This is a genomic window from Azohydromonas lata (assembly GCF_034427735.1).
Classification (GTDB): domain Bacteria; phylum Pseudomonadota; class Gammaproteobacteria; order Burkholderiales; family Burkholderiaceae_C; genus Azohydromonas; species Azohydromonas lata.
In genome coordinates this window covers 55677-103606 of the sequence record NZ_JAXOJX010000020.1, presented here as the reverse complement: position 1 = coordinate 103606, position 47930 = coordinate 55677, and the positions used below count along the sequence as shown (strand labels likewise).

General features: G+C 69.3%; 34 protein-coding genes (1 of these 34 only partly in view). 19 read left to right on the top strand and 15 right to left on the bottom strand.

Annotation, left to right across the window (positions count from 1 at the left end; all coding sequences use genetic code 11):
- From SM757_RS13795 to SM757_RS13745, 11 genes are all read left to right on the top strand, one after another.
- A partial coding sequence (locus SM757_RS13795) for a hypothetical protein (protein ID WP_322465912.1) occupies window positions 1–489 on the top strand: 489 nt, incomplete at its 5' end.
- Window positions 490–736: 247 nt separating this feature from the next.
- Window positions 737–3229: a PAS domain-containing hybrid sensor histidine kinase/response regulator gene (locus SM757_RS13790; protein WP_322465911.1), complete on the top strand. Its 2493-nt coding sequence runs from the start codon at window positions 737–739 to the stop codon at window positions 3227–3229.
- A 225-nt stretch (window positions 3230–3454) separates the two neighbouring features.
- Entirely contained in the window at window positions 3455–4354 is a 900-nt protein-coding gene (locus tag SM757_RS13785; protein ID WP_322465910.1) for a transporter substrate-binding domain-containing protein, read from the top strand.
- A gap of 141 nt (window positions 4355–4495) precedes the next feature.
- Window positions 4496–5566: a type II asparaginase gene (locus SM757_RS13780; RefSeq protein ID WP_322465909.1), complete on the top strand. Its 1071-nt coding sequence runs from the start codon at window positions 4496–4498 to the stop codon at window positions 5564–5566.
- A 44-nt stretch (window positions 5567–5610) separates the two neighbouring features.
- Window positions 5611–6357, top strand: a complete 747-nt coding sequence (locus SM757_RS13775; RefSeq protein ID WP_066340919.1) for an amino acid ABC transporter permease — start codon at window positions 5611–5613, stop codon at window positions 6355–6357.
- Window positions 6354–7019, top strand: a complete 666-nt coding sequence (locus tag SM757_RS13770; protein ID WP_066340921.1) for an amino acid ABC transporter permease — start codon at window positions 6354–6356, stop codon at window positions 7017–7019. Before SM757_RS13775 ends, SM757_RS13770 begins: the two co-directional genes overlap by 4 nt.
- A gap of 12 nt (window positions 7020–7031) precedes the next feature.
- Window positions 7032–7766, top strand: coding sequence for an amino acid ABC transporter ATP-binding protein (locus SM757_RS13765; protein WP_322465908.1), 735 nt, complete (start codon window positions 7032–7034; stop codon window positions 7764–7766).
- 235 nt (window positions 7767–8001) lie between these two features.
- The gene (locus SM757_RS13760) at window positions 8002–9285 is read left to right on the top strand and encodes a Glu/Leu/Phe/Val family dehydrogenase (protein WP_407655756.1); all 1284 of its coding nucleotides are present in this window, start codon (window positions 8002–8004) and stop codon (window positions 9283–9285) included.
- Window positions 9286–9410: 125 nt separating this feature from the next.
- Window positions 9411–11324 carry an ATP-binding protein gene (locus tag SM757_RS13755; protein ID WP_322465907.1) on the top strand — a complete coding sequence of 638 codons (1914 nt, stop codon included), beginning with the start codon at window positions 9411–9413 and terminating at the stop codon, window positions 11322–11324.
- 30 nt (window positions 11325–11354) lie between these two features.
- The gene (locus tag SM757_RS13750; protein WP_322465906.1) at window positions 11355–12773 is read left to right on the top strand and encodes a sigma-54-dependent transcriptional regulator; all 1419 of its coding nucleotides are present in this window, start codon (window positions 11355–11357) and stop codon (window positions 12771–12773) included.
- Window positions 12774–13403: 630 nt separating this feature from the next.
- On the top strand, window positions 13404–14075 hold the full coding sequence (locus SM757_RS13745; protein ID WP_322465905.1) for a transglycosylase SLT domain-containing protein: 672 nt from the start codon (window positions 13404–13406) through the stop codon (window positions 14073–14075).
- A 78-nt stretch (window positions 14076–14153) separates the two neighbouring features.
- Here SM757_RS13745 and SM757_RS13740 read toward each other — a convergent pair whose 3' ends face one another.
- On the bottom strand, window positions 14154–14363 hold the full coding sequence (locus SM757_RS13740) for a DUF3606 domain-containing protein (RefSeq protein ID WP_066342543.1): 210 nt from the start codon (window positions 14361–14363) through the stop codon (window positions 14154–14156).
- 312 nt (window positions 14364–14675) lie between these two features.
- Between SM757_RS13740 and SM757_RS13735 the strand changes: the two genes are divergently transcribed.
- Both SM757_RS13735 and SM757_RS13730 read left to right on the top strand, forming a co-directional pair.
- On the top strand, window positions 14676–15893 hold the full coding sequence (locus SM757_RS13735) for a hypothetical protein (protein WP_322465904.1): 1218 nt from the start codon (window positions 14676–14678) through the stop codon (window positions 15891–15893).
- A 185-nt stretch (window positions 15894–16078) separates the two neighbouring features.
- The gene (locus tag SM757_RS13730) at window positions 16079–17173 is read left to right on the top strand and encodes a DUF1176 domain-containing protein (RefSeq protein WP_066342545.1); all 1095 of its coding nucleotides are present in this window, start codon (window positions 16079–16081) and stop codon (window positions 17171–17173) included.
- A 33-nt stretch (window positions 17174–17206) separates the two neighbouring features.
- Here the strand turns inward: SM757_RS13730 and SM757_RS13725 are convergent, their stop codons facing one another.
- Window positions 17207–18703, bottom strand: coding sequence for a sulfatase family protein (locus SM757_RS13725; RefSeq protein WP_322465903.1), 1497 nt, complete (start codon window positions 18701–18703; stop codon window positions 17207–17209).
- Window positions 18704–18854: 151 nt separating this feature from the next.
- Window positions 18855–20312 (bottom strand): sulfatase family protein, encoded by a 1458-nt coding sequence (locus SM757_RS13720; protein WP_322465902.1) that lies wholly within the window; start codon window positions 20310–20312, stop codon window positions 18855–18857.
- Window positions 20313–20658: 346 nt separating this feature from the next.
- Here SM757_RS13720 and glgX point away from each other — a divergent pair, with 346 nt between their 5' ends.
- Complete coding sequence (gene glgX / locus SM757_RS13715; protein ID WP_322465901.1) at window positions 20659–22809, top strand: glycogen debranching protein GlgX; 2151 nt, start codon at window positions 20659–20661, stop codon at window positions 22807–22809.
- A 29-nt stretch (window positions 22810–22838) separates the two neighbouring features.
- On the opposite strand, the gene SM757_RS13710 is transcribed toward glgX, so the two are convergent.
- From SM757_RS13710 to SM757_RS13680, 7 genes are all read right to left on the bottom strand, one after another.
- The gene (locus SM757_RS13710) at window positions 22839–23117 is read right to left on the bottom strand and encodes a hypothetical protein (RefSeq protein WP_066342549.1); all 279 of its coding nucleotides are present in this window, start codon (window positions 23115–23117) and stop codon (window positions 22839–22841) included.
- 232 nt (window positions 23118–23349) lie between these two features.
- Window positions 23350–24933, bottom strand: coding sequence for a methyl-accepting chemotaxis protein (locus SM757_RS13705; RefSeq protein WP_322465900.1), 1584 nt, complete (start codon window positions 24931–24933; stop codon window positions 23350–23352).
- A 274-nt stretch (window positions 24934–25207) separates the two neighbouring features.
- Window positions 25208–26824 (bottom strand): methyl-accepting chemotaxis protein, encoded by a 1617-nt coding sequence (locus SM757_RS13700; RefSeq protein WP_322465899.1) that lies wholly within the window; start codon window positions 26822–26824, stop codon window positions 25208–25210.
- A gap of 683 nt (window positions 26825–27507) precedes the next feature.
- A complete protein-coding gene (locus tag SM757_RS13695; RefSeq protein ID WP_322465898.1) occupies window positions 27508–28362 on the bottom strand; it encodes an aldo/keto reductase in 855 nt (284 codons plus the stop codon).
- A gap of 47 nt (window positions 28363–28409) precedes the next feature.
- Entirely contained in the window at window positions 28410–29696 is a 1287-nt protein-coding gene (locus tag SM757_RS13690) for a dicarboxylate/amino acid:cation symporter (protein ID WP_322465913.1), read from the bottom strand.
- Window positions 29697–29806: 110 nt separating this feature from the next.
- Window positions 29807–31249 (bottom strand): aspartate ammonia-lyase, encoded by a 1443-nt coding sequence (gene aspA, locus SM757_RS13685; protein ID WP_066342911.1) that lies wholly within the window; start codon window positions 31247–31249, stop codon window positions 29807–29809.
- Window positions 31250–31515: 266 nt separating this feature from the next.
- Window positions 31516–32433 (bottom strand): LysR family transcriptional regulator, encoded by a 918-nt coding sequence (locus SM757_RS13680; protein WP_322465897.1) that lies wholly within the window; start codon window positions 32431–32433, stop codon window positions 31516–31518.
- Between the two features lie 627 nt (window positions 32434–33060).
- On the opposite strand from SM757_RS13680, the gene SM757_RS13675 reads away from it, so the two are divergent.
- Window positions 33061–34128, top strand: a complete 1068-nt coding sequence (locus SM757_RS13675) for a WD40 repeat domain-containing protein (RefSeq protein WP_322465896.1) — start codon at window positions 33061–33063, stop codon at window positions 34126–34128.
- A 106-nt stretch (window positions 34129–34234) separates the two neighbouring features.
- Window positions 34235–39631, top strand: coding sequence for a N,N-dimethylformamidase beta subunit family domain-containing protein (locus tag SM757_RS13670; protein WP_322465895.1), 5397 nt, complete (start codon window positions 34235–34237; stop codon window positions 39629–39631).
- A gap of 94 nt (window positions 39632–39725) precedes the next feature.
- Here SM757_RS13670 and SM757_RS13665 read toward each other — a convergent pair whose 3' ends face one another.
- Window positions 39726–40469 carry a LamG domain-containing protein gene (locus SM757_RS13665; RefSeq protein WP_322465894.1) on the bottom strand — a complete coding sequence of 248 codons (744 nt, stop codon included), beginning with the start codon at window positions 40467–40469 and terminating at the stop codon, window positions 39726–39728.
- Window positions 40470–40968: 499 nt separating this feature from the next.
- On the opposite strand from SM757_RS13665, the gene SM757_RS13660 reads away from it, so the two are divergent.
- Window positions 40969–41826, top strand: coding sequence for a hypothetical protein (locus SM757_RS13660; RefSeq protein ID WP_322465893.1), 858 nt, complete (start codon window positions 40969–40971; stop codon window positions 41824–41826).
- A gap of 206 nt (window positions 41827–42032) precedes the next feature.
- On the opposite strand, the gene SM757_RS13655 is transcribed toward SM757_RS13660, so the two are convergent.
- Complete coding sequence (locus SM757_RS13655; RefSeq protein ID WP_322465892.1) at window positions 42033–44162, bottom strand: transcriptional regulator; 2130 nt, start codon at window positions 44160–44162, stop codon at window positions 42033–42035.
- A gap of 148 nt (window positions 44163–44310) precedes the next feature.
- Here SM757_RS13655 and SM757_RS13650 point away from each other — a divergent pair, with 148 nt between their 5' ends.
- Window positions 44311–45159: a class I SAM-dependent methyltransferase gene (locus tag SM757_RS13650; RefSeq protein ID WP_322465891.1), complete on the top strand. Its 849-nt coding sequence runs from the start codon at window positions 44311–44313 to the stop codon at window positions 45157–45159.
- 107 nt (window positions 45160–45266) lie between these two features.
- On the opposite strand, the gene SM757_RS13645 is transcribed toward SM757_RS13650, so the two are convergent.
- Window positions 45267–45548, bottom strand: coding sequence for a hypothetical protein (locus SM757_RS13645; RefSeq protein ID WP_066336279.1), 282 nt, complete (start codon window positions 45546–45548; stop codon window positions 45267–45269).
- A gap of 263 nt (window positions 45549–45811) precedes the next feature.
- Between SM757_RS13645 and SM757_RS13640 the strand changes: the two genes are divergently transcribed.
- Window positions 45812–46213: a YXWGXW repeat-containing protein gene (locus SM757_RS13640; protein WP_066336289.1), complete on the top strand. Its 402-nt coding sequence runs from the start codon at window positions 45812–45814 to the stop codon at window positions 46211–46213.
- A 34-nt stretch (window positions 46214–46247) separates the two neighbouring features.
- Here the strand turns inward: SM757_RS13640 and alr are convergent, their stop codons facing one another.
- Window positions 46248–47369 carry an alanine racemase gene (alr, locus tag SM757_RS13635; protein ID WP_322465890.1) on the bottom strand — a complete coding sequence of 374 codons (1122 nt, stop codon included), beginning with the start codon at window positions 47367–47369 and terminating at the stop codon, window positions 46248–46250.
- Between the two features lie 25 nt (window positions 47370–47394).
- Window positions 47395–47930, bottom strand: the final stretch of a protein-coding gene (locus SM757_RS13630; protein ID WP_407655757.1) for an amino acid permease. It continues 874 nt past the right edge of the window; the window shows 536 of its 1410 coding nt (coding positions 875–1410); the start codon falls outside the window, past its right edge — the gene reads right to left on this strand; it ends in the stop codon at window positions 47395–47397.

Sequence of the window (47930 nt, the reverse complement as noted above, 5' to 3'; positions counted from 1 at the left end):
GAGGCCGCCGCGGCGCTGGAGCGGCTGGACACCCGCGTGCGCGCGGCCCAGGACCAGCTCTGCGTGCACCTCCAACTGCACGACGCCTACCTGGCCTCGTGGCAAGTGATCGCCGGCCCCGTCTCCGGCACGCTGTCCGTGTCGCTGCCGGCGGGCCTGAGCGCCGCGGCGCTGCCCTCCTTCGAGGCAGAACCGCCCACGGCGGTGCCGGACGACAGCCCGGCCGAACTGGCCCGGCCGCTGCAGGCGCTGAGCTCGGCCCACACCGCGCTGGCCCTGGCGCTGGAGCAGTTGCAGCGCAGCGAAAGGCATTTCCAAGGCCGCCATGCGCGCGACGGTGGCGCCGGGGGGGATGAGCGCTTCCTGGCCAGCGCACAGGCCCTGGAGGGCTATGCGCAACTGCTGGCGCAGGCCGACGCCGTCGTTTCGGCCAAGGCCCGCCTGGCCCTGGCCTGGGTGCATTTCCACCAGGCCTTGGGCGCGCCCTGAAGGCCGCCGCGAAGGCTGCTGGCGCGGGAAACAAGTTCACACCCCTTGGCACCATCGGAGGCTTGCCGCAGGGGCATGCCGATTGCAGGCTGCGGCGCACAGGCCCAGGGCGGCAGCGTGAAGGCGCAAGCCGGACAGGTGACGGTTTTCTGGGCTGAGGCGGTGAGCGTTGCTGCAGGCGGCGGCGCCGTCGCGATCCAGGGAGGGCAGGCCTCGCGCAACCGGCCGGGCCTGTACGAGCAGCTTCATGAACGCCCATCAGCGCCCCGAATTCCCCGCGCCGCAGCCCGGTGCCGAACCGGCCGGCGCCGACGCCTTGTCGGCCGACTTCCGTGTCCTGTTCGAGGCCACGCCCTCGCCGCTGCTGGTGCTCCAGCCGCCGCACTGGCACATCGTGGCCGTCAACGACGCCTACCTGCTGGCCACCATGAGGCGGCGCGACGATCTGTTGGGGCGCCCGCTGTTCGAAGCCTTCCCCGACGACCCCGACGACCCGCACGCCGATGGCGTTTCCAAGCTTGGTGCCTCGCTGCAGCGCGTGCTGGCCACCGGCCAGGCCGACACCATGCCGCTGCAGCGCTACCCCATACGCCGGCCCGCGGCGCAGGGCGGCGGCTTCGAGGAACGCTGGTGGAGCCCGGTCAACGTGCCCATGCCGGGGGCGGACGGGCGCGTCGCGCTGATCCTGCACCGTGCGGAGGACCTCACCGGCATGGTGCCGGGGGACGCCGGCGCGCACCACCTGCCCCCCGCGCAGCAGGCGCTGCTGGAGCGCGTGCGCCACGAGATGCTGGCCACGGCGCGGGCGCAGGCGGCGCTGCGCGCCAGCCAGTCGCGGCTGGCGATGATCTTCGAGCGTGCGTCGGTGGGGCTGTCGGAGATCTCGGTGGACGGGCGCATCCTGCACACCAACCCGGAGCTTGCGCGCATCGTCGGCCTGCCGCCGCAGCAGGTGTGCGGCCTGTCCGTCACCGACGTGACGCACCCGGAGGACTTGCCCGCCACGCTGGAAGCCGTGGCCTGCGTGCTGGGCCCCGAGGGCTACGCCGTGCTGGACAAGCGCTACCTGCGCCCGGACGGCAGCTGCGTGCATGCCCAAAGCAGCGTGACGCGCCTGGAGCCGGAGGAGCCCGGCGGCGAGCCCACCATGCTGGCCGTCACCGTGGACCTCAGCGCCCGCCACCGTGCCGAGGCCGCGCAGCGCGCCAGCGAGCGGCACTTCCGCGCGCTGGTGGACCTGGTGCCCGACTTGTTGTGGAGCAACGACCCGCTTGGGCGCGTCGAGTGGCTCAACGGGCGCTGGAGCGAGTACACCGGGCTGTCCGAGCACGACGGCTTGGGCGACGGCTGGATGGCGGCCGTCCATCCCGACGACCTGCCGGACACCCGGGCGCTGTGGCGGCAATCGTTGCGCAGCGGGGACGGCGTGGTGCACGAGCACCGCATACGCCGGCGCGACGGGCAATACCGCTGGCACCTGTTGCGTACTCAACCCGTGCGCGACGCGCAGGGGCGCCTGGAGCGCTGGTTCGGCTCGGCCACCGACGTGCACGACCAGCGCATCGCGCGCAACCTGCTGGAGCGCCGCGTGCAGCAGCGCACGGGCGAGCTGCGCACCGTGCTCAACAGCGCGGCCAGCGCCATCGTCGCCACCGACATGGCCGGGCGTATCACCACGCTCAACCCGGCCGCCGAGGAGTTGCTGCGGCTGCCGGCCATACACGCCGTGGGCCGCCCGGTGCTGGACTTCATAGACAAGCGCACCCTGCGCCGGCGCATACACGGCCTGCCGCAGGAGGTGCGCCGCGTGCTGTGGCCGCGCTCCGAGCCCCATGCCCGGCGCTGGCCGGCCGTGCCCGGCGGCGAATGGCGCTGCACGCGCGCCGACGGCAGCAGCTTTCCGGCGCTGGTCAACGTGAGCGTGCTGCGCGACGAGCAAGGCCAGCCCACGGGCTTCCTGGGCGTGGTGAGCGACCTGAGCGAGCGCAAGCGGCTGGAGCAGGCGCTGCGCCAGCGCACGGCGCAGGCCGAGTCCGCCAACCGCGCCAAGAGCACCTTCCTCGCGCACATGAGCCACGAATTCCGCACGCCGCTCAATGCCGTGATCGGCCTGAGCCACCTGCTGGGCCGCATGGAGCTACCGGAGCGCGCCCAGGGCTTTGTGCGCCACGTCGAGCAGGCCGGCGCGCAACTGCTGGCGCTCATCGACGACGTGCTGGACCTCTCCCGCATCGAAGCCGGCGAGATGCGGCTGGAGCAGGTGCGCTTCAACCTGCCGGACCTGCTGGACGGCGCCGTGGCGCTGGTGCGGCCGCAGGCCGATGCCAAGAAGCTGGCCCTCGTCCTGGACGCCGCCCCGGGCCTGCCCGCGGAACTGCTGGGCGACCCGCTGCGGCTGAAGCAGGTGCTCATCAACCTGCTGGGCAACGCCGTGAAGTTCACGGCCCAGGGCCGCGTGACGCTGCGCGTGCGCGAGGTGGAGCGCGACGAACGGCAAGCCACGCTGCGCCTGGAGGTGGCCGACACCGGCATAGGCATAGACCCGGCCAAGCAGGCGCGCATCTTCGAGCCCTTCACCCAGGCCGACAGCTCCACCACGCGGCGCTTCGGCGGCACGGGCTTGGGTTTGTCCATCGTCCGCCGCCTGGTCGGGATGATGGGCGGCGAGCTGACGCTGCAGAGCGCGCCGGGGCAGGGCAGCACCTTCGGCGTGGCCTTGTCGTTTGAGCTGCCGGTGTGAGCCCACGCGCCTGCGGGAAGGGACGGAAATCCGTCCGCCCGTCCGCCTGCGGCGGGGCAGGCGTCGGTTTTCCGTCCGCCTGAGGCGCGCCTGAGCCCGCCGCGGCACGATGAATCAAGGACTTACGGGCGCCTAACGGCCATCCGGACCTTTGGCACGCTCCCTGCGATGTAAAGCGCGTCGTGCGGATTTCCGCACCGCCCAACCCGCAAGGAACCGTTGTCCATGTCCTTTCGCCTGCGTCCCCGTCTGCTGCCGCTGCTGGCCCTGGTGCTGGCCGCGGCGGGCGTGCGCGCGCAGGACATGGGCACGCTGGAGCGCATCGCGCAGACCGGCACCATCAACCTCGGCCATCGCGAGTACGCGATGCCCTTCTCCTACTACGACAGCAGGAAGCAGGTCGTGGGCTACTCGCATGAGCTGTCGCTGCGGGTGCTGGAGGGCATCAAGGCCGAGCTCAAGCTGCCGGCGCTGACGCTGCGGCTGGTGCCCGTGACGGCGCAGAACCGCATCGCGCTCGTGCAGAACGGCACCGTGGACCTGGAATGCGCCGCCACCTCGCACACCGTGGAGCGCGAGCGGCTGGTGTCGTTCTCGACCTCCATCTTCGTGGTGGGCCTGCGCATGCTGGTGCACAAGGACTCCGGCCTGCGCGACTTCGCCGACCTGGAAGGCCAGACCGCCGCCGTGACCACCGGCACCACGTCCGAGCGCATGCTGCGCACCTACAACGAAAGCCACGGCCGGCGCATTCACATCGCCCTGGCGCGCGACCAGGGCAGCGCCTTCAAGATGCTGGAAGAAGGCAAGGCGCAAGCGGTGGTGCACGACGACGCGCTGCTCTACGGCGAGCGCGCCAAGTCCAGGAAGCCTGACGATTGGACGGTGGTGGGCACGCCGCTGGCGTCCGAGGTGTACGGCTGCATGCTGCGCCAAGGCGATACCGCGTTCAAACAGGTCGTGGACCGTGCGCTGGAGCGGCTGCTGCGCTCCGGCGAGGCCCGCGCCCTCTACACCAAGTGGTTCCAGCGCCCCATACCGCCCAAGGGCCTGAACCTGAACTGGCCGCCCTCCGACGGGCTGCTGGAGCTGTACCGCAACCCCAACGACAGGCCGCTCGGATAGCGCCGCCGTCCACCGCCCCGATGTCCTGAGCACCGTGCCCGGCCAACCGCCGCGGCGCCGCAACGGAGCCCCCGCGCCGCAAAAGGGCGCGGGGGGAACTCCCCTCCCGAATCGCTTTTCACCGAAAGAGGAAAACCTCCCATGCTGACGAAGAAGTTCACCCGTTCGCTGGCCGCCGCGCTGCTGGGCCTGGCGCTGGCCGCCTCGGTGCATGCGCAACAGAAGCCGCAAGTCATGATCCTGGCCACCGGCGGCACCATTGCCGGCGCGGGCGCCAGCGCCGCCAACAGCGCCACCTACCAGGCCGCCAAGGTGCCGGTGGACAAGCTCATCGCCGGCATTCCCGAGATCGCCAAGCTGGCCGACGTGCGCGGCGAGCAGGTCTTCCAGATCGCCTCCGAGAGCTTCACCGACGAGCACCTGCTGACCCTGGGCCGCCGCGTGGCCGCGCTGGCCAAGCAGGACAACGTGGACGCCATCGTCATCACGCACGGCACCGACACGCTGGAAGAGACCGCCTTCTTCCTGAACCTCGTGGTGCCCACCGACAAGCCGGTGGTGCTGGTGGGCTCCATGCGCCCGGGCACGGCGCTGTCGGCCGACGGCGCGCTCAACCTCTACAACGCCGTGGCCACCGCCAGCGACCGCGCCTCGCGCGGCAAGGGCGTGCTGGTGGTGATGAACGACGAGATCTTCTCCGGCCGCGACGTCGCCAAGACCATCAACATCCGCACCGAAGCCTTCAAGAGCCCCTGGGGCTCGCTGGGCATGGTGGTGGAAGGCAAGACCTACTGGTTCCGCGCCCCGGTCAAGCGCCACACCGTCAATTCCGAGTTCAACATCGACAGCGTGAAGTCGCTGCCGAGCGTGGGCATCGCCTACGGCAGCGGCAACGCCACCGACGTGGCCTACAAGGCCCTGGCCGCCAACGGCGCCAAGGCCATCATCCACGCCGGCACGGGCAACGGCTCGGTCTCTGCGCAGGTGGTGCCGGCGCTGCGCGAGCTGCGCCAGCAGGGCGTGCAGATCATCCGCTCCGCGCGCGTGACCGGCGGCGGCTTCGTGCTGCGCAACGCCGAGCAGCCCGATGACCAGTACGACTGGGTCGTCTCCCACGACTTGAACCCGCAAAAGGCCCGCATCCTGGCCGCCCTGGCGCTCACGCGCACGACCGACGCGCGGGAAATCCAGCGCTTCTTCATGGAGTACTGATCCGCTGGCGCTGCGCGTTGGGCGGTTAACGAAGGAGAAAGACCTTGGCGACTTGGGACTGGCAAGTCTTCTGCAACAGCACCCTGGGCGAGGAGCCCACGGGAAGCTGTTTCGGCAGCAACGGTGACGTCACTTATCTGGACTGGCTGCTGTCGGCATGGGGCTGGACGCTGTCCGTCTCCAGCCTGGCGCTGGTGGTGGCGCTGGCCACCGGCATCCTGATCGGCATCCTGCGCACGCTGCCCTCGGCACCGTGGCGCTGGTTCGGCAATGCGTGGACGGAGCTGTTCCGCAACATCCCGCTGCTGGTGCAGATCTTCATGTGGTACCACGTGCTGCCGCAGGTCTTCCCCGCGCTGCAAAAGCTCCCCAGCCTGGTGCTGGTGGTGTTCGCGCTGGGCTTCTTCACCTCCGCCCGCGTGGCCGAGCAGGTCAAGGCCGGCATACAGGCCCTGCCGCGCGGCCAGCGCATGGCGGGCCTGGCTATGGGCCTGACGCTGGCCCAGACCTACCGCCACGTGCTGCTGCCCATGGCGCTGCGCATCGTGGTGCCGCCGCTGACCAGCGAGAGCATGAACATCATCAAGAACTCGGCCGTGGCCTTCGCCGTGTCCATCGCCGAGCTGACCATGTTCGCCATGCAGGCGCAGGAGGAAACCTCGCGCGGCGTGGAAATCTATCTCGCCGTCACGGGCCTGTACTTCCTGTCGGCGCTGGTGGTCAACCGCGTGGCCAGCTTCATCGAGCGCGCCATGCGCGTGCCGGGCCTCGCCACCGGAGGTGCCAAGTGAATCTCGACTTCTCCTTCCTCACCGGCTCCGTGCTGGTGGACTACGTCTCGCGCGGCTTCGCCTTCTCGCTGCAGCTCACGCTGGTGGCCATGCTCGGCGGCATCGCGCTGGGTACGGTGCTGGCGCTCATGCGCCTGTCGGGCAAGGCGGTGCTGGCGGTGCCGGCCGCGGCCTACGTCAACACCATGCGCAGCATCCCGCTGGTCATGGTCATCCTGTGGTTCTTCCTGCTGGTGCCCATGCTGGTGGGCCGCTCGCTGGGGGCGGAGGTGTCGGCCACCATCACCTTCACGCTGTTCGAGGCCGCCTACTACTCCGAGATCATGCGCGCGGGCATCCAGAGCGTGCCCAAGGGCCAGGTCTACGCCAGCCAGGCCATGGGCATGAGCTACCGGCAGAGCATGCAGCTCGTCATCCTGCCCCAGGCCTTCCGCAACATGCTGCCGGTGCTGCTCACGCAGACCATCGTCCTGTTCCAGGACACCTCGCTGGTCTACGCCATCGGCGCCTACGACCTGCTCAAGGGCTTCGAGGTCGCCGGCAAGAACTTCAACCGGCCCATCGAGACCTACCTGTTCGCGGCCTGCGTCTACTTCGTGATTTCCTTCAGCCTGTCCATGCTGGTCAAGCGCCTGCAGGCCAAAATTGCCATCATCCGTTGAGTGAGCAACACCATGATCAAGATCAGCAACGTCAGCAAGTGGTACGGCAGCTTCCAGGTGCTCACCGACTGCACCACGCACATCGAAAAGGGTGAAGTGGTGGTGGTGTGCGGCCCGTCGGGCTCCGGCAAGTCCACGCTCATCAAGACCGTCAACGCGCTGGAGCCCATCCAGAAAGGCGACATCGTCGTCAACGGCGTGAGCATCGCCGACCCCAAGACCAACCTGCCCAAGCTGCGCAGCCACGTGGGCATGGTGTTCCAGCACTTCGAGCTGTTTCCCCACCTGTCGGTGACGGAAAACCTCACGCTGGCGCAGATCAAGGTGCTGGGCCGCAACAAGGACGACGCCCTCAAGCGCGGCCTGAAGATGCTCGACCGCGTGGGCCTGAGCGCGCACAAGGACAAGTTCCCCGGCCAGCTCTCCGGCGGCCAGCAGCAGCGCGTGGCCATCGCCCGCGCGCTGTCGATGGACCCCATCGTCATGCTGTTCGACGAGCCCACCTCCGCGCTGGACCCGGAGATGGTGGGCGAGGTGCTGGACGTGATGGTGCAGCTCGCCAACGAGGGCATGACCATGATGTGCGTGACGCACGAGATGGGCTTCGCCCGCAAGGTCAGCCACCGCGTGATCTTCATGGACCAGGGCCGCATCATCGAGGACTGCACCAAGCAGGAGTTCTTCGGCAGCCCCGAGGCGCGCTCGCCGCGGGCCAAGGAATTCCTCTCCAAGATCCTGCAGCACTGAGCTGCGCCACGGACGGCGCGGCACGCGGCGCCGTCCCTGCGTTCTCCCTCCCCACCTCTCGATGCCGCGGGCCCTCTTGCGCCCCGCGGCCAGGCCGGCGCACGCCCGTGCGCCCGCGCCGTCGCGCCCCCACGAGCGGGGCGCCTGCTCCCGGAATGCGTTTGACGTTTGAGAAAAAGAGCCCCTCGCGGGCCGTGCTGCTTCTTTGGTTTTCAAATTTCAGCCAGGAGACTCCATGAACGACGTGTCCACTCCCTTGTCCTTCGTCGGCACAGCGCCGCACAGCCCCTGGGCCACCTACCTCTCGCAGGTGGACCGCGTGGTGCCCTACATCGGCCACCTGGCCAAGTGGGTCGAAACGCTCAAGCGGCCCAAGCGCGCGCTGATCGTGGACGTGCCCATCGAAATGGACGACGGCAGCGTGCGCCATTTCGAGGGCTACCGGGTGCAGCACAACTTGAGCCGCGGCCCGGGCAAGGGCGGCATACGCTTCCACCCCGACGTGACGCTGGAGGAGGTGATGGCCCTTTCCGCGTGGATGACGGTGAAGACGGCGGCCGTGGGCCTGCCCTTTGGCGGCGCCAAGGGCGGCATCCGCGTCGATCCGTCGCAGCTGTCCATCAAGGAGCTGGAGCGCATGACCCGGCGCTACACCAGCGAGATCGGCCTGATCATCGGCCCGCAGCGCGACATCCCCGCGCCGGACGTGAACACCAACGCCCAGGTCATGGCCTGGATGATGGACACCTACTCCATGAACATCGGCTCCACCGCGACCGGCGTGGTCACGGGCAAGCCGATTCACCTGGGAGGTTCGCTGGGCCGCGTAAAGGCCACGGGCCGCGGCGTGTTCGTCACCGGGCGCGAGGCCGCGCGGCGCATCGGGCTGTCGCTGCAGGGTGCGCGCGTGGCCGTGCAGGGCCTGGGCAACGTGGGCAGCACGGCGGCCGAGCTGTTCGTGGCCGCGGGCTGCAAGGTCGTCGCCATGCAGGACCACACCGGCACGCGCGTCAACCCCAAGGGCTTCGATCTGGACAAGCTGCGCGCCGTGCAGTCCGCCGGCGGCGGCGTGGCCGCGCACCCGGACGGCGAGGCCGTTGACGCCGAAAGCTTCTGGGACGTGGACTGCGACATCCTCATCCCCGCCGCGCTGGAAGGCCAGATCGACGCCGCCCGCGCCAACCGCATCCAGGCCCGCATGGTGCTCGAAGGCGCCAACGGGCCGACGCTGCCCGAGGGCGACGACGTGCTGCGCGAGCGCGGCGTGCTGGTGGTGCCGGACGTGATCTGCAACGCCGGCGGCGTGACGGTCTCCTACTTCGAGTGGGTGCAGGACTTCTCCAGCTTCTTCTGGACCGAGGACGAGATCAACGCCCGCCTGGACAAGATCATGATCGACGCCCTGGCCCAAATCTGGAACACCGCCGACCGCCACCAGATCACGCTGCGTACCGCCACCTTCGCCGTGGCCTGCGAGCGCATCCTGATGTCGCGCCAGGAGCGGGGGCTGTATCCCTGAGCCCGCCGCACGCCAGCACGGCTGAAACGCCGCACCCGCCCGTGCCGCCTGCGCCGGACGCGGGCGCCGCCGGGGGCGTGGCCGACAATACGGCTGCGCCGGCCCCTCAGGCCCCGGCGCCCAGCATGACCACGCCTCCACCCGCATTGCCCCGACCCGAAGCGCGGCTGTCGCCGCGCCGGCGCCTGCTGCTGGGCCTGCTGGCGCTGGCCGTGGTGCTGGGCAGCGGCTGGCTGGGCTTCACCATCAGCGAACGCTTTGCCACCACCGCGCTGCGCGCCGAGGCCAGCCACCGGCTGGACCTCTTCGCCATGGCGGTGGAGGGCATCGTCAAGCGGCTGGAGTACGTGCCGGCCACGGTGCAGCTCAATCCCGAAGTGCTGGGCCTGCTGCGCGAGCCGCGCAGGCCCGCGCGGGTGGACGCCGTCAACAACTACCTGCGCCGGCTCAACGCGCACGTGGGCGCGGTGTCCATCTTCGTGCTGGACGAGCGCGGCATCGTCCTGGCCTCCAGCAACGCCGCCGACGGCGACGACAGCCTGGTGGGCGAGGACCTCTCCTTCCGCCCCTACTTCCTCGAAGCGCTCTCCGGCCGCGTGGGCCGGCACTTCGCGATCGGCATCACGCGCGGCGAGCCGGGCTACTTCGTCTCGCATCCCATACGCGACGGTGCGCGCGTGGTGGGCGTGGCCACCATCAAGATCGGCCTGCAGGCGGTGGACCAGGCCTGGTCCATGCTCGGCGCGCCGGCGCTGCTGGCCGACGCCAACCAGGTGGTCATCATGTCCTCCGAGCCGGCGTGGCGCTACACCGCGCTGGTGGATCTGCCCATGGAGCAGCGCGTGGACGTGGACATCAGCCGCCTCTACAACGAGCTGCCCATCCCGCCGTTCCCGTTGCACGTGCACCTGCGCTTCGACGAGGACGGCCAGGTGCTGGACGGCACGGTGCAGGGCGGCGCCTCGCCGCGCGAGGCCATGCTGCGCACGCCCATGCTCATGTTCGGCCGCAGCCTGGACGGCATGAACTGGCGGCTGCTCACCTTCCTGGACCTGCGTGGCGCGCGCAACCAGGCGCTGGAGCACGCCATGCTCTCCGCGCTGGCGGCCAGCTTCGTCGTGCTGCTGGCCTTGTTCCTGGGGCAGCGCCGCAGCATCCAGCGCCAGCGCCTGGAGGCGCAGCGCCTGCTGGAGCAGGCCAACGCCAACCTGGAGCAGAAGGTGGCGCGCCGCACCCGCGTGCTGACCGAGACCAACGGCCGGCTGCGCCGCGAGGTGGCCGAGCGCGTGCAGGCAGAGCAGACGCTGCGCTCGGCGCAGGACGAGTTGATACAAGCCGCCAAGCTGGCCGTGGTGGGCCAGCTTGCCGCCGGCATCACGCACGAGCTGACGCAGCCCTTGGGCGCGATTCGCACGCTCTCCGGCAACGCCGCCGAGTTCCTGCGCCGCGGCAACCTGCAGGCCGTGGCCGGCAACCTGGACATGGTGGCGCGGCTGTCGGACCAGATGGGCGGGATCATCCAGCCGCTCAAAGCCTTTGCCCGCAAGTCGCCGGCCATTCCCGCGCGCTGCGATGTGGCCGTGGCCGTGGGCAATGCGCTGTTCCTGTTCCAGCAGCGCATCGCCAAGGAGGGCGTGACGCTGCACAACGACTGCGAGGCCGGCCGCGTCTTCGCCTGGTGCGACCAGAACCGGCTGGAACAGGTGCTGATCAACCTCGTGGCCAACGCGCTGGACGCCATGCGCGACGCTCAGGGCCGCTCCTTGGCCATAGGCGCGGCGCTGGAGGCCGACGCGCAGCCCCCGGCCGTGCGCATTGACGTGCTGGACAGCGGCAGCGGCTTTTCCACGCAGACGCTGGACCGCCTGTTCGAACCCTTCTTCACCACCAAGCCCGTGGGCGCCGGGCTGGGCCTGGGCCTGGTGATCTCCCGCGACATCGCGCGCGACTTCCACGGCGAGCTGGAGGCGGCCAACCGCCCCGAGGGCGGCGCGCGGCTGACGCTGCGGCTGCCGGCGGCGCCACCTGACGCCGCCTGAAAATCGAGCCCGCCCCTCGTGCCACTGCCCATGAACACCGCTGATCTCACCGTCCTGCTCGTCGAAGACGACCTCCACATGCAGATCGCCTGCGTGCAGGCGCTGCAGCTCGCGGGCCTCGAGGTTGAGGCCGTGGGCTCGGCCGAGGAGGCGCTGCCCAAGCTGGAGGCGGGCTTCCCCGGCGTGGTGGTGACGGACATGCGGCTGCCGCGCGCCGACGGCCTCTCGCTCATACGCCGCTGCCGCGAGCTCGACGGCGACCTGCCCGCCATCATGATCACCGGCCACGGCGACGTGAGCCTGGCCGTGGAGGCCATGCGCAGCGGCGCCTACGACTTCATCACCAAGCCCTTCTCGCCGGAGCAACTGGTGGAAGTGGTGCGCCGGGCCTTGGAAAAGCGCTCGCTGACGCTGGAAGTGGCCTCGCTGCGCCGCGCGCTGCGCGACCGCGGGGGCGTGGAAGGCAAGATCGTCGGCCGCTCGCCGCAGATCGAGCGCGTGCGCCGCCTGGTGATGGACGTTGCCGACTCACCCGTGGACGTGCTCATCCACGGCGAAACCGGCACCGGCAAGGAGGTGGTGGCGCAGGCGCTGCATGAGCTCTCGCGCCGGCGCGGCGCGCCCTTCGTGGCGCTCAACTGCGGCGGCCTGCCGGACAACCTGCTCGACAGCGAGCTGTTCGGCCACGAGGCCGGTGCCTTCACCGGCGCGCAGAAAAAGCGCGTGGGCAAGATCGAGCACGCCCACGGCGGCACGCTGTTCCTGGACGAGCTGGAAAGCATGCCCATGGGCGTGCAGATCAAGCTCTTGCGCGTGCTGCAGGAGCGCGTGGTGGAGCGGCTGGGCTCCAACGCCGCGCACCCGGTGGACACGCGCGTGGTGGCCGCCACCAAGGACGATCTGCTCGCCCGCGCGAAACAGGGCTCCTTCCGCGCCGACCTCGTCTACCGCCTCAACGTGGTGACGATCGAGCTGCCCCCGCTGCGCGAGCGGCGCGAGGACATCCCGCTGCTGCTGGAGCATTTCATGCTGCTGGCCGCCAGCCGCTACGGCCGGCCGCAGCCGGACCTGGGCACGCGGCAGATGCACGCCCTCATGGCCCACGACTGGCCGGGCAACGTGCGCGAGCTGCGCAACGTGGCCGACTGCCTGGTGCTCGGCGTGCGCGCCAGCGTGCCGGGCATGGAGGTGGGCTGCGTGGCGGCCGAGCCGGCCGCCGTCGCCGCGGCAGCGCCCCCCGACCTGGCCGCCATGCCGGGGGCGCTGCCCGTGCCGGGCGAGGACAGCGGCCTGTCGCTGTCCGAGTGCGTGGAGGGCTACGAGCGCAGCCTCATACGGGCGGAGCTGCAGCGCCAGGGCGGCAACATCGCCCGCAGCGCCAAGGCGCTGCGCATCCCCAAGACCACGCTCAACGACAAGATCCGCAAGTACGGGCTGCAGGGCGAGTAGGGCGCCGCGTCGCCGCGGCTTCAGGTTGCGGGAGCAACCTGTAGGTAAATCCCCCTAGGGGATGCGGGCGTGTTTTCCGTAGGCCTTGCCGGGCCCAACAACGGCAGCGGGGCGCTTGTCCAGCCGGATGTGCCCATGCCTGCGGCTGCGTTGCATTCTTTTTCGTGGCTTGAAGTAACCGTGGGGGATTTATGTCCCCCATTTGGCGGAGGCAGGGCATCGCCCTTTAGACTCCGCCCGTCTTGCAGGTGCCGTGACGTATTTCACGGTCCGTCAGCCCAGTGGTTGTGCCTGCAGGATGTGTCCCACGGTGAACGCACTGGATGGGGATGGCGCGCGGCGGCCTTGCAGGCTGCCGCGGTTCCGGCCACGAGCCGGGCACGCCGTTGCCTCGGTGGCTGTATGAGCCGTCGCGTTCGTGTGGGGTCGTGGTTCGACGCTTGCAGCTTGGGCCGCCAAGAGCGGTTGTGGGCAGGCGTTGGGATCAGCCTGTCCGGCTCGTGACTTGCCGCCGCCGGCCCTCTTTCCTTGGGCCGCGGGAGGGTGTGTGCACGCTTGTTCCGGACGACACGCGTGCCGGCTGCTTCGCCCCGAGCGGAAAGCCGGCGCCGCACAACGAGGAACACCGTGATGACTCCTGTCACCACACCGCGCCGACGACGTCCGGCGCTTGCCGCGGCGATGGCTTTTCTGGCGCTGAGCTTCAGTGCCGCCAGCCCCGGCGTCCAGGCGCAGTCGCTGCTGCAGGCCTGGCAGAACGCCGCCTTGCCGGCCGACGCCCCCATTGGCGCACCGCAAGGCACGCCGTTGCAGCCCGCCCTGCAGCTCAGCCCGCAGGCTGCGGCGGAAGCCGAGAAGGGCGCCCTGGCGCGCTTCATCTCCGCCGAATACAAGACCTCCACCACGCTGGCCGCGCGCATCGTCAACGCGGCCTACGACGCGGCCTCGCGCTACTCGATCTCGCCTTCGCTGGTGCTGGCCATCATCTCGCGCGAGTCCACGTTCAACCCGCGCGCCACCAGCGGCTACGGCGCGCAGGGGCTGATGCAGGTGGTGCCGCGCTTCCACATGGACAAGGTGCAGGAGGCGCGCGCCGTCACGGCCGAGGCCTCGCTGTTCCACCCCGAGACCAACATCGCCGTGGGCACCCGCATCCTGGCCGAGTACATGGAGGCCGAATCCAGCCTGCCGCGCGCGCTGGTGAAGTACTCCGGCAAGGCCTACCGCTACATCGAGAAGGTGATGCGCGAGCGCGACGCCTTCGAGCGCGTGCGCCTGGAGGCGGACGACGAGGCCGTCTGAACGGCGGCGGGACCGGCCGGGCGCGCCGTCAGTGGCGCGTCACGGCTTTCAGGCGCCGCGAGCGCCTGAAAGCCGGCCTCAGGCGTCCTCCTGGTCTCCGGCCATGCCGCCGGCGCCCAGGTAGTCCTTGATCTTGTCCACACGCGTGCCCACGGCCTGCACGGCGCCCATCAGTGCTTCATCCGTGGTGCCCAGGGCCTTGCTCCAGCGCTGCACGGCGGCGCGGTCGTCCACGTTGATTTCTTCCTGCGACGCCGAAGATTGGGCGGCTTGGTTTTCCAGGCTCATGGGCTACTCCTGTTTGTGAATGCCCTGAAGTCAGCAAATGGGATACCCATGTAAAACCGTTGCCCGCCGCCAATCCGAAGAAATTGGTTTAGAAGGGTATTCAGGCTTACTGCCGCCAGGCGCGTGATGACGATAAAACTCTCAGGCTGCTGCGCACAAATACATGGGCACATCACAGCAGAGGCCCATGCGGGGCCCGGACCCATTATTTTTCAGGGCTGTGGAATGCTTGCTGGTGAATGCTTCAAGAGCTCGAAACGGACTATATTCAACAGAATTTGCGAACCGCTGGCCCGCCCCGTAGCGGTGGCCATGACGGCGCTGGCGCTTTCGGCCTGCACGACGGCGCCCCTGTCCCAAAGCGCGGTTTCCGCCAATCTCGTGCAGGAGGACGCGCACAACAAATTGCTGGCGTTGAACGTGGCGCGGGCGGTGAACCGCATGCCCATGCACTTCACGCAAATATCGGCGGTGCGTTCGGCACCTTATGGTTTTGGTTTGGGCATTCCCGGCATTGGGGCGGAATTTGCCGTTGGCGGCGATGCAGCCAGTGCCCTGACGCTGCGTCCCTCGCTGAATGCCTCGCAAAACGTGGACATCACGGTGCTCAACGAGCAGGATTTCTTCCGCGGCATCACCACGCCCGTGAAACCCTCGCTGCTGCTGTATTACCTGGACCAGGGCTGGCCCATGTCCATACTTTTGCCGGTGTTCGTGCAATCCATCGAATTCTTCGATGAAAACAACCGCCTGCGCGAGCGCGTTCGCAATGCGCCGGGCAGCGCGGAATTCCAGCGTTTTACGGACTTGCTGGCGACGCTCTTCAATTGTGAAATCGACGGCACGCCGACCGGAGAATTTGTTTACTACTCAGGCACCCTGGACGGGGCGCAATTGAAAGACCCCGCGGGTGCGGCCGCTGCCAAAAATGCCGGACTGGTGCCCGTGGCGGGCGGCAAGGTGGTGACGCAGGAAAAAGACGCCGCTGCCGGCTTTCACCTTGCTGCCGACAACGGCGATTTGAGCCTGACCATGGTGAACAAGCCCAACAGCACGGCTTGCGAGCAATACAAATTCAAGACCAGCGAGGTGCGGGACCAGGCCCGCGAGGTGTCGTCCATGGTGGCCACCAGCCGTGCCGGGGTGGACAGGGAAAATCCACCGGGATCGGCCGGACATTCAGCGCCTGCCGGCGCCGAAAAGGTGAATGCTAGGTTGGTGTTGAGGTCGCCCGAGGCCATGGTGTATTACTTGGGAGAAGTGGTCAGGTATCAGAATACAAACGGACAGCCGCTGCTGTTTGCTGACGGGCCGACGCGGGAGCGGGATTTCAAGCTCTTTGACATGCCGGTGGCAGAGCCGGACAAAAAAGTGTTTGAGTTTGATTACCAGGGGGAGACTTACTACGTTCCCCCTTACCGGCCTGCCAACCGCACGGTGCACGTGCTGTCCCTCATGACGCAAATCATGGGTTTGCAGAATCGTGGCACCACCTCGCCGGCTACGGCGAATGTGCGCATCGTGCAATAAGATTTCTTGTGTCCGTTGCAAGCGGCCTTTGCCTGGCTTGGAGTGGCGGTTTCTTCGGGATACCCGCCGTTCGCTCCGGTGACTGAATTTGCAATGGGTTTGACGCAATCCGGCCTGCGCCTTGGCATTTTTCAGTGGCGCTCGCGGGACAATCGCGCGTTTCCCATTTCAACGCTTGCAGTCTCATGAATCCCTTGGCGAACGCGCCGCTGGCCGTGCTTTGGTGGCCGGTGCTTGTGCCCACCCTGGCTTGGGCGCAGGGCACCGCGGCGCCGGCGGCCTCGGCCGCCGCGTCCGCCCAGTACTTCTCTCACCTCGACTGGGAGCTGGCCTGCGACAACACCCGCACCTGCCGCGCCGCGGGCTACCAGAAGGGTGAGGAGGCGCCGCCCGTCTCCGTGCTGCTCACGCGCAAGGCGGGCGCCGGCACGCCCGTCACCGGCCAGCTCGCCGTGGACATCACCGACGAGGCCGCGCTCAAGAAGCTGCCGGCCACGCTCAATCTCGCCATGAAGGTCAACGGCCAGTCGCTGGGCACGGTGCTGCTGCCCAAGGACGGGCTGCGCGGCCCGCTCTCCGCCGCGCAGGTGCAGGCGCTGCTGGAGGCGCTCACGCGCAGCAGCAGCATCGAGTGGAGCTTGGGCAGCCTGCGCTGGCAGCTCTCGGACAAGGGCGCGTCGGCCGTGCTGCTCAAGATGGACGACATGCAAAAGCGCCTCGGCACCGCGGGCGCGCTGGCCAGGAAGGGCGCGGCGGCCGAGTCCGGCGTGCTGCCGCCCCTGCCGGCGCCCGCTGTGGCGGTGGCGCCTTTGGCCAAGCCGCGGGCCGAGGACGCGCAGTGGCTGAAGAAAACCCCCGCCGGCCTGCTGGCCGCGCTGCGCGCCAGCCTGCCGCGCGAGGACGCCGCCGCCTGCCCCAGCCTGGTGGAAACCAAGGACGCCGACGTCGCGCTGGACGTGCAGCGCCTGTCCGACACGCGGCTGCTCGTCTCCACCTCGTGCTGGTCGGCTGCCTACAACAGCGGCGAAGGCATGTGGCTCATCAATGACAAGCCGCCGTTCAAGGCCGAGCTCGTCACCGCCTCGGCCACCGACTACAAGGACGGTCTCATTTATGCCGCCCAACGCGGCCGCGGCCTGGGCGACTGCTGGGCGCTGGAGCAATGGGCCTGGGACGGGCGCCGCTTCGTCCACGCCAAGGAGGCGACCACAGGCCTGTGCCGGGGCATGCCCGGCGGCGCCTGGGAGCTGCCTACGCTGGTGACGGACGTGCGGCGCTGAGCTTCACGGCGCCGCGCCGCACGGTCCCCCGTCTTACTGCTGCCCGCCGGAGCCTTCCTCCAGCCGCCGCAGCGCGGCGCCGGCCGACGTTTTGAGCGCATTCACCTGGGTCCTGAGCTCGCCTTTCAGCGCGTCGGACATGGTGGCGTAGCGGTTTTCGAGCTGAAACGGATCGGCGGCGAGGTCGTAGTACTCGCCCTCGCCGCTGTCGTAGAGCACGAAGTTCTGGCGCGCCGCGGTGCGCAGACCCGAGTAGGACAGGTAGACGCTGTTGACCTGCGGCGGCTGGCTCTCCAGCAAGAAGCGCTGGCGCCAGCGTGCGGGCGGCGCGCCGTTGAACAGGGGCACCAGCGAGCGGCCGTCCACGAAGGCGGGCGGCGCCACGCCGGCCAGCTCCGCGAAGGTGGGCGCGAAGTCCACGTTGCCCGTGAGCTGGCGCACCACGCGCCCGGCCGGGATGCCGGGGCCGCGCACCACCAGCGGGGCGCGGATGTTCTCCTCGAAAGCGCGGCGCTTGTCGTCGGGGATGCGGTGCTCGCCGTGGAAGAAGCCATTGTCCGACGTGAAGATCACGTAGGTGTTGGCGAGCTGCCCCGTGCTGCGCAGCGTGCGTATGAGCGCCTCCACCATGTCGTCCAGCGAGGCGGCGCACTGGCGGCGCTTGCGGTAGATGGTGTCGACCTGGCGTATGGCGGCGGCGTCCAGCAGCGGCAGGCGTTGCACCCAGCCGGGCTTGTCGCTCACGTCGGCTTCGTTGAAGTTGGGCTTGCGCGGCGCCTGCGCGCCGGGGAAGAGGTCCAGGTATTGCGGCTGCGCCACGTAGGGCTTGTGCGGCAGCACGGGGGAGACATAGAGGAAAAACGGCTTGCCCGCCGGGTCGGTCGCCGCCGTGCGCAGGAACTGCTGGGCGCGGCGCAGCAGCACATTTTGAAAATGGTCCTGCGGCTCGCCGCCGTAGCTGCGCGAGGTGCCGTTGTCGTTGACCGTGTACCAGTACTGGCTGTAGAGCGTGCCGCCCTTGCCCACCCACCAGGTGTCCCAGCCGGGCGGGATGTAGTTGCTGCCGGAGTCCTCGGAAGGGTAGTTGTTCAGGTACTTGCCCAGCATGCCGGTGCGGTAGCCCGCGCCGTGCAGCCAGGTGGCAAAGGTGGAGCTTTCCAGGCCGTCGCGGAAGAACTTGGCGAAGCCGCCGTAGTCGCCGTGGTTGTCCAGGTTGCCGTGGTTGTGGCCGAACTGCCCGCGCAGCATGGTGGCGCGCGAGGGGCAGCACAGGGTGAGGCTGATGAAGTGGTTGCGGCACTCCAGGCCCGGCTCCGTGATGAGGCGGCGCACCTTGGGCATGAGGCTGAAGATGCCGTAGTCCAGGTCGTCGGCGACGATGAACAGGATGTTGGCCCGCGCCCCGCCCGGCGGCGCCGCGCGGGCGGCGCGGGCCAGGCCCGCCGCGGGCAGCGCCAGCGCCAGGCGCCGCCGCGTGAGGTTGACGGGCTTCGCATTGCGCTGCGCGCCGGGCTTGATCTGCCGCTTCATGGCCATGCTCCTGCGGGCTCTGCCTGAGCCGGGGGCGAAGGTCCCGCAGCGCCGGATTTCGGTCCGGCACAAATTGAAACGGCACCTTTCCGCCCGGGGTGCCCGGGGCCGGCCCGGGTGGCGCGGCGGGCGTTGGGCGCGGCCGAGTGCGTCAGTCCAGCTCCAGCGCCACTTCCTCCACGCGGCGCAGCGCGCTGCCGCTGGCATCGCGCAGGGCGCGCATCTGCGCGGCCAGCGCCGCGCGCCGCTCCGGGCGCAGGCCGGCATAGCGGTTCTGGAGCTGCCAGGGGTCGGCGTAGAGGTTGTAGTACTCGCCCTCGCCGTTGGCGTACTGCACGAAGGTGCGCTGGGTGGCGGTGCGCAGCCCGGTGTAGGCCTGGTGGACGCTGTTGACCTCCGGCGGCTGGCTCTCCAGCAGCAGCATCTGGCGCCAGTCGGCCGGCGCCGCGCCGCTGAACAGCGGCACGAGCGAGCGCCCGTCCACGAAGCCGGGCGGCGTGACGCCGGCCAGCTCGGCCAATGTGGGCGCGAAGTCCGCGTTGCAGGTTATCTTCCGCGTCACCCGCCCGGCCGGGATGCCGGGGCCGCACATCACCAGCGGCACGCGTATGCACTCCTCGAAGGCGCGGCGCTTGTCGCCCGGAATGCGGTGCTCGCCGCGGAAGTAGCCGTTGTCCGAGGTGAAGACGATCACCGTGTTCTCCCACTGCCCCGTGTCGCGCAGCGTCTGCACCAGGCTTTCCACCGTGTCGTCTATCGCCAGCATGGCCTGGCGCTGGCGGCGGTAGAACTTTTCGATGCGGCTGATGGTTGGGCCGTCCAGCCGCGGCAGCCGCCGCACCCAGCCCGGCTTGTCGCTCACGTCGGCCTCGTTGAAGGAGGGCGTGCGCGGCATCTCCACGTCCGGCAGCAGGTCCAGGTAGCGCGCCGGCGCCATGGAGGGGCCGTGCGGCAGGTAGGGCGCCAGGTACAGGAAGAACGGTTTGCTGGCCGGGTCGGCCGCGGCCTGGCGGACGAACTGGTTGGCCCGCAGCGTGAGCAGGTCGTGGAAATGCTCGCGCGGGTCGCGGCCGAAAACGACGGTATTGCCGTTGTCGTTGAGCGAGTAATCGAGCTGGCGGTAATAGTCGCCGCCGTTGGGCACCACCCAGGTGTCCCAGCCCGGGGCCACGTAATTCGACCCTGCCGCCGCGATGGGATAGGCGTTGAGATATTTGCCGATGATGCCGGTGCGGTAGCCCGCGCGCTGCAGCCAGGTGGCGATGGTGGAGTCTTCCCGGCCGTCCAGGAAAAACCGTTCGAAACCGCCGTAGGGGCCCTGGTTGTCGCGCACGCCATGGTTGTGGGCAAACTGGCCGCGCAATATCGTGGCCCGCGAGGCGCAGCAAATGGCCAGGCTCACGAAATGGTTCTTGAATTCCATGCCGCGCTCGGTGACCAGCCGCTGGAGCTTGGGCATGAAGGGCAGCAATTGCATCTCCATGTCGTCCGCCAAGATGAACAGCACATTGGGCCGCCTCCCTCCCGGTGGCGCCGCCAGCACCGGTGCTGCCAGGCCGGCGGGCAAAGCCATCGCCAGCCGCCGCCGCGACATATTCACTGCTTCCATGGGATTCCTTTCCGTACTGCCAATTTAGAAATTCGGTGTGCACCCAAATGGTGAAATACCGAAAACTTCGTGCGCAAATGCGATCAATAAATGCCGACTTTCGGTCAGGATAATTGAATCGAAATTCGGCCAAATGGGTTTTTTATGAAGCCGGGGGTTTATCACGTGAAGGAGGGGCTAACTCGAAATTCGCTGAAAACTCCTGCTCCAAACGTGAGCGCGGCAATTGCAGGAGCAGGCAAGCACGCCGTGCCCGTGGTGCGGTGCGAGGAAGCGACGATTTCAGCGGTGCCTGCTCGGTACGCCGATTGCCTATGGGCGCCCACCACGAGTCCCTGGGGAGCCCATGTCCGACCCGATACTGTCCCGCGGCGTCAAGATCGCCGAGGAAGGCGAGCCGTTTCCGCGCGGCGCCACGTTCAACGGCCAAGGCGTCAACTTCGCGCTGTTCTCGGCCCACGCCACGCGCGTGGAGGTGTGCATCTACGACGACAGCGGCGAGCACGAGATCGACCGCTGGGCGCTGCCGGAATTCACCGACGAGGTCTGGCACGGCTTCGTCCCCGGGCTGCAGCCCGGCGCCCGCTACGGCTACCGCGTGCACGGCCCCTACGCGCCGCTGCAGGGGCACCGCTTCAATCCCAACAAGCTGCTGCTGGACCCGTATGCCAAGGCCGTGATGGGCGAGCTGCGCTGGGCGCCGGAACTCTTCGGCTACACGCTGGGCCACCCGGACGGCGACCTGAGCTTCGACGAGCGCGACAGCGCCCCCTTCATGCCCAAGAGCGTGGTGGTGGACTCGCACTTCAGCTGGCAGCAGAAGCTGGGCCGGCGCGTGCCCTGGGACCAGACCGTGCTGTACGAGACGCACCTGCGCGGCTTCACCATGCGCCACCCCGACGTGCCGCAGGAGCTGCGCGGCACCTTCGCGGGCCTGGCGCAGGACGCCGTGCTGGAGCGCATGCGCGACCTGGGCATCACCAGCATCGAGCTGCTGCCCGTGCAGATGTTCGTCACGCAGCAGACGCTCATCGAGAAGGGCCTCTCCAACTTCTGGGGCTACGACACGCTGGGCTTCTTCGCGCTGCACCCGGCCTACATGGCCGGGCCCTTCATCGACGAGTTCAAGCACCTCGTGGACCGCGTGCACGCGCGCGGGATGGAGCTCATCATGGACGTGGTCTACAACCACACGCCGGAGGGCAACGAGCTTGGGCCCACGCTGTGCTTCAAGGGCATAGACAACGCCAGCTACTACCGGCTCATGCCGGACGAGCCCCGTTACTACATCAACGACACCGGCACCGGCAACACGCTCAACCTGAGCCACCCGCGCGTGCTGCAGATGGTCACCGACAGCCTGCGCTACTGGGCCACGGAGATGCACGTGGACGGCTTCCGGTTCGACCTGGCCACCATCCTGGCGCGCGAGCCCTACGGCTTCGACGAGGGCGGCGGCTTTCTCGACAGTTGCCGGCAAGACCCGGTGCTCTCCACCGTGAAGCTCATCGCCGAGCCCTGGGACTGCGGCCCCGGCGGCTACCAGGTCGGCGGCTTTCCGCCCGGCTGGGCCGAGTGGAACGACCACTTCCGCGACACCGTGCGCGCCTTCTGGAAGGGCGACGAGGGCCTGGCCGCGCCGCTGTCGCGCTGCCTCACCGCCAGCGCCGACCGCTTCAACCGCCGCGGGCGCCGGCCCTGGGCCAGCGTCAACTTCATCACCGCCCACGACGGCTTCACGCTGGCCGATCTGGTGTCCTACAACGACAAGCACAACGACGCCAACGGCGAGGACAACCGCGACGGCCACAGCGACAACCGCTCCTGGAACTGCGGCGCCGAGGGGCCGACGGACGATGCCGAGGTGCTGGAGCTGCGCGCGCGCCAGCAGCGCAACCTGCTGGCCACGCTGCTGCTGTCGCAGGGCACGCCCATGCTGCTGGCCGGCGACGAGCTGGGCCGCACCCAGCAGGGCAACAACAACGCCTATTGCCAGGACAACGACCTCTCCTGGCTGCAGTGGTCCGAGGTGGACGCGCGCGGCTGGGCGCTGCAGGAGTTCACGCGGCGGCTGCTGGAGCTGCGCCGGCGCTTTCCGGTGCTGCGGCGCAAGCGCTTTCTCACCGGCCAGGCCACGGCCGAGGCGTCAGGCCAGAGCGAGGGCGTGCGCGACGTGATCTGGCTGTCGTGCGACGGCTCGGAGATGGACGCCGCGCATTGGGACGACCCGCACACCCGCTGCCTGGGCATGCTGCTGGACGGCCGCGCGCCCTCCAGCGCCGTGCCTCGCGCCGCGCACGACGCCAGCGTGCTGCTGCTGTTCAACGCCTGGCACGAGCCCGTGCACTTCACCTTGCCCGCGCACCCGCAGCCGGACGGCCAGTGGCTGGTGCTCATGGACACAACCGAGCCGGACGCGCCCGCGCATGCCCTGCCGGCCGGGGAGAAGGTGGCCGTGGGCGGCCGCGCGTTCGCGCTGCTCGCCAGTGGGGAGTAGGGCGCCGCCGGGCGCTCAGGCCGCAGTGCTCAGGCCGCGGCGCAGGGCCGGGCGAAGCAGGGCACGGCCGCGGCGTGCAGGCCCTGCATCTCCTGCATGAGGATGAGCGTGGAGATGTCCTCGAACGCGTCGCCGGGCAGGCGGCGGCTGTAGTCGAAGCCCCACTTCTGGAACAGCGGGCGCCAGTAGGCCTCGCCGGCCGGGGTGAAGGTGAGATCGCCGTCGTCGTCGATCTCGTACTGGATCTCGGCGGGCAGCACGTGGTCGGCGAACTCGGCCAGGGAAAGCGCCGCAACTTCGGTGTTCATCGTGGTCCTGTCTGAAGGTGGGTTCATGCAGGGCCGCAGTGTGGGGTGCGCGCGGGCGCCGGCCTGCCGTCCAACGCCGACGCCGCGCGTAGGCGTTTGCCGACAAGCCGGGTCGGCCGGCGCCGCATGGGCGTGGCTGGTGTGCTGCCTGGCCCGCGCGTGCGGCACGGCGCCCGCACGCCGCTGCCCGTACGGCGCGCGGCCCTGGCCGCCGCCCCTGGCGCCGGCCGCGTCAGGCCAGGGCCGGACCCGCGCCGGCTTCCAGCCGGAACGTCGCCACCACGCTGGTCAAGCGCTCGGCCTGCTGGCGCAGGCTCATGGCGGCGCCGGCGGACTGCTCCACCAGCGCGGAGTTCTGCTGCGTGCTGGCGTCGAGCTGCTGCACGGTGGCGTGCACCTGGCCGATGTCGCCGCTTTGCGCGCCGGCGGCGTCGCTGATCTCGCCGATGAGCTCGGCCACGCGGCGCACGCCGTCCACGATCTCGCCCATGGTGGTGCCGGCCTCGCTCACCAGCCGCGCGCCGTTGCCCACCTTCTCCACGCTGTTGCCGATGAGGTCCTTGATCTCGCGCGCCGCTTCCGAGCTGCGCTGCGCCAGGGCGCGCACCTCGCCGGCCACCACGGCAAAGCCCCGGCCCTGCTCGCCGGCGCGCGCGGCTTCCACCGCGGCGTTGAGCGCGAGGATGTTGGTCTGGAAGGCGATGCCGTCGATGGTCCCGATGATGTTGGCGATGCGCTTGGAGCTGGCGTCTATGTCCTGCATGGTCGTCACCACCTGCGCCACCATGGCGCCGCCGCGCGAGGCGACCTCGGCGGCCTTGCCGGCCAGGCGGCTGGCGACCTGCGCCGACTCGGCGCTGCTGCCCACCGTGCCGCTGAGCTGCTGCATGGAGGCCGCGGCGCGCTGCAGGCTGGCCGCGGTGCTGGCCGTGCGCTGCGAGAGGTCGGTGTTGCCGCTGGCGACCTCGGCGCTGGCGAGCTGGATGCTTGAGGCGGCTTCGCGCACCTGGCCCACCAGGCGGCGCAGGTGCGACTGCATGTCGCCCAGCGCCGACAGCAGCCGCGCCGTCTCGTCGCGGCCGCTCACGGGCGGCGGCGTGCTCAGGTCGCCCTGGGCGATGCGCCGCGCCAGCGCCACGGCCTCGTCCAGCGGGCCGCACACCGAGCGCAGCGTCAGCGCCATCAGCGGCAGGAAGATGGCCAGCACGCCGCCCACCAGCGCCAGGCGCAGCCGCGAGGCCAGCGCCATGCCGTCGGCCAGTTGCGCGCGCGTGGCGGCCTCGTTGGCGAGCTGGGCCTGCTGCAGCGCCTCGCTGGTGGCCTGCAGCTCCTTGACGGTGTCGTCGGCCGTCGAGGCGTAGGCCAGCGCGGCGGAGGCGTCCATCTGAGCGGCCTGCAGCTTCTCGGCGATGGGCGTGATCACGTCGGCGTACTCGCCGGCGAGCTTTTGCTGCTTGTCCACCAGTGCGGCGATGTCCGCGGCCTGGTTGCTGGCCTCCAGCAGCGCCTGGCCGCTTTTCTTGAAGTCGGCCAGCCGCGCCTTCCACTGCGCGAAGTAGGTTTCGACCTCGCTGGGGTTGGAGACGGCCTGGGCGATCATCGCGGCCTCGAAGCGCCGCAGCGCCGACAGCGACTCGCGCAAGGACCCGGCGGCGGCGCTGGCCGCGGTGGCCTGGTCGAACAGCCGGGAGACGGTGGAGATGCTGCTGGCCGTGGAGGCCCAGCCCCAGACGCCTACGACCACCAGGGCGGCGGTCACCAGCGTCATGACCAGCAAAAAGCGGGTACGGATGGAAATCTGGCGAAGCTTGGACATGGGATGTGTCGTGGTCCGTCCGATGCCGGTTGGCGGCATCGGGTGATGCGAATGCGCCCGCGGGTGGTGTTCCCTGAGGCAACAGGCCGCCGAAAGAGTTGTGCTTGCTTTCGGCGGAAGGCGCGCGGACAACGCAAGTTCCGTTCACAGCGCGGGCTGGTTGGTCCCGCAACCGATCATCCCGATCGGTCATGTCGCGCGCCTGTCAAGCACCATTATGGGTGGAAACAGGTGCGCCCGCACCAGCCTGGGGCTGGTGTTTCCCCTGGGCGGCTTACGCCAAGGAGAGTTTGGCGCCGCGGCCGCCGCGCGCCGGCGTGGCCGCGCGGGCGGGCACGGGCTTGGGTGCGTGCTGCCGCGCGGCCTTGCGCAGCTCCACGGCGTTGACTTCGGCCACGGTGGCCTCGCCCGGCGAGAGCCGGAACATGCGCATGGAGTTGCGCACCGCTTCCACCTGGCGCTCCAGCGAGTGCGCGGAGGCTGAAAGCTCCTCCACCATGGCCGCGTTCTGCTGCGTGATGGTGTCCAGGTGCGTGACGGCCTCGTTGATCTGCGAGAAGCCGCGCTGCTGCTCGGAGGCGGCCAGGCGGATGTGCTCCAGCGTGCGGCTCACGTCGGTCACCGAGCGCAGCGCGCCTTCCATGCGGGCGCGCGCGTCGGCGGCGCGCTGCGTGCCGTCGGCCACGCGCGAGGACGATTCGGTGATGAGCGCGCGAATCTCGTGCGCCGCCGTGGTAGTACGCTGCGCCAGCGAGCGCACCTCGCCCGCGACGATGGCAAAGCCCCGGCCCTGCTCGCCGGCACGCGCGGCCTCGACCGCGGCGTTGAGCGCCAGGATGTTGGTCTGGAAGGCCACGTCCTCCACCACTTTCATGATGTCCTCGATGCGGCGCGAAGAGGCGGCGATGTCCTGCATGGTGTCGGAGACGGCCTGCACCGCCTCGAAACTGCGCTGCGCGATCTCGGCCGTGGCGCTGGCCTGGCGCGCCCCCTCGCCGGCGGCGTCGGCGCTCTGGCGCGCGGTGCTGCTGATCTCCTCCATGGAGGCGGCGGTCTGCTGCAGGCTGCTGGCCTGCGACTCGGTGCGCGTGGCCAGCTCGTCGTTGCCCGCGGCGATCTCGGTGGAGGCCAGGTCCGTCTGCTGCACGCCCGTGCGCGTGTCGCTCACCACGGCGCGCAGGTTGACAGAGAGCTGCTTGAGCGCCTGCTGTAGCTCGCCGGCCAGGCCGGGCGAGCCGGTTTGCACGGGGCAGGCGAGGTCGCCGGAGGCCAGGCGGTAGGCCTGGTCCAGCACGCCGTGCAGCGGGGCCATGGTCTGACGCCACAACAGCCACGAGGCCAGCGCCGCCACGGGAAGGGCGGCCACCCAGCCGCCGGCGGGCAGCCCCTGCGCCGCGGCGGCCACGGCCACGGCGGCGCCGACCTGCAGCGCCGCGATGCGGCCGGCCGGACCGGGCTTGAGCGCGGCCAGCATGCGGCCTGCCAGATCCGTGCGCCGCACGGCGCCCCGGTGCAGCGCCAGACCGCGGCGGCCCTGGTGCGCGTCCTCGCGCATGCGGGCATACAGCGCTTCGGCCGCCTGCACCTCGGCGCGCTGCGGCGCCGTGCGCACCGACAGGAAGCCGACGATGCGCTCCCCGTCCCTCATGGGCGTGGCGTTGGCCCGCACCCAGTAGTGGTCACCGTCCTTGCGTCGGTTCTTCACCAGCCCTGTCCACGGCAGGCCGGACCCGATGGTGGCCCACATGTCGCGAAAGGCCTCCTCCGGCATGTCCGGGTGGCGCACGATGTTGTGCGGCTGGCCCAGCAATTCGCTCTCGGTGAAGCCGCTGACCTCGATGAACGCCGCGTTGCAGTAGGTGATGCGGCCCTTGAGGTCGGTCACGGACACCAGGGTTTGATCCGCGGGAAAGGAATATGCCTTTTGGCTGACCGGTGAATTGTTTCGCATGTTTTTCCGGCAATGGGACTTGAGGTGGAAATTGCCTTTGTTTTAGGCAATTCTGTCCGGAAATATGTATGCCTGAATACTGCGGATCACAGGCAAAATTATAGTGTTTGTGTCCGGGCTCCGTGGTTATCGGATAAGTTGCCTGGGAACGTAAGGCGTGAATGTTTCGAAATTGTTAAAGCGCGGATCAGGTCAATAAGCAGGGCTATGGAAAGCGATGAAGAAAATAGTTCTCCCGTCTGACATGGATCAAAGTGCCCGCGGCGGCAGCTGATCCGGCCCGCTGTCCCCTGGGGAATTCCCCGGGGGGTTCGGGGGAGCCTGCCCCGCGGGTGGGTCTGTGCCCGCCAGTGTCCCCGTGGCCGCACGCGTGTGCACCCAGGGCATTCTCGACTGGGCCGGGCATGGTCGGAACAGATATTTCAGCCGGGATCGCCGTTGAGAATCGAGTTTGCCGATATTTTATGGACGCCTGAAATATTCGTGATTTCAGGCAGAGTGTTCGATCCTCAAAAAGCCTTGGGGATAGGCTTTGGGTGCTGCAATGGAATTTCCAGGCGCCGGGGGGCGGAAAATGGAAATTCAAGCCGCGTTTGCATGTGGAGCGAGCGGCCGTGCGCGTGCTAGACGATTGCCAGCGGCTGTTTGTCGTCAGGCGGCGGAAACAGCGCGTCCAATTCGGTCAGCGCCTGCTCGTCCAGCGTGATGGCGCCGGCAGTCGCGTTCTCGCGCAAGTGCTGCTCGCGCACCGCTTTCGGAATGGCGACGACGTCGCCACGCTGCAGCAGCCAGGCCAGCGCCAGTTGCGCCGGCGTGGCGCCCAGGCGGCGGGCGATGGGCAGCAACTGCGGCTCGGCCGCCAGCGCGCCCTGGTCCATGGGGCAATAGGCCATGAAGGGCAGCCCGCGCTCGCGCTGCCAGGGCACGAGGTCGAACTCGATGCCGCGCTGCGACAGCGAGTAATACACCTGGTTCACGGCGCAGGCGCTGCCGCCGGGCACGCGCCACAGCGCCTTCATGTCGTCGAGGTCGAAGTTGCTCACGCCCCAGTGCGCGACGTGTCCGCGCGACTGCAGCGCCTCGAAGGCGGCCACCGTGTCGCGCAGCGGGTGCGAGCCGCTCCAGTGCAGCAGGTACAGCTCCAGCCTGTCCAGCTGCAGCCGCCGCAGGCTGCGCTCGCAGGCCTGGGGCAGGCCCTGGAGGCTGGCGTTGTGCGGGTAGACCTTGCTGACGATGGTCAGCTCCTCGCGCCGCACGTCGCCGGCGCGCAGCGCCTCGGCCAGCGCCTGGCCCAGCACCTCCTCGGCGCCGCCTTCGCCGTACATCTCGGCGGTGTCGAACAGCCGCACGCCCAGCTCCAGCGCCTGGCGCACGGCCTTGACCTCGGCCGCGCGGCTGCGCGGCGACTCGCCGTAATGCCAGGTGCCCAGGCCCAGGGCGGGCAGTGCAGTGCCGTTGGGAAGCGTGACGGTGCGCATGGCGTGCTCCTGGAGCGTGGCGATGCGCGCCATCCTAGCCCCGGGGGTCAGCCGAGCTGGGCGTGCGCCGCGGCGGGCTGGGCGTCGTCGGTCGCTTCCTCGTCCTGCGCCTGGCCCTGGCCTTCCCAGCGGTCCACGATGGCCGTGGCGATGCCGTTGCCGATCACGTTGGTGGCGGTGCGGCCCATGTCCAGGAACTGGTCGATGCCCATGATCAGCAGCAGCCCGGCCTCAGGCAAGCCGAACAGCGGCAGCACCGCGGCCACCACCACCAGCGAGGCGCGCGGCACGCCGGCAATGCCCTTGCTGGAGACCATGAGCACCAGCAGCATGGTGATCTGCGCGGTCAGCGACATCTCCACGCCGAAGGCCTGCGCCACGAAGAGCGCTGCAAAGGCCTGGTACATCATGGAGCCGTCGAGGTTGAACGAGTAGCCCAGCGGCAGCACGAAGCTGGCAATGCGCCGGCGCACGCCGAAGAGCTGCAGTTGCTCCAGCATCTTGGGATAGGCCGACTCGCTGCTGGCCGTTGAGAAGGCCACCAGCACCGGCTCACGCAGCAGGCCCAGCAGCCGCTTCATGGCCCGCGGACCCAGCACCAGGGCGCCGGCGGCGATCATCACCAGCCACAGCACGGCCAGCGCGACGTAGAAGCCGCCAATGAACTTGCCGTAGGTCAGCAGCACGCCCAGGCCCTGCGTGGTCACCACCGAGGCGATGGCGGCAAACACGCCCAGCGGGGCGAACTTCATCACGAAGTCGGTGAGCTTGAGCATGATGTTCACCAGCTCCTCCACGAAGCGCACCGTGGTGGTGGTGGCGTCACTCGGCAGCGCGGCGATGGCAAAGCCGAAGAACAGCGAGAACACCAGGATCTGCAGGATGGCGTTGGTGGCCATGGCCTGAGCGATGCTGGTGGGAAAGACCTGCGTGACGAAGTCCGCCAGGTTGAGCGCCGAAGTCTTCAGCCCGGAAGTTGCGCTCACATCCGGCAGCGGCAGGTTGAGCGCCGCGCCGGGCTGGAACAGGTTGACGAAGACCAGACCCAGACCCAGCGACACCAGTGAGGCGGTGATGAACCAGGTGAGCGCCTTGGTGCCCACGCGGCCGACCATGCGCGCGTCGCCCATGCTGGCCACGCCGGCCACCAAGGTGGCGAACACCAGCGGCGCCACCACCATCTTGATCATGCGCAGGAACACGTCGGTGACGATGTTGAAGTAGCGCGCGGTGTCCTTGGCCGCGGCGGCGTCGGGTGCCCAAGCGTGGCAGGCGTAGCCGGCGGCCACGCCCAGCACCATGGCCACCATGATCTGGCGCACCAGGGGGTTCATTTTCTTCACGGGAATGTCTCCAGGCAGCGGCCCGGTGCCGCGGGTGGGCACGGGCCGTCGGTTGCCCCGGGGCCGGGGCTTTGTGGGTCAGGTCGGCGAGGCGGGACGGCTTACAGGCTCAGCGGCTGCGGCTGCGTCAGCGCCTCGGGGCGCAGCAGGTGGTCCAGTTGCGCCTGGGTCAGCAGGCCCTTGTCGAGGACGATGCGGTAGACGCTGCCGCCGGTGGCGTGCGCCTCTTGCGCCACGGCGGTGGCCTGCTTGTAGCCGATGTACGGGTTCAACGCGGTGACCACGCCGATGGAGTCGCGCACCAGGGCCGCGAGGTGGTCGCGGTTGGCGGTGATGCCGTCCACGCAGCGCTCGGCCAGCGTCAGGCAGCCGTTGCGCAGGTGGTTGACGCTCTTGAACAGGCTGTGCGCGATGATGGGCTCGAAGGCGTTGAGCTGGAGCTGGCCCGCCTCGGCGGCGAAGCTCACCGTGATGTCGTTGCCGATCACTTCGAAGGCGATCTGGTTGACCACTTCCGGGATCACCGGGTTGACCTTGCCCGGCATGATGGACGAGCCCGCCTGCATGGCCGGCAGGTTGATTTCGCCCAGCCCGGCGCGCGGGCCGCTGGAGAGCAGCCGCAGGTCGTTGCAGGTCTTGGAGAGCTTGACCGCCACGCGCTTAAGCACGCCCGACAGCTGGACGAAGGCGCCGCAATCCTGGGTGGCTTCGATGAGGTTGGGGGCCGTGATCAGGTCGATGCCCGTGGCCTCGGCCAGGCGCTCACGCACCCTCGCGGCGTAGTCGGGGTGGGCGGTGATGCCGGTACCGATGGCCGTGCCGCCCAAGTTGATCTCGTGCACCAGGGCCACGGCCTCGCGCAGGCGCTGCTCGTCCTCGCCCAACATGGTGGCGTAGGTGGAAAACTCCTGGCCCAGGGTCATGGGCACGGCGTCCTGCAGCTGCGTGCGGCCCATCTTGAGCACGTCGGCGAACTCCTCGGCCTTGCGCTCGAAGGCGCGGCGCAGCACGGCCATGGCCTCGATCAGGCGCAGGATGCCGAAGTGCGCCGCCACCTTCAGCGCGGTCGGGTAGACGTCGTTGGTGCTCTGGCTGAGGTTGACGTGGTCGTTGGGGTTGAGGTGCTGATAGTCGCCCTTGGCATGGCCGAGCAGCTCCAGCGCGCGGTTGGCGATGACCTCGTTGGCGTTCATGTTGGTCGAGGTGCCGGCGCCGCCCTGGATGACGTCCACCACGAACTGCTCGTGCAGCTTGCCCTCGCGCAGCTCGCGGCAGGCGTTCACGATGGCGTCGGCGCGCTGGGCGTCGAGCAGGCCCAGGTCCTGGTTGGCGCGGGCCGCGGCCTCCTTGATGCAGGCCAGGGCCTTGATCAGATCGGGGTAGATCGCGATGGACGTGCCGCTGATGGGGAAGTTTTCCACGGCGCGCAGGGTATGCACGCCGTAGTAGGCCTGGGCCGGAACTTCGCGCCCGCCCAACAGGTCATGCTCGGTGCGGGTTGCGTTCTCAACGGGGGTAACGGAGACGGAAGCTTGGGTGCTCATGGCTGGTTGGGCAAGAGTCCGGGCTTCGGCGCGGCGCCAGTGCCGCGGCGTTTTCGTTGCTCTTTCCATGCCCGGCAGCGTAGGCAGCGGCCCCTGGGGCGTCCAATGACGATGCGGCGCGCGGCGATGCACGCCGCACATGGCCTTGCGCGGCGCGCATGGCCTCTTGCGCGCCACGCATGACATGCGCGCCGCGCGCGGCGGCCCCATGCGGGCCGCGCGGGCCTGCGCCGCCGCGCGGGTTGGGGCTTTCCCTAGGAGGCGGGCTACGCCGAGGGCGGCAGGCCGTCCTGCAGCGCGGCCCAGGCCTGCAGCGCGCGCGGCTTGGTGGTCTCGGCGCGGCGGTACAGGCGCGTCTCCAGCTCCAGGGCCCAGCTCTCGTCACCGGCCGGGACGAGCTCGCCGCTGTCGAGCTCGCGCCGTATGAGGCTGGCGGGCATCCACGCCACGCCGTGTCCGGCCTTGACCAGCGGCTTGAGGCCTTCGGCAATCGGGTTCTGGTAGCAGCAGCGCAAGTACACGCCATGCTGCTGGCGCTGCTTGAGCGCGAAGTCGGCCGCCTGGCCCAGCATGGTGTCGGGCCCGTAGGCCAGGTAGGGCAGGGGCTGGCGCCGCGTGCCGGGCAGGGCGAACAGGGGTTGGCCTTGCGTGTCGGCCTTGCTCACGGGCAGGAAGCGCTCGCTGCTGAGCAGCACCGAGGGAAAGCGCTCCGGGTCCAGCATGGCCGAGACGGCCGGGTGCGCGTAGGCCAGCATCAGGTCGCAGCTCCCCTCCACCAGGGCTCGCACGCAGCTGTGCATGTTCTCCGGCACCAGCCGCACGTCAAACGGCCCAATGCGCTGCTGGCAGGCCTGCAGCCAGTGCGGGAAGCACACCACCGACAGCGTCTGCAGCGACGTGATGGTCACCGCGTCGTTGCTGGGTTGCAGCCGGTCGCGCAAGTCGTCACGCACCTCCAGCAACTGGCGCACGATCTCCTCGGCCGTGTCGCGAAACACCATGCCCGCGGGTGTGAGCGACGTGGGGTATGCACTGCGGTCTACCAGGGGCACACCTACCCACAGCTCCAGGGCCTTGATGCGCCGGCTCAACGCCGATTGCGTGCAAAACCGCTCGGCCGCGGTCCGGGAAAAGCTGCGCGTGCGCGAAAGGCTCAGCAGGTCTTCGAGCCACTTGAGTTCCATGAAAGTCCCGTCCTGTACGCCGCCGGGCTGCTTTGGCAAAGGCGCCCGCGAAAAAAGCCCGGCAGTCTAGCGACCCGCGGCGCATATCCCCATTCGACGGCCATGCGCCTTTCCATGCTGGGGCGTCCTACCCATGGGAGGAAGCTGCCCGCCCCGGCTCCGGGACATGCTTTTGTTGAAGGCGGGCGATAACTTCAAGCTCACAGTTTGAAAATATTTGTTTCGCAACTCGTTGCCGTCGATAAAAACAGCATGAGCAAATTGAGTGGATTCGGTAAAAAACTCCATTGGTTCGCAAGTAATTCCAGTCTTGATGCATTTACCTAACATTTGTTTCCATTTTTCGATGACGCCCCCTATTTGATTGATGGTGCTCCGTGTAGCCGTTCGTATAAGTTGGCGCCCAGGTGGAGAGTTTCAGCAAGAAGCAGTAGAAGGCACGGAAGTAAATCCATTCCAAGTGTTTGCCCCGGTTGATATTCCGGGGTATGCATTGCTGCGTGCTGATTTTTATTTTCTGGGGTGGCGACTTTCTCGCAAGGCGCAAAACATTTCCGGGTTCAAACCGAGATGCGGGCCCGAGGGTGATTTGCGGCCATCGGTGAATCGTTTTGGAAGAGGGAGCGTATGAAATACATGGTGAATGCAGTGCGCAAAGCGGCAGCGGCGTCCCTGGTGGGCGCAGCCGGCTTGCTCTTGACGGCCTGCGGCGGAGGAGACGAGGCGTCCCAGCAGTCGGTTTCGACAGCGCAAGGACTGGAGCAGGCCACCGCGGCCAAGGGCGAGCGCCAAGTGGCGCGCAAGCTGCTGCGCCGCTATGCGAAAAAAGGCGTCACGTCCATGGCGCTGTCGGCGGACGGCACGGTGGTGGCCGTGGCGCGGGCCGACGGCAAGGTACGGGTGCTGGACACCGGCAACGGCGCGGACGTCTCCAAGTTCAGCATCGACATCGGCACGGTGGCCACCGGCATCGTGATCAACAACACGAGCAACTACCTCGCCGTGGTGGGCCGCGACAGCGAAGTGCACGTCTTCGACTACGCCAGCGGCAAGAAGCTGCTCACGCTCAACGGCCACGAGCATCCCATACGCAACATCGCGCAAAGCCCGGACGGCAGCCTCATCGCCACCGTGGGCGAGGAAACGCGGGTGATGGTCTGGCGCGCCGCCACCGGCAAGCTGGCCAAGGTCTTCAGCGGCCACGCCGGCTTCGTGAACTCGGTGGCCTTCAGCCCGGACGGCGCGCTGCTGGCCAGCGGCGACGCGGCCGGGCGCATCCTGGTGTGGAACGTGGCCACCGGCAAGCTCGTCTACACGCTGCGCGGCCATGCCGACGAGGTCAACGACCTGGCCTTCCGCCCCGACGGCAAGGTGCTCGCCAGCGCGGGCGTGGACGGCCAGGTGCTGCTGTGGGACCTCTCACAAGGCGTGCGCACCCAGGCCTTCTCCGGCCACAAGGCGAGCGTGCGCAGCGTGGCCTTCAACGCGGACGGCAGCGTGCTGGCCAGCGGTGGCGAGGACGGGCAGATCTTTGTCTGGAACATGGCCTCAGGCCAGTTGGACAAGCAGCTCAGCGCCACCACCGCAGCCGTCAACGCGCTGCTGTTCGACAGCAAGAACAAGAACCTGCTGTTTGCCGGCAACGACGACAACCGCCTGGTGCGCTGGAACGTGGCCAGCGGCGTGGGCAGGTAGCACCGAGAACAAGGGCAGTCCCCATCCACCAGGCGCCTTGGGCGCGCCTGGGGTTGGGCCTCGCCTGCCCGGCACAAGCGACAGACCACAAATCAGGAGTTGAGCCATGAGGCCAGCCGCCAGTTCCCGGGGAAGGTATGCAGCGCAACAGTTGCTGCTGTGGTTGATGGCATGGCTCCTGGGCCTGCTGTGCTGGGCGCGCCCGGCGCAGGCGGCCGACCCGGCCCAGGGCCCGGGCGGCCCCATCCTGGTGCTGACCAACGGCTCTTCCGACTTCGGCACCTACTACGCCGAGATCCTGCGCAACGAGGGGTTCAACCTCTTCACCGTCGCGGACGTCTCCACCGTTTCAGCCGCCACGCTGGCCAGCTACGACGTGGTGCTGCTGGCCAAGACGCCGCTCACCGCCACGCAGGTGGCTACGCTCAGCACCTGGGTCAACGGCGGCGGCAACCTCATCGCCATGGCGCCGGACGCGCAGCTCGCCCCGCTGCTGGGCCTCGCGCCCACCGGCGCCACGCTGGCCGAGGCCTACCTGCAGGTGGACACCGCCACCGGCGTGGGCAACGGCATCGCGGGCCAGACCATGCAGTACCACGGCGTGGCCGACCGCTACGCGCTGAGCGGCGCCGCCGCGCTGGCCACGCTCTACAGCAGTGCCACGGCCGCCACCACGAGCCCGGCCGTGACGCTGCGCAGCGTGGGCGCGGGCCGGGCGGCGGCCTTCACCTACGACCTGGCCACCTCCATCGTCTATACCCGCCAGGGCAACCCGGCCTGGGCCACGCAGGAACGCGACGGCTTCACGCCCATACGCTCGGACGACAAGTACTTCGGCAACGCCGCCGCCGACGCCCAGCCTGACTGGGTGGACCTGGCCAAGGTCACCATTCCGCAGGCCGATGAGCAGCAGCGGCTGCTGGCCAACCTCATCACCACCATGAACCTCGCGCGCAAGCCGCTGCCGCGGTTCTGGTACTTCCCCAACGGGCACAAGGCCGTGGTCGTCATGACCGGCGACGACCACGGCAACAACGGCACGGCGGGTCGCTTCGACTACTTCAAGTCCGTGAGCCCTGCGGGCTGCTCGGTGGCCAACTGGGAATGCGTGCGCGGCACGTCCTACATGTTTCCCAACACGCCGCTGAGCGATGCCCAGGCCGCCCAGTACACCCAGGACGGCTTCGAGGTCGGCCTGCACATCAACACCAGTTGCGGCGACTTCACCGCCGCCTCGCTGGACGGCATCTACGCCACGCAGCGCGGCGACTGGGTGGCCAAGTACGCCAGCGTCCCGCCGCCCAGCACGCAGCGCCACCATTGCATTGCCTGGAGCGACTGGAGCACCGCCGCCGAAACGCAGCTCAAGTACGGCATGCGGCTGGACACCAGCTACTACTTCTGGCCGCCGGGCTGGGTGGACGACGTGCCGGGCCTCTTCACCGGTTCGGCCATGCCCATGCGCTTCATGAAGCTCGACGGCAGTTTCGTGGACGTCTTCCAGGCCGCCACGCAGATGACCGACGAGTCCGGCCAGACCTACCCCTACACCATCAACACCCTGCTGGACCGCGCGCTGGGCGCCGAGGGCTACTACGGCGCCTACGTCATCAACGCCCACACCGACGTGGCGCTCATTCCCGAGGCGCAGACCACGGTCACCGCGGCCCAGGCGCGGGGCGTGCCCGTCATCTCCGCGCGCCAGATGCTGACCTGGCTGGATGCGCGCAACGCGTCCTACTTCGCCGCCATGGCCTGGAATGGGAGCGCGCTCAACTTCAGCGTCTCGCGCGCCGCCGCGGCCACGGGGCTGCAAGGCATGCTGCCGCGCCGCTCCGGCAACGACGTGCTCGTCGGCATCGTGCGCGGCGGCACCGCCGTGCCGTTCACCCTCAAGGTGATCAAGGGCGTGGAGTACGCCTTCTTCGCCGCGGACACCGGCAGCTACACCGCCAGCTACGGCGTGGACACCAGCGGCCCGCTCGTCTCGTCCACGGTGCCGGCCGCCGGCGCCACGGGTGTAGGCATCTACGGCACCGCCAGCGCCACCTTCAACGAGGCGCTGGACCCGGCCTCCGTCAACACCACCACGGCGGAGCTGCGCAACGCGGCCAATACCGTCGTGCCCGCGGCGGTGGCCTACAACGCGGCCAACAACAGCGTGACGCTCACGCCCTCGGCGCCGCTGGCGGGCTCCACCACCTACACCGTCACGCTGCGCGGCGGCACGGCCGACCCGCGCATCAAGGACCTCGCGGGCAACCCCATGGCTGCCAACGCGTCATGGAGCTTCACCACGGTGGCCGCCGCCAGCGTGCAGGACTGCCCCTGCAGCGCCTGGTCCAGCACGGCCACGCCCGCCAGCCCGTCGGTCAACGACCCGGGCGCGGTGGAGCTGGGCGTGAAGTTCCGCGTGGACGTGGACGGCGTCGTCACCGGCGTGCGCTTCTACAAGGGCACGGGCAACACCGGCACGCATATCGGCAACCTCTGGAGCTTGGGCGGCACGCGGCTGGCCACGGCCACCTTCGGCAACGAGACGGCCAGCGGCTGGCAGGAGGTGCAGTTCGCCACCCCCGTGCAGGTGACGGCCAACACCGTCTACGTCGCTTCCTACTACGCGCCCAACGGCCACTATGCGGGCGACAACAATTTCTTCGCCAACACCGGCGTGGACAAGGCGCCCGTACACCTGCTGCAAAACGGCGTGAGCGGCGGCAACGGGGTCTATGCCTACGGCAGCAGCTCCAGCTTCCCGTCGCAGACCTGGATGGCCAGCAACTATTGGGTGGACGTGGCCTTCACGCCGGCCAACGCCGGCCCGGATACCACGCCGCCCACCGTCACGGCCACCGCGCCGGCCAACAGCGCCACCGGCGTGGCCACCACGGCCAGCGTGACCGCCACGTTCAGCGAGGCGCTGGACGCCACCACGGTGAGCGCCGGCACCTTCGAGCTGCGCGATGCCAACGGCGTGCTGGTGCCCGCCGCGGTCAGCTACAACGCCGCCAGCCGCACCGCCACGCTGGCGCCCAACGCGACGCTGGCGGCCTCCAGCAGCTACACGGCCACGGTCAAGGGCGGCGCCGCCGATCCGCGCGTCAAGGACGTGGCCGGCAACGCGCTGGCCACCAGCCTGGCCTGGACCTTCGCCACCGCGGCACCGCCGCCCGGCTGCGCCAATCCCGCCAACGCCATCGTGGCCGAGAACTGCCTGGCCGGCAGCCCGGCCTCGGAGTGGGACATCAGCGGCGCGGGCGACAGCAGCATCCAGGGTTTTGCCACGGACATCAGCGTCAACCGCGGCGGCACGGTGAGCTTCAAGGTCAACACCACGGCCAGCAGCTACCGCTTCGACATCTACCGGCTGGGCTGGTATGGCGGCGCCGGTGCGCGCAAGGTGGCGACGGTCAACCCGTCGGCCACGCTGCCGCAGAGCCAGCCGTCCTGCCTGACGCAGCCCGGCAGCGGCCTCATCGACTGCGGCAACTGGGCCGTCTCCGGCTCGTGGACCGTCCCGGCCACCGCGGTATCGGGCATCTACATCGCCCGCCTGGTGCGCAACGACACGGGCGGCGCCAGCCACATCGCCTTCGTGGTGCGCGACGACGGCTCGGCCGCCGACATGGTGTTCCAGACCTCCGACACCACCTGGCAGGCCTACAACAACTGGGGCGGCAACAGCCTCTACCAGGGCTCGCCGGGTACCAACCCCGCGCGCGCTTACAAGGTCAGCTACAACCGGCCGTTCAACACCCGGGCGGTGGACGGCGGCCAGGACTGGATCTTCGCCAACGAGTACCCCATGGTCCGTTGGCTGGAAGCCAACGGCTACAGCCTGACCTACATCAGCGGCGTGGACACCGACCGCAGCGCCGCGCTGCTGCAAGGCCGCAAGGCATTCCTCTCGGTGGGGCACGACGAGTACTGGTCCGGCCAGCAGCGCGCCAACGTGGAGGCCGCCCGCGCCGCGGGCATGCACATGGCCTTCTTCAGCGGCAACGAGGTGTTCTGGAAGACGCGCTGGGAATCCAGCATCGACGCCTCCGGCACGCCCTACCGCACGCTGGTGTCCTACAAGGAGACGCATGCCAACGCGCGCATCGACCCCACCGGCATCTGGACGGGCACCTGGCGCGACGCGCGCTTCTCGCCCCCGGCCGACGGTGGCCGGCCGGAGAACGCGCTCACCGGCACCATCTTCATGAACAACGACACCGGCGTGTACTACGGCATCACCGTGCCGCCGGCCGAGGGGCTGCTGCGCCTGTGGCGCAACACCGCCGTGGCCACGCGCGCCGCTTCCAACCAGTCGTCCTCGCTGCCCACGGGCGTGCTGGGCTACGAGTGGGACGCCGAGCTGGACAACGGCGCCCGCCCGCCGGGCCTGTTCCGGCTGTCGCAGACCAGCATCACCAGCAACGGCGCACTGCTGGACAACGGCTCCACCTTCGGCAACGGCACGGTCACGCACGCGCTGACGATGTACCGGCACGCCAGCGGCGCACGGGTGTTCGGCGCCGGCACCATCCAGTGGAGCTGGGGCCTGGACGCCACGCACGACCTGCCGCGCGGCGCCACCGCCACGGTGGACCAGAGCATGCAGCAGGCGACCGTGAACCTGTTCGCCGACATGGGCGTGCAGCCCGGCACGCTGCGCTCGCCGCTGACGGCGGCCACGCCGTCGGGCGACGCCACGGCACCGACCGTGACCATCACCGCCCCGGCCGCCGGTACCAGCGTCACCGTGGGCAGTACCGTGACCTTCACGGGCACCGCGGCCGACACCGGCGGCCAGGTCGCCGGCGTGGAGTACTCCACCGACGGCGGCAGCACCTGGCACCCGGCCACCGGCCGCGCCAGCTGGACCTTCAGCTGGAAGCCCACCGCCGCCGGCACGGCCAACGTGCTGGTGCGTGCGGTGGACGACAGCGGCAACATGCCGCTGCCGGGGTCGGCCTCCAGCCGCTCCATCACGGTGGCGGCGCTCAACTGCCCGTGCTCGGCCTGGCCGGCCACCGCCGCACCCGCCGTGGCCAATTCAACCGACACGCGCGTGCTCAACGTGGGCGTGAAGTTCCGTGTGGACGTCAACGGCTACATCAAGGGCATTCGCTTCTACAAGGGGCTGCTCAACACCGGCACGCACACCGGCGCGCTGTGGACCAGCGGCGGCACGCTGCTGGCCAGCGCCCCCTTCACGAACGAGACGCTCTCGGGCTGGCAGCAGGTCAACTTCACGACGCCCGTCGCCGTCACGGCCAATACGGTCTATGTCGCCTCCTATCGGGCTCCCCTGGGCCGTACTGCCGCCGACGTCAACTACTTCGCCAGCACCGGCGTGGACCGGGGGCCGGTGCACCTGCTGCAAAACGGCATCAGCGGTGGCAATGGGGTGTTCATCGCCAACAACAACGGCAACAGCACCGCCGTGCGTTTCCCGAACACCACCACCAACTCGACCAACTACTGGGTGGACGTCGTGTTCTCCACCACGCCGTGAGGCAGCGCCGGCAAGGGCGGGGCTGGAGGCCGAGCGCCAAAGGCGGCCCCGCCCGCGGCCCGCATCCACGCGGGCCTTGCCCGGCGCCCGCCGCTCAGTACAGCGCGGACGCCTTGATCCGCAGGATTTCGCCGGCGCTCAATGCCCGCCGATAAACCCGCAGGTCGTCGATGCGGCCGTCGAAGTACGCCTCGCTGATGCCGGCGCCGGGCTTGACCTTGGCGCCGATGATCAGTGCCTCGGCATTGGCGCAGGTCGTGCCGCTGACGGGCAGCGTCTGGTCCAGCACGCCGTTGACGTAGATGCGCAAGGCCGTGCCGTCGTAGGTGCTGGCCACGTGCGTCCATTGCCGCTCGACGAGCGCCTTCTTGCTGTCGGCGTAGCGCCACTGGGCGCCCGGCTGGCCCATGCAGGCACCGAAGAAGGCGCCGGCGCGCAGGCGCCGGGTGTCGGTGCGTATGTTCATCCAGTAGGCGCCGGCCTTTTCCAGCACTTCCCAGCGCTCGTCGTGCACCTTGGGCAGGTAGCGCACCCAGGCCGCCAGCGTGTAGCGGTTGACGTCCAGCGGCGCCGCGTCCGGCACGCGGACGTATTGCTGCTGCGCGCTGTCAAAGGCAAACGCCTGTCCATGCGCGTGCAGGCTGGGCGCCTGCAACGGCGGCACCGGGTTGCCCACGGGCACGCCGTGCAGGCCGGAAGGCGAGCTGTCCGTGACCAGGCCCCCGTCCAGCCGCTCGAAGCCGTAGCCCAGCACCAGCCCGCTGGTGACGTCCGCCGCCAGCAGCGGCCAGGGCGCCGCCAGCAGCGCGGCGCCGCACGCCCACCCGCGCCACGGCACGGATCTCCAGCCGCAAGGGCTGTGCTTTGCCTGCGTCAACATCCCGCACACCTCCGAAAACCAAGTGATTGCGAAGCCCAGCCGTGTTCCTGCACGAAGTTCCTGCCGGACCGGCCGCCGTGCATTCGGCGTCCATGCCCAATGGGCTGAAATTGGGTTTTCGCAAAATATTTTGAATGTCTCTTTGATTTTGTTCAAGCCGACGACAGGTGTTTACCCCAAGAGAAATAAGAAGTGTCCGCTGACGTGCATTCCTTAAGACTATTTCCTATGCATGAAAAAAATTGCGTCTGACGATTGAGACAATATGCAATTTGAAATATCAGTGATCGAATGTTTTTTTGAAAATCAATTTTTATTGCGGCTATATTTCCGTGGCATTTTGGAGTGGGCGAGGCAGGCAGAAATCTCAGGGAGTCCAATGCGCGTTGCAGGCATGGTCGCATGTCTGCGGGTGCACACATCTCAACGCTTTTGATGTTTCCAGAAGGGGTGAAAAATGGCTGCATTATTCACGGTACGTCAAGGCACGCAAAAATTTCAGACGTTGATGGCGGGTGCCGCAGAAGTGGGTTTGTTGTTCGCGGGCAGCGTGGCGCTCACGGCAGCGTTCGCCCAGGTGTCCGGGGGCGTGAGTAAATTGAGCAGCAGTGCATCCACCGCACCGCTGTATCAATTTCCCGGTGCGCCCAAGATCACGCTGTCCACGCATGGCAACATTCTTGTCTTCCAAACTTCCGCCGGGGCCGGTGGTGCATCGCACATGGCTGGTGAGGGCTACATCCTGTGCTATGGCGGCACGCAAGCGTTTGACAGGGCCAGCAGCGAAATAGGGTTTGCACCGCCGACCACGGCTTTTTGCTCCGGCAGTACCTGCACCGTGGTCCGCAACACCGTGGACAACATTTTTCAACTCAAGCAGGTCATCACCAAGAACAGCCCCGAGGAGCGTTCCATCAATATAGAGATGACGCTCAGGAATCTGCTGGGCGCTCCCGTCAGCGGCATCGTCCTGCGGCGGTTTGCCGATTTCGACGTGGACGCCTACGGCAGCGGCACGGGCAGCACCATCAACTGGTGGGGCGCTTCGGAATTCGACTCGGTCTATGCCTGGAATGCCGCCACCAATCACGTGGGCCCCGACAGCGCGATGCTGATGCGGCATTTGAAGAAAGTGCCGGGCACCATTCCTTATGGTGGCAAGGTCACGAATTGGTTTGACAATGCCTGCAGCCCCTTCAACCTGGCCAGCGGTTCATGGGCCCAGGGCGATTATGCCGCCACGATTCAGTACAACATCGGCACCTTGGGCGGCGGCCAGAGCGCTGTCGTGAAAGTGCAATACCAGCGCAATTGATCTCTGTCGGCCAATTCCCCTGGGTATTGGGTAATTGGGTAATTGGGTAATTGGGTAATTGGGTAATTGGGTAATTGGGTGTTTGAATTTGTCGCGCCATATCAGGGTTTCTTTCCTCTGAATGGGGCCGCAGGCGCGGGCGTGCCGGGGGCAGAGTTTCTACCGTTGCCCGTGAATGCTTTTGTGCCGGCCGTCGCCTCACGCTTTCAAGCCAGCCCTATGTCCGCCGCCACGCGCCGCAGCGTGGCGGCGGCTTCGGCCTCCATGAGAAAGGCGGCCAGAAAGCGCTCCACCGAGTAGCCGGGCCACTGGCGGTGCAGGGCCGCCACCAGGGCCACGGCCTCGGCCTGCCGCCCGGCCAGCGCCAGGCAGTGCGCGGCAATGGCCTGGATGTGCACGTGCGCGTTGGGCCGCGCCGCGGCGCGGCTGGCCCAATCGGCCGCCTCCTCGTGGCGGCCCAAGCGCATCAAGGCCAGCGCCCGCGTGGCCAGCATGGCGAACAGCATGGGGTCGTAGGGGCTGAGCGAGCGCGCCAGGTCCGAGGCGCGCAGCGCCGCCACCGGGTCGGCCGACTGCGCCTGGACGAAGGCCTGCGTGTAGTGGCCCAACGCGAAGTTGGGACTGAGCTCCACGCTGGCGTCCAGCGCCGCCAGGGCGGGCGCCACCTGTGCGCGCAGCCACAGCGCGCGGCCCAGCGCCCAATGCGCGGCCGGGTCGCGGTCGTCGGCCATCAGCGCCTGCGAGGCGGCGCGGTAGGCCCGCTCCGTCGCGGCGGCGCGCTCGTCCCAGCCCAGGAAGGCATCCTGGAAGTGCGTGAACGACAGCCCCGCCCACGGCCGCGCAAAGCCCGGGTCCAGCCGCACCGCCGTCTCGAAGAAGTGCCGTGCCTGCGCGTTGTGCGCGTGGTCGAACCGCACCATGTGCCACAGGCCGCGGTGCAGCGCTTCCCAGGCGTTGAGCGACTGCGGGGCCTTCAGGATGGCGCGCTGGCGCTCGACGGCCTCCACCTGGCTGGCCACCGAGGCGACGATGCGGTTGCCCAGCTCCTCCAGCACGCCCAAGGTGTCGCCCAACTGCGCGGCGAACAGCTCGGCCCACGCCACGCGCGCCGTGCGCGTCTCCACCAGTTGCGCATTCACCGCGATGCGGGCGCCCTCGCGCCGCACCGAGCCGCTGACCGTGTAGTCCACGTCCAGCGCGCGCGCGGCCTGCTCCATGTCCATGCCGCGCCGCCCAAGCGCGAAGGTCGTGGCCGAAGCGATCACGAACAGGCTGCGCAGCTTGGCCAGCCGCGTGGTCACGTCGTGCACCAGCCCGTCGGCCCAGCCGCCGCCCACGTCCGCGCCCGCTGGCGCGCCGGCCGAGAAGTCGGCAAAGGGCATCACCGCGATGGAGGCGCGGCCCGGCCTGGCCTCGTGCAGCGCAACCGCCCCGGTGGCCGCCATGCCGCAACCCTCGTCCTCCGGGCCGGCCGGTGCCACCACCCGCCGTGCCGGCTGCGGCGGTGGCCCGCCCGCTGCCGCCGGCACGGCGTGGCGCGCCTTGGCCGCGCGCCAGGCGTGGCCCAGCGACGCCCAATCCTGCGCTTCGGCCTCGAACATGCGGGCCGTGGCCGCCAGGTGCTCCTCGCCCTCGCGCAGCCGGCCGCCGCGGGCCAGCGCGTCCAACAGCGCCTCGTGGGCGCGGCGGTCGAAGGGCGCCACGTGGAGCCACTGCTCCAGCCGGCCCAGCGCCTCGCCGCTGCCGGGCTCCGCGCCCAATGCCAGCCGCTCCAGCAGCGCCGCGTGCGCGGCACGGAAGCGGCGGCGCTGGCCCAGCAGCCAGGCGCTCCAGGCCGCGCAGCGCGGGATGTCCAGGCCCTCCAGGAACTCGCCGCCGTCCAGCAGCGCCGCCAGCGCGCGCAGTTGGGCGGGGGAACAGCCCTCCAGCCCCGCCTGCACGGCGGCGTGCAGCTCCAGCGCGTCCACTTGGGCGCCGCGCAGGTCCAGGCGCAGCGCGTCGCCCTCGGCCAGCAGCCGTGCGTGGCCGGCCTCGTCCAGCAGCGCGCGGGCCTTGCTCAGGCACCAGCGCAGCTCGCCGCGCGGGTCGTTGGGCGTGTCCCAGAGCAGCTCGCGCAGGTGGCCGCGCGACACGGCGCGGCCGGACATCGCCAGGTAGGCCACCAGCGCGCGCACCTTGCGCGAGCGCGGCAGCGCCACGGGCTCCCCGCCGCGCCAGAGGACCAGGGCGCCAAGCAGGCGCAGGCGCAGCGGGGCCGACCCGCCATCGAGGCGGGATGCGGCTTGCGCTTCATCGCCCATCGCCACGCCTCCATCCACGGCTGCGGCTCGCGGCATTGCGCACGCCGTTCACCGCGGCACTTTCCACGGTACTTCCCACGCCCGGCGCCACGCGGTTTCCCATGCGGCACCTGGACAGTGGCGGCTGCCGGCGCCGCAGCGCGCCGGCCTTCGACACGCCAAGCCCACGACCGGAGAACACGCCATGTCCGCATTGTCCGCCTCCATCCCCGCATCCAACCCCACGCCCGCCGTGGACCTGGCCGCCGTCAAGGCGCGCCAGCGCCTGGCCTGGGCCGCGGGCGACTACGCCGTCATCGGCACCACGCTGCAAATCGTGGGTGAGGCGCTGTGCGAGGCGCTGGACCTGCACGGCGGCGAGCGCGTGCTGGACGTGGCCGCCGGCAACGGCAACGCCTCACTGGCCGCGGCACGGCGCTGGTGCGAAGTGACGTCCACCGACTACGTCCCCGCGCTGCTGGAGCGCGGCCGCGAGCGTGCCGCCGCGGAGCGGCTGCAGATCGCGTTCCAGGAGGCCGATGCCGAGGCGCTTCCGTTTGCCGACGCCAGCTTCGACGCCGTGCTCTCCACCTTCGGCGCCATGTTCGCCCCCGACGCGCCGCGCGTGGCCGCCGAGCTGCTGCGCGTGTGCCGTCCCGGCGGACGCATAGGCATGGCCAACTGGACGCCCACCGGCTTCATCGGCCAGCTCTTCAAGACCCTGGGCCGCCATGTGCCGCCGCCCGCGGGCATGGCTTCGCCCGCGCTGTGGGGCACGCGCGAGCGCATTCAGGACTGTTTCGGCGCCCACGCCGGTGCCATCGCCACGCCGGCGCGGCACTTCGTGTTCCGCTACCGCTCGCCGCAGCACATGCTTGACGTCTTCCGCAGCTTCTACGGCCCCGTGCACAAGGCGTTCGGCGCGCTGGACGAGGCGGGGCAGCAGGCCCTGGCCAACGATCTGCTGGACCTCTTCGGCCAGTTCAACACCGCCCGCGACGGCACCCTGGCCGCGCCCGGCGAGTACCTGGAGGTGGTGGTCACCCGGCGCTGACTTGAATTCGGCTCGAAAAAAAAGATGCCGGCGGCAACCCCCTTGGCGGACGGCCATGCGCATCTGCGCTGTCCGCAAGGGTGGCCGGCGCCGGCCTGGGCCAGGCCTTACTGGGCCGTCTTGGGCGCGGCTTCGGTGGTCTTCTCAGCCGCGTCGGCCTTCTTGGCGTGCTTGGTGCTTTCCTTGTGGGTCTTCTTGTGCTCGGCCTTGTGCGTGGTCTTGTGCTCCATCTTGCTTGCGTGCGCATCGGCCTTGGCCGGGGCCGACGCGGCAGCGGCCGGGGTGGCCGGCGTCGCGGGCGTGGCCGGAGTGGCGGGAGCCTGGGCGAAGCTGAAGGCGGCGGCGCTCGTCAGCACGGTGGCGGTCAGCAGGGACTTGATGGTGCTCATGGTCATTCCTTCACATCGGACTCGCTTGCGCTCCGAGTCCATCGAGCCGGTCCGGCTTGAAGCGGACTTGCAGCCTCCAACGAAGCCCCAGGGCACGCCGTTGACCCATCGTTTGGACCTTAAGCCTGGCCTAAGTGACCGCAAACGTGCTGAAACGTCCGGCTGCACATCGTGTCGGCGCCGCAGAGGGCTGCGCCGTTGAAGCCTGGTGCGGCCGGCCCGGGTACGGCGATCACGCCGCGGGCCGGCTGCCAGGAGCAGCCATGATTGATGACGTTCCCAATCCCCACGATGCACGGCGCCGGCGCTGCCTGCAGGCCGTGTCGGTGATGGCGCTGGCCGCGCTGGTGGCTTCCTGCGCCACCGTGGCGCCCGCGCCGCCGCCGCGCGTGGCCTACCGCGAGATGCCGCCGCCGCAGGCCGAGGTCGTGCCGCCGCCCCCGGCCGCGGGCCTGTACTGGGTGCCGGGCCACTGGGTGTGGCACGACGGCGGCTGGCGCTGGATGGCGGGCCACTACGTGTCCACGCCCGTGCCGCCCATGCCCGCGCCCGCGCAGGAGGTGGTGCCGGTTGCGCCCGCACCCGGCTACGTGTGGGTGCGCGGGCACTGGCGCTGGGGGCCTGCCGGCTGGGTCTGGGTGCGGGGCTTCTGGGTGCCGCGCTGAGGCGGGCGGCGCAACGCCCGCGCAGGGCGGCGGCTCAAGCCGTCCCGGGCTCGCCCACGTAGCGGCGCGCGTAGCGCTGGCCCAGGCTGGTGAGGACCTCGTAGCCTATGGTGCCCGCTTGGGCGGCCACGGTGTCCACGTCCTGCTGCTCGTTGATGAGGTCCACCAGCGCGCCCGGCTGCAGCGCGCCGGCGGGCACGGCGCTGGCGTCCAGCGTGATGGTGTCCATGGAGACCTTGCCCACCAGCGGCAGCAGGGTGCCGTTGAACCAGGCCGCGCCGCGGTTGCTCAGCGCGCGCAGCCAGCCGTCGGCATAGCCCACCGACACGGTGGCGATGCGCGTGGGCTGGCCGCAGCGCCAGCTGTGGCCGTAGCCCACGGGCGTGCCGGGCTCGATGTCGCGCGTCTGCATCACCTTGCCCTGCAGCCGCACGACCGGGCGCAGCGGGTTGCTGGCGCCCGCCACCGGTGCGATGCCGTACAGCGCCGCGCCGGGACGCACGAGGTCAAAGTGGTAGTCGTCGCCCAGGAAGATGGCCGACGAGTTGGCAAAGCTCGCGGGCGCCGCGGGCAGCAGGCGGCGCGCGGCTCGGAAGCGCTGCAACTGCTCGCGGTTGGCGGGGTTGGCCTGGTCCTCGGCGCAGGCCAGGTGGCTCATCACGCCGGCCACGCGGATGCCCGCCAGCGACGGCGCATCGGCCGCGACGGCCTGCAGCTCCGCCGGCGACAGGCCCAGCCGCGCCATGCCGGAGTCCACCTGCACGAAGGCGGGCAGCTCGCGGTCCAGCCGCCGCGCCAGGGCGCGCCAGCCGGCGATCTGCGCCGCGCTGTTGAGCACGGGCACGATGCCGCGGCTTTCGAACTCGGCTTCCGTGCCCGGCGTCGGGCCGTGCAGGACGAGCACCGCGGCGTGCGCGGGCAGCGCGGGCTTGAGCGCCAGTGCCTCGTCCAGGTGGGCGACGAAGAAGGTGCGGCAGCCCGCGGCGGCCAGCGCGGGCGCCACGCGCGTGGCGCCCAGGCCGTAGGCGTCGGCCTTGACGACCGCGGCGCATTGCGCTGCGCCCACCGCGGCCTGGAGGCTGCGCCAGTTGTCGCAGATCGCGCCCACGTCGATGGTCAGCAGGGCGCCGGCCCGGGAGGTGTCGTGGTCGGTCATGGTGGGTCGTCCCGTGGTGTGAGGCTCAGCGGCTGGCGCCGCGCATGATGGAGGGCACCACTTCCACGCCCGCGCTCCGGGTGAACCGGTAGCCCACGGCCAGCAGCGCGAACCACAGGGGCGCGACGTACAGCGCCACGCGGGTCTGCGGGTCCAGGCCCAGCAGGCCGAAGACCACGACCATGAAGGCCACCACGATCCAGTTGACCACCGGCGCGCACGGCATGCGGAAGGCCACGGCGCGGGCCTGGCGGGCGGCCACGGCTTTGCGGTAGCCCAGGTGGGCGATCATGATGATGGACCAGGTCCACAGCGCGCTCACCAGCGACACGCTGGTGATCCAGATGAAGGCCTCTTCAGGCACCACGTAGTTGAGCACCACGCCCGCGCCCATGAGCAGCGCCGAGAAGGTGATGGCCGCCGAGGGCACGTGGTTGCGGTTGACGCGGCCGAAGGCGCGCGGCGCCTGGCCGAACTGCGCCAGCGTGTAGAGCATGCGACCGGTGCTGAAGATGCCGCTGTTGCACGAGGACGCGGCCGCCGTGATGACCACGAAGTTCA

Bases quoted from the DNA above. Each gene is read 5' to 3' on its own strand.
- SM757_RS13675 (WP_322465896.1), top strand. From the start codon at position 33,061: ATGAAATACATGGTGAATGCAGTGCGCAAAGCGGCAGCGGCGTCCCTG.
- SM757_RS13790 (WP_322465911.1), top strand. From the start codon at position 737: ATGAACGCCCATCAGCGCCCCGAATTCCCCGCGCCGCAGCCCGGTGCC.
- SM757_RS13765 (WP_322465908.1), top strand. From the start codon at position 7,032: ATGATCAAGATCAGCAACGTCAGCAAGTGGTACGGCAGCTTCCAGGTG.
- aspA (WP_066342911.1), bottom strand. From the start codon at position 31,249: ATGAGCACCCAAGCTTCCGTCTCCGTTACCCCCGTTGAGAACGCAACC.
- SM757_RS13730 (WP_066342545.1), top strand. From the start codon at position 16,079: ATGAATCCCTTGGCGAACGCGCCGCTGGCCGTGCTTTGGTGGCCGGTG.
- SM757_RS13670 (WP_322465895.1), top strand. From the start codon at position 34,235: ATGAGGCCAGCCGCCAGTTCCCGGGGAAGGTATGCAGCGCAACAGTTG.
- SM757_RS13690 (WP_322465913.1), bottom strand. From the start codon at position 29,696: ATGAACCCCCTGGTGCGCCAGATCATGGTGGCCATGGTGCTGGGCGTG.
- SM757_RS13720 (WP_322465902.1), bottom strand. From the start codon at position 20,312: ATGGAAGCAGTGAATATGTCGCGGCGGCGGCTGGCGATGGCTTTGCCC.
- SM757_RS13740 (WP_066342543.1), bottom strand. From the start codon at position 14,363: ATGAGCCTGGAAAACCAAGCCGCCCAATCTTCGGCGTCGCAGGAAGAA.
- glgX (WP_322465901.1), top strand. From the start codon at position 20,659: ATGTCCGACCCGATACTGTCCCGCGGCGTCAAGATCGCCGAGGAAGGC.
- SM757_RS13660 (WP_322465893.1), top strand. From the start codon at position 40,969: ATGGCTGCATTATTCACGGTACGTCAAGGCACGCAAAAATTTCAGACG.
- alr (WP_322465890.1), bottom strand. From the start codon at position 47,369: ATGACCGACCACGACACCTCCCGGGCCGGCGCCCTGCTGACCATCGAC.
- SM757_RS13725 (WP_322465903.1), bottom strand. From the start codon at position 18,703: ATGAAGCGGCAGATCAAGCCCGGCGCGCAGCGCAATGCGAAGCCCGTC.
- SM757_RS13760 (WP_407655756.1), top strand. From the start codon at position 8,002: ATGAACGACGTGTCCACTCCCTTGTCCTTCGTCGGCACAGCGCCGCAC.
- SM757_RS13695 (WP_322465898.1), bottom strand. From the start codon at position 28,362: ATGCGCACCGTCACGCTTCCCAACGGCACTGCACTGCCCGCCCTGGGC.
- SM757_RS13680 (WP_322465897.1), bottom strand. From the start codon at position 32,433: ATGGAACTCAAGTGGCTCGAAGACCTGCTGAGCCTTTCGCGCACGCGC.
- SM757_RS13655 (WP_322465892.1), bottom strand. From the start codon at position 44,162: ATGCCGCGAGCCGCAGCCGTGGATGGAGGCGTGGCGATGGGCGATGAA.
- SM757_RS13710 (WP_066342549.1), bottom strand. From the start codon at position 23,117: ATGAACACCGAAGTTGCGGCGCTTTCCCTGGCCGAGTTCGCCGACCAC.
- SM757_RS13735 (WP_322465904.1), top strand. From the start codon at position 14,676: ATGACGGCGCTGGCGCTTTCGGCCTGCACGACGGCGCCCCTGTCCCAA.
- SM757_RS13745 (WP_322465905.1), top strand. From the start codon at position 13,404: ATGACTCCTGTCACCACACCGCGCCGACGACGTCCGGCGCTTGCCGCG.
- SM757_RS13785 (WP_322465910.1), top strand. From the start codon at position 3,455: ATGTCCTTTCGCCTGCGTCCCCGTCTGCTGCCGCTGCTGGCCCTGGTG.
- SM757_RS13645 (WP_066336279.1), bottom strand. From the start codon at position 45,548: ATGAGCACCATCAAGTCCCTGCTGACCGCCACCGTGCTGACGAGCGCC.
- SM757_RS13650 (WP_322465891.1), top strand. From the start codon at position 44,311: ATGTCCGCATTGTCCGCCTCCATCCCCGCATCCAACCCCACGCCCGCC.
- SM757_RS13780 (WP_322465909.1), top strand. From the start codon at position 4,496: ATGCTGACGAAGAAGTTCACCCGTTCGCTGGCCGCCGCGCTGCTGGGC.
- SM757_RS13750 (WP_322465906.1), top strand. From the start codon at position 11,355: ATGAACACCGCTGATCTCACCGTCCTGCTCGTCGAAGACGACCTCCAC.
- SM757_RS13640 (WP_066336289.1), top strand. From the start codon at position 45,812: ATGATTGATGACGTTCCCAATCCCCACGATGCACGGCGCCGGCGCTGC.
- SM757_RS13705 (WP_322465900.1), bottom strand. From the start codon at position 24,933: ATGTCCAAGCTTCGCCAGATTTCCATCCGTACCCGCTTTTTGCTGGTC.
- SM757_RS13755 (WP_322465907.1), top strand. From the start codon at position 9,411: ATGACCACGCCTCCACCCGCATTGCCCCGACCCGAAGCGCGGCTGTCG.